Raw genomic sequence first — 56,540 nt, 5'->3', positions numbered from 1 at the left:
GCGGCGCCCGTCATGAGCGCCGTACGTCTGGACCGGGACCCAATCGTTTCCGGGCCGTGTGAGTCCAACCGCGGCCCCGCTACAAGGAGTTAAAAAGTGGCACGCGTCAAGCGGGCAGTCAACGCCCACAAGAAGCGCCGGGCGATCCTCGAGCAGGCCTCCGGCTACCGCGGTCAGCGTTCGCGCCTGTACCGCAAGGCCAAGGAGCAGGTCACCCACTCGCTGGTCTACAACTACAACGACCGCAAGAAGCGCAAGGGTGACTTCCGCCAGCTGTGGATCCAGCGCATCAACGCCGCTGCCCGCGCCAACGGCATCACGTACAACCGCTTCATCCAGGGTCTGAAGGCCGCCAACGTCGAGGTGGACCGCAAGATCCTCGCCGAGCTGGCCGTCAACGACGCGAACGCGTTCGCCGCGCTCGTCGAGGTCGCCCAGAAGGCGCTGCCGAGCGACGTCAACGCCCCGAAGGCTGCGTGACGCTGCGCTTGGCCCAGGCCGACGTGACTGGACGGACCCGCGGGTTTCTGCCTGCGGGTCCGTTGCGTTGAGTAGTGCGGGTGGGTCCGGCACCGCCGGGACCCGCCGACCCGGTTGATCGCCGTCGCGGCGGAAATCTAGTGACCGAAGGTGTAGAGCATGCCCCCCGTCAGCCCTGAGCTGATCTCCCCCCGTTCCCCTCGCGTCTCCGCCGCGCGGCGGCTTGCCAGGCGGAACTTCCGGGGCAAGGAGCGGCTCTTCCTCGCCGAGGGGCCGCAGGCCGTACGGGAGGCGGCGGCGTACGGGTCCACGCTCGTGGAGCTGTTCACGACCGTCGAGGCCGCGGAGCGGTACGCCGACATCCTCGGGGAGGCCCGGGACGCGGGCGCGCGGGTGCACCTCGCCGACGAGCAGGTGATCGCCGAGATCTCCACCACCGTCACGCCCCAGGGACTCGTCGGGGTCTGCCGGTTCATCGACACCCCCTTCGAGGAGATCCTCGCCGCCCGGCCCAAGCTCGTCGCCGTGCTCGCGCATGTGCGCGACCCCGGGAACGCCGGGACCGTGCTGCGCTGCGCCGACGCCGCGGGCGCCGAGGCCGTCGTCCTCACCGACGCCTCCGTCGACCTCTACAACCCCAAGGCCGTGCGCGCCTCCGTCGGCTCCCTGTTCCACCTTCCCGTCGCCGTCGGCGTGCCCGTCGAGCGGGCCGTGGCCGGACTCCAGGAGGCCGGGGTACGGATCCTCGCCGCCGACGGAGCAGGGGACCGCGACCTCGACGACGAGCTCGACAAGGGGAGCATGGGCGGCCCGACCGCCTGGGTGTTCGGGAACGAGGCGTGGGGGCTCCCGGAGGAGACCCGCACGCTGGCCGACGCCGTCGTGCGCGTCCCGATCCACGGAAAGGCCGAGAGCCTGAACCTCGCCACCGCCGCCGCCGTATGTCTCTATGCGTCGGCCCGTGCACAGCGCGCCTCCGGAGGGTGCCGCAGCGTCACCGAGAGCTAGTAGGGTGACCAGCTCGGGGGCCCCTCAGCCGTCGTGAGAGGTGGGGTACGGGGATGAGTGTCGGCACGAGCAGCGCACCGGGAGCACACCAGGTGCCGCGGCCGTCCGCGTCCCGGACGGGTGACCCCGCCGAGCTCGGTCTCGATCCCGACGACCTGCCCGACGGCCTCGTCGTCGCCGACGAGCACGGGCACGTCATCTGCTTCAACGCCGCCGCCGAGCGCATCACCGCCGTCCGGGCCGCCGACGCCCTCGGGCAGCGCCTGGAGAAGGCCCTGCCGCTGGAGGATCTGGAGGGCCGGCGCTGGTGGCAGCTGACCGATCCCTACGGCGGGCCGGCCATCAGGCGCCGGCAGCCCGAGCGCAACCTGCTGCTGCCCGGCGGGCGCGAGGTGCTGGTCTCCGCACGCTACGTCCGCACCGAGCCGACCGGGCCCGTCCACCGCGTCGTCGTCTCCCTGCGCGACACCGAGGCCCGCCGCCGCACCGAACGCAGTCACGCCGAGCTGATCGCGACGGTCGCCCACGAGCTGCGTTCCCCGCTGACCTCCGTCAAGGGCTTCACCGCCACGCTCCTCGCCAAGTGGGAACGCTTCACCGACGACCAGAAGCGGCTGATGCTGGAGACCGTCGACGCCGACGCCGACCGCGTCACCCGGCTCATCGCCGAGCTGCTCGACATCTCGCGCATCGACAGCGGCCGCCTCGAAGTGCGCCGCCAGCCCGTCGACATCGGCGCGGCCGTGGGGCGGCACATCCAGGCGTACGTCGCCGCGGGCCAGCCCGCCGACCGGTTCCTGCTGCGCATCGAACAGCCGCTGCCCGCCCTGTGGGCCGATCCGGACAAGATCGACCAGGTACTCAGCAATCTGATCGAAAATGCGGTGCGGCACGGCGACGGAACGGTCACCATTGACATCACGGCCACGGCGTCCCCCCGCGAGGGCGAGGACACCGGCACGTCGGTCACGGTGAGCGACGAGGGGCCCGGCATCCCGGAGGAGTCCATGAACCGCGTCTTCACCCGCTTCTGGCGGGGCAGCAAGCGCGGCGGCACCGGCCTCGGGCTCTACATCGTCAAGGGCATCGTCGAGGCCCAAGGCGGCACCATCACGGTCGGCCGCGCCCCCGGCGGCGGCGCACAGTTCCGATTTACGTTGCCCGTGGCGGCACCGGCCTTCATGGCCTGAGGCACCACGGGCGCATTCGCCTCCCCCGACCCCGTTAGACTCGGCCATTGGCACCTTTGCGTCCACAACCAGAGACGGAACGTCTCCAGGTCGAGACGGGGCACTCAGCCAGCCAATCGGAAGCACGGGAAGAGATGTCGGCACCGAATAAGTCGTACGACCCTGTAGAGGTCGAGGCCTTGAAACCGGAAGAGATCGAGCGCATGCGGGACGAGGCGCTCGCCGCCTTCGCCGCCGCGGACTCCCTCGACGCGCTCCAGGAGGCCAAGGTCGCCCACACCGGCGGCACCTCCCCGCTGGCCCTCGCCAACCGCGAGATCGGCGCCCTGCCCCCGCACGCCAAGGCGGAAGCCGGCAAGCGCGTCGGCCAGGCCCGCGGCGCGGTGAACAAGGCGCTCGGCGTACGCCAGGCCGAGCTGGAGGCCGAGCGCGACCAGCGCGTGCTGGTCGAGGAGGCGGTGGACGTCACGCTGCCGTACGACCGCGTACCGGCCGGCGCCCGCCACCCGCTCACCACGCTCTCGGAGCGCATCGAGGACATCTTCGTGGCCATGGGCTACGAGGTGGCCGAGGGCCCGCAGGTCGAGGCGGAGTGGTTCAACTTCGACGCCCTCAACATCGGCCCGGACCACCCGGCGCGCGGCGAGGCGGACACCTTCTTCGTGCAGGGCCCTGACGGCGGCACCGAGTCCGGTGTCGTGCTGCGCACCCACACCTCGCCGGTGCAGATCCGCTCGCTGCTCAGCCGTGAGCTGCCGGTCTACGTGATCTGTCCCGGCCGCGTGTACCGCACGGACGAGCTGGACGCCACCCACACCCCGGTCTTCCACCAGGTCGAGCTGCTCGCCGTGGACGAGGGCCTGACCATGTCGGACCTCAAGGGCACCCTGGACCACATGGTCCAGTCCCTGTTCGGCGAGGGCATGAAGACGCGGCTGCGGCCGAACTTCTTCCCGTTCACCGAGCCCAGCGCCGAGATGGACATGCTCTGCTACGTCTGCAAGGGCGAGTCCGTGGGCAACCCCGACCGGCCCTGCCGTACCTGCTCCTCCGAGGGCTGGATCGAACTCGGCGGCTGCGGCATGGTCAACCCGCGGGTGCTCACCGCCTGCGGCGTGGACCCGGAGAAGTACAGCGGCTTCGCCTTCGGGTTCGGCATCGAGCGGATGCTGATGTTCCGCCACAACGTCGAAGACATGCGAGACATGGTCGAGGGTGACGTCCGGTTCACCCGGCCGTTCGGGATGGAGATCTGATGCGGGTCCCGCTTTCTTGGCTGCGGGAGTACGTCGACCTGCCGGAGACGGAGACCGGGCGCGACGTCCAGGCCAAGCTCATTTCCGCCGGTCTGGAGGTCGAGACGGTCGAGCAGCTCGGCGACGGTCTCAAGGGCCCGCTCGTCGTCGGCCGGGTGCTGACCATCGAGGAGCTGACGGAGTTCAAGAAGCCGATCCGCTTCTGCACCGTCGACGTCGGCCAGGCGAACGGCACCGGCGAGCCCCAGGAACTCATCTGCGGCGCCCGGAACTTCCAGGTCGGCGACAAGGTCGTCGTGGTCCTCCCCGGTGCGGTGCTGCCCGGCGGCTTCGCGATCAGCGCCCGCAAGACCTACGGCCGCACGTCCCACGGCATGATCTGCTCCAGCGGCGAGCTGGGCATGGGCGACGACGGCACGCACGGCATCATCGTGCTGCCGCCGGAGACCGAGGTCGGCAAGGACGCCATCGAGCTCCTGGAGCTGGTCGACGAGGTCCTGGACATCGCCGTCACCGCCAACCGCGGCGACTGCCTGTCCATCCGCGGCGTCGCCCGCGAGGCCGCCATCGCCTACGGCCTCCCGCTGCGCGACCCGGCGCTGCTGGACGTGCCCGGCCCGAACGCCTTCGGCTACCCGGTGCAGGTCTCGGACCCGATGGGCTGCGACCGCTTCACCGCCCGCACGGTGACCGGCCTCAGCCCCGAGGCCCGCTCGCCGATCTGGCTCCGGCGGCGCCTGCAGAAGGTCGGCATGCGCCCGATCTCGCTCGCCGTCGACGTCACCAACTACGTGATGATGGAGCTCGGCCAGCCGCTGCACGCCTACGACCGCAACCTGGTCCAGGGCACCATCGGTGTGCGCCGCGCCGAGGAGGGCGAGAAGCTCGTCACCCTCGACGACGTCGAGCGCAAGCTGCACGCCGAGGACCTGGTGATCACCGACGACCGCGGGCCCATCGGCCTCGCGGGCGTCATGGGCGGCGCCAACACCGAGATCGCGGACCACGAGGACGTCGAGAACGCCTCCACCGCCGTGGTCATCGAGGCCGCCCACTTCGACCAGGTCGCCATCGCGCGCACCGCCCGCCGGCACAAGCTGTCCTCCGAGGCGTCCCGCCGGTTCGAGCGCGGCGTCGACCCGGCTGCCGCCGCCGCGGCCGCCCAGCGCACCGTCGACCTGCTGGTCCTGCTCGCGGGCGGCACCGCCGACGCCGGTGTCACCGAGGTGGTCACGCCGTCCGCGCCGCACACCATCACCGTCCCGGCCGACCACCCGGACAAGGTCGCGGGCGTCGAGTACGGCCGCGAGACCGTCGTGCGCCGGCTCCAGGAGATCGGCTGCGACGTGTACGGGCAGGACGAGCTGATCGTCACCGTGCCGTCGTGGCGGCCCGACCTCCTCGAGCCGAACGACCTGGCCGAAGAGGTCATCCGCCTGGAGGGCTACGAGAACCTGCCCTCCACGCTGCCCAAGCCGCCGTCCGGCCGTGGCCTGACGCACCGTCAGCGCCTGCACCGCCGCGTCGGCCGCGCGCTGGCCGGGGCCGGCTACGTCGAGGCGCCGAACTACCCCTTCGTCAGCGAGCAGGTCTTCGACCAGCTCGGCCTGGCCGCCGACGACCCGGCCCGCCGCGTCGTCAAGCTGGTCAACCCGCTCAACGACGAGGAGCCCGCGCTGCGCACGTCGCTGCTGCCGGGTCTGCTCGGCGCGCTGCGGCGCAACGACGGGCGGGGCTCGCACGAGCTGGCGCTGTTCGAGACCGGGCTGGTCTTCCTCCCGAACGAGGAGCGGGGCACCGCCGGTCATCTGCCGGTCGACCGCCGCCCGACGGACGAGGAGCTCGCCGCGCTCGACGCCGTGCTGCCCCAGCAGCCGCGGCACGTGGCGGTCGTCCTCGCCGGTGCGCGTGAGCAGGCCGGCTGGTGGGGCGCCGGACGTCCGGCCGACTGGGCCGACGCCATCGAGGCGGCCCGGCTGGTGGCCCGCGAGGCCGGTGCCGAGCTGATCGTGCGCAGTGGCCAGTACGGGCCGTGGCACCCCGGCCGCTGCGCCGAGCTCGCCGTGGCCGTGGACGGCACGGAGACGGTCGTCGGTCACGCCGGCGAGCTGCACCCCCGGGTGCTCAAGGCCCTCGGTCTGCCCGCGCGCACCTGCGCGATGGAGCTGGACCTGGACGCCCTGGAGCAGGTCGGCGACGGTACGCCCCAGGCGCCGAGCATCTCCACGTTCCCGGTGGCCACTCAGGACGTCGCGCTCGTCGTGGACAAGCCCGTGCCGGCCGCCGAGGTCGAGGCCGCGCTGCGTGAGGGCGCGGGTGAACTCCTCGAGGCGATCCGGCTGTTCGACGTGTACGTCAACGACGAGCAGCTCGGCGACGGCAAGAAGTCGCTCGCGTACGCGTTGCGCTTCCGTGCGGGTGACCGGACGCTGACCGTGGATGAGGCTTCGGCTGCCCGGGACGCGGCGGTCGCTCTTGCCGGGGAGCGGACCGGGGCGGTGTTGAGGGGCTAGTTCGCCCAAGGGGCGGGGACTGCTGTAGACCGGCGGCTACGGGACCGTCGTGGCTGGTCGCGCAGTTCCCCGCGCCCCTTGTGGGGGCACGCTTCACCGGGCGCGTTGGGGTCACCTCACTCAAAAGGGTGACTTCTCCGGGTGATCTGGTACTTCCGGACTATCTGCCGACAGAATCGGACCGGCCTTTCGAGGCCGGTCCGTTCTGCTGTGTCAGGGCCTATTGGGGGACCATCGGCATGCTCCGCTTCAAGGCTCGGGTGCCCCGCAAGGTGCTCGCGTTCGGGCTGCCCACCGCCTGGGGTGCGACGGCGATCACCTACAAGCTGACCTGCCCGCTCGCCCAGCAGGACGGCCTCGGTGCGCGGATCGTGACCAGCGCCGTCTTCTTCGCCGTGGGGACCGGGCTGATCCTGCACGTCCGGCGGGCCCTGGTCCGTGAGCTCCGGCAGGTGCGGGAGGTCGCCGGTGCCGCGCAGAGCGTGCTGCTGCGGCCGCTGCCGCCGCGCGTCGACGGGCTGAACGTCGCCGCCGCCCAGCTCTCCGCGGATCGCGGCGCCCGGGTGGGCGGCGACCTGTACGAGGTCATCGCCACCGAGCACGGCGTACGCGCGATCATGGGGGACGTGCGCGGCCACGGCATCGCCGCCATCGGCACGGTCGCCGCCGTCCTCGGCAGCTTCCGGGAGGCCGTCCACGACGAACCCGACCTGGGTCGGGTGCTGCACCGACTGGACCGGGCCCTGGCCCGCCATCTGCGCGAGCGGGCACGCGACGAACACCCCGCGGCGGAGGAGTTCGTCACCGTGCTGCTCCTGGAGATCGGCCGCGACGGCGAGATCACCGGGCTCAACTGCGGCCATCCCTGGCCGTATCTGCTGAGCGGCACCAGCGTCGAGCCCCTCGCCCGCACCGATCCCCTCCCACCCCTCGGCCTGTTCCCGCTGCCGACGGAACTGCCGCCGGTGCCCTGCGGCTCCCTGCACTCCGGAGACTCCCTGGTCCTGTACACGGACGGTGTCGAGGACGCGAGGGACGCGAGAGGCCGGTTCTTTTCGCTGCAGGCGGCGCTCGCGGATGCCGTACGGCAGCACCCCGTCACTCCCCACGCCCTCCTCCGCGGCCTGTTCACAGCGGTTCTCCGCCACACAAGGGGCCGGCAGTCGGACGACATGGCGCTACTGGTCCTGCGCAACGATCGAACGAGACTCGCCTGCAACTCCCTGGGGGCGGGGGGAACCGCGCGACCGGCCACGACGAACCCGCAGTCGCCCCATTACCTCTAGTGCGACGGCGATCAGTCGCGCTGCCGAGCCGGCGGCGGCCGTCCGCCCCGCCACGGAGTGTCGGGCAGGCAGCTGGGCGGACGGCGCGGAAGCGGGCCGCCGCACTGTACGAGGGGGAGCCGGCGGCCCGGCCGGCCTCTTGCGAGGCATTTCAGTCAACCGGCAGGGAACTCTCCGCAACAGCGCGCGCACGCTACGGATTCGCGCACTCGGTTCACACCCCGTGTGAACCGGTTCGCACTAGTCTGACGGCACCGAGCCACCCGGGGGGCATCTATGCAGCCCAACACTCTGCTCGACGCGATCCTTGACGAGGCCGGGATCTCGCACGCGGGGCTGGCAGCACACGTGAACCAGGCGGGGCGGGCGCGTGGGCTCGCGCTGAGATACGAACACACCGCCGTCGCGCGGTGGTTGAAGGGGCAGCGGCCGCGTGGCCAGGTGCCCGACCTGATCTGCGAGGTGCTGGCCGGCCGGCTGCACCGTACCGTCACGCTCGACGACATCGGCCTCGGGGTCCCCGGTGAGCCCAACACCGCGCACACCACCTCGCTGTCCGGCTTCGTGGAGCGGGCCACCGCCCTGTGGCGCTCCGACGAGCAGCAGCGGCCGCACATCCTGGGCGCCCCAGCGGTCACCGGCACGCCCGCCGTGATGCCGGTGTGGGAGTGGGAGAACCCGCCCGAGGACGTCGACGTCTCCCGCGGGGGACGGCACCGGGTCACCTCCGCCGACATCGACATGCTGCGGGCGGCCCGCACCCACTACGAGCAGATGTACCGCAAGGCGGGCGGCATAGCGACCCGCACCCGGATCGTCGGCTTCCTCAACGCCGAGGCCGCCCCGCTGCTGCGCGGCAGCTACACCGACGCCACCGGGCGCCAACTGCACCGGGCCACCGGCGGGCTGGTGGCCGTCGCCGGGATCTGCGCCTACGACTCCGACGCGCACGGGCTCGCCCAGCGCTACTTCCACCAGGCGCTCCGGCTCGCCAAGGCCAGCGGGGACCGGGGACTCGGCGCGTACGTCATCGCGCTGCTGGTCAACCAGGCGCTGTTCATGCGGGAGTTCCGGCAGGCGGTCGCCTTCGCGGAGGCCGCGCTGCGGGCCGCCGGCAAGCACATCACCCCGGCGCTCGCCTCCGATCTGTACGCGATGCAGGCGAAGGCGTACGCCCACCTCGGCGACGGCACGAGCGCCCTGTCCTGCATCCGGCGTGCCGAACAGGCCGCCGAACGCATCCACCGCGGATACGAACCCGACGAAACGGGCTATGTCCAGCCCGGCCTCGTCAACGTCCAGGTGGCCGAGGCGCTGCTGAGTCTCGGGGAGCTCGCGGCCGCGGGAGAGCACGCCGCGGCCGCCGTCGGCAACCCCGCCCACGACCGGGGCCGGGTGCACCGGCTGGCCATGCTCAGCACCATCGAGCTGCGCCAGGGCAACGCCGACAAGGCGGTGGCCACCGCGGTGCAGATGGCCGAGCAGGCGCGGGGGATGGAGTCCCAGCGTCTGCGCGACAGGCTCCGTGCGGTACGCGAACACCTGGTGCGCAGCGGCGGCGCGGGCACCGCCGAGGCCGCTGAACTCATCGACGGAGCGCTGCGCGTACCGCTGTAGGCCGGTGCACGCGGGTACTCGAACACCGACACCTCATAGTCCCTGCTGCGATATTGCCACTTACTCGACGGAAGGTGGCAGAACCGTGCAGTGGACGAAACAGAACGAACAAACTGTGTATGAAAACCGCTGGTTCACCGTCAACCTGGCAGACGTGGAGCTGCCTGACGGCCGGCACCTGGACCATTTCCTGATACGACTGCGGCCGGTCGCCGTGGCCACGGTGGTCAATGAGGCCAATGAAGTCCTCCTCCTGTGGCGCCACCGTTTCATCACCGACAGCTGGGGGTGGGAACTCGCGGCGGGCGTCGTCGAGGACGGCGAGGACATCGCCCGGGCGGCCGCCAGGGAACTCGAGGAGGAGACCGGCTGGCGGCCGGGACCCCTGCACCACCTCATGAGCGTGGAGCCCTCCAACGGGCTCACCGACGCCCGGCACCACATCTACTGGGCCGACGAGGGCGAGTACGTCGGGCATCCCGTGGACGACTTCGAGTCGGACCGCCGGGAATGGGTCCCGCTCAAGCTCGTCCCCGACATGGTCGCCCGAGGGGAGGTCCCGGCCGCCAACATGGCGGCCGCGTTACTGCTGCTGCACCATCTCCGGCTCGGCCAGGACGACTTGCCCTGATACGACGTCCCCGGCGAGCCGGCGCCTCGGTGCGGCTAGTGACCCACGGCCTGCCAGATCGCCACGACGAGAGCACCCACGGCGGTGAGGGCGGCGACCGCGGGCAGCGGCCAGCGCGCGTGTTCCAGTGTGTGGATCCGGGTGTTCAGCTCGTCGAGTTCCTTGGCGGTCTCCTCGGTGCGGTGCGTGAGCAGAGTCAGCCCGCCCTCCACGCGGGCGTAGGCGACGTCGAGGCGGCGTCGTAACTCTGCGAGTTCTCCAGATACGACTGGATGCTCGGGATCGGCGGTCACGTGTCCGCTCCTTTCCGTAGTCGTCTCGAATCCCTGGCATGCGCAGGAAAAGTGAACTCGCCTGGTGGACGCATGGGGAGAGTGTGCGAACGGCATATGCGAGCCCGGCGCGCACACGGTGTGTGAATGGCGCGGGCCCGGCACCTGTTCGGTGCCGGGCCCGTGTACTTGGCCGGAATCTGACCGTCCGTAATCAGCCGTAGGTGTAGAAGCCGGAGCCGGTCTTACGGCCCAGCCGGCCCGCGTCCACCATGCGCTGGAGCAGCGGGGGAGCGGCGTACAGCGGCTCCTTGAACTCGTCGTACATGCTGTCCGCCACCGAGGCGACCGTGTCCAGACCGATGAGGTCGGACAGCTTCAGCGGGCCCATCGGGTGGGCGCAGCCGAGCTCCATGCCGTTGTCGATGTCCTCGCGGCTGGCGATGCCCGACTCGAACATCCGGATCGCGGAGAGCAGGTACGGGATCAGCAGCGCGTTGACCACGAAGCCGGAGCGGTCCTGGGCGCGGATGGCGTGCTTGCCCAGCAGCTTCTCGGCGAAGGACTGGGCGCGGGCGATCGTGCCCTCGGAGGTGGTGAGGGCCGGGATCAGCTCGACGAGCTTCTGCACCGGGGCCGGGTTGAAGAAGTGCACGCCGATGACCTGGTCCGGGCGCGAGGTGGCGACCGCGAGCTTGACCAGCGGGATCGAGGAGGTGTTGGAGGCGAGGATCGCGTCCGGCCGGGTCACGACCTGGTCGAGCACCTGGAAGATCTCGGTCTTCACCTGCTCGTTCTCCACGACCGCCTCGATCACCAGATCGCGGTCGGCGAACTCGCCGAGATCGGTGGTGAAGGACAGCCGGGACTGCGTCTCGTCCCGCTCCGCCTCGCTGATCTTGCCCCGCTCGGCCGCCTTGTCGAGGGAGTTGAACAGCCGGGTGCGGCCGATCTCCAGGGCCTCGCCGGTGGTCTCGGCGACCTTCACGTCCAGGCCGGCGCGGGCGCAGACCTCGGCGATGCCCGCTCCCATCTGGCCGCAGCCCACCACACCGACGCGTGCAATATCTCCGGAGATGCCGGTCACATCGACCCCTTCGCTGATCCACGACTGCGGCAGGAACGCCGTTGTTCGGCGCCTGCTCCAAACCTGCACGTTACCTTCGGCGAAGCGTGATCGATCGTTCGGGTGCCGCATGAAAGGCTGACGCCGGGTCAGGTCCGGAACGCACGGATCTGTCCGGGGGTGAGGCCATTGACCACGGCACACGGAGGTACGAAAAGGATGCTGCACCGGAAGTCACGGCTGTCACGGCGGGCGTTCGCGGTGACCGCACTGTCGGCACTCGTGGGGTCAGGCGGTGCCATGGCGGCCGGTCCCGCCATGGCGGAGGAAGCGCAGCGTAACCGGCTGTGGGCGACCCGTGAGATGCGCGGAGTCTGGTTGGCGACCGTCGCCAACCGGGACTGGCCTTCCAGGCAGGGGCTCACCGCGGACGAGCAGCGCGACGAACTGATCACCCACCTCGACGCGGCCGCGCGCTGCCGGCTGAACACGGTGATCCTCCAGGTACGGCCCACCGCCGACGCCCTGTGGCCCTCGCCGTACGAGCCGTGGACCCAGGTCCTGACCGGCACCCAGGGCCAGGACCCCGGCTGGGACCCGCTGGGCACGGCCGTGGAGGAGGCCCACGCCCGCGGGCTGCAGCTGCACGCCTGGTGCAACCCGTACCGCATCGCCAACCACACCGACCTGGAGAGGCTGGCCGAGACCCACCCCGCCCGCCGGCACCCGCACTGGGTGGTGGAGTACGGCGGCAAGCTCTACTACAACCCGGGACTGCCGGAGGTCCGTGGCTTCGTGCAGCGGGCGATGCTGGACGCGGTCGCGCGCTACCCCGTCGACGCGGTCCACTTCGACGACTACTTCTACCCCTACCCGGTGTCCGGCCAGAACTTCGGCGACGACGAGGCCTACGACACCTACGGCGGCGGCTTCGCGTCCAGGGCCGACTGGCGGCGGGACAACATCGACAAGCTCATCCTGGAGATGGCGGCCGGCATCCGGGCGATCAGGCCCACCACACAGTTCGGCATCAGCCCGTTCGGCGTGTGGCGCAACGCCGCCTCCGACCCGCTGGGCTCCGACACCCGGGGCGGGGTGGAGACCTACGACGACCTGTACGCGGACACCCGCAAGTGGGTGCGCGAGGGCTGGATCGACTACATCTGCCCGCAGCTGTACTGGAACATCGGCTTCACGGTCGCCGACTACGCCAAGCTCCTGCCCTGGTGGGCGGAGACCGCACGGGGCAGCCGGACGCGGCTCTACGTCGGTGAGGCGCTCTACAAGGCGGGGGACGCCGCCCAGCCCGCCGCCTGGCAGGACCCGGCCGAGCTGTCGCGGCACCTCACGCTCGCCAAGGACCACCCCGAGGCGTGCGGACACGTCTACTTCGCCGCGAAGGACCTGGCGGCGGACCGGATCGGAGCGATGGCGCGGGTCGTCGCCGACCACTACGGGAAGCCGGCGATGGTCCCGCGCTGATCCACCCGCCCGGACGCGCCCGGCCCGCACGGCCGGGTCGCGTCACCGGGCTACCTCGTCATCGTGTTCCTGTGCCGGATCTCGGTGTCGGGGCCGGGGGAGCACACACCCTCGTGCCCGTCCTCGAAACGGACGCGGTACGGGGGGTTGCCCTCCTGACCGAGGACTTCGACGATCTCGCCGACCTTGTCGTGTTGCCCGACCACCCTGCCGTGCTGGACAAGCTGGTCGCCCACGGTTGCACGCATCTGTCGGTCCTCCTCACCAGGTGTGGGAGCAGCGGTCCGTGGCCTTGAGTCTACGGCGTGGAGCGGCGGTTGGAAGTGGGTCGTCAGGGCCCGCTCAGCCGCGCGCCCGCTGGGTCACGGCGATACAGACGAGCACCGCCGCGGCCGTCAGCGGGGCGGCCACCGTCAGGTGCTCGCCCAGGAGCAGCACCGACCACACCAGTGTGAGCAGGGGCTGGGCCAACTGCAACTGGCTGGCCTTGGGGATGCCGATGGCCGCCATGCCCCGGTACCAGACGACCAGGCCGAGGAACTGCGAGCCCGCCGCGACCCAGACCAGCCCGGTCACACCGTGCCAGGACAGCTGCACGGCCTCGTGGGACAGGGCCACCGCGGCGGCCGGCACGCCGATCGGCAGGCACAGCACCAGCGCCCAGCCGATCACCTGCCAGCCCGGCATGACCCGGGCCAGCCGGCCGCCCTCGGTGTAGCCGGCGGCGCACACCAGCAGCGCCGCGAAGAGATACAGGTCCGCGGTGGTCAGCGCGCCGCCGCTCTGCTGCACCGTGAAGGCGACGACGGCGGCCGCGCCCGCGAGCGCCGCCAGCCAGAAGGTGCGCGAGGGGCGGGTGCCGACGCGCAGGGCCGAGAACAGGGCGGTGGTCAGCGGGAGCAGTCCGACCACGACGGCCGCGTGCGCGGTGGTGGACGTCTGGAGGGCGAGCGTGGTGAGCAGGGGGAAGCCGACGACCACTCCGGCGGCGACCACCGCGAGGCCCGCCCAGTGCCGGCGCTCTGGCAGCGGGACGTGCAGGGCGATCAGACAGCCGCCCGCGATCAGTGCGGCGAGCACACTGCGTACGGCGACCAGGGACCAGGGGCCGAAGCTCTCCAGGCCCCACGCGGTGGCGGGGAAGGTGAGCGAGAAGGCCGCGACACCGAGGGCGGCCTGGAGGGTGCCGCCGAGGGTCGCGCGCGCCGGGGCCGCCGGGATCGTGGTAGCGGTCGGCTCGGCGGTGACTGCTATCGCGCTCGGTTCGGTAGCGCTATTCTTGGTCCTCATGCAAGAGCGTAGCAGTGTCAGTGAACTGGCGGCTCAGCTGCGACGGGAACTGAACCGCTACTCTCCCGGTGGAAAGCTGCCGTCGAGCCGGGCGTTGGTCGAACGCTTCCGGGTGAGCCCGGTGACCGTCTCCCGCGCCCTCGCGCAACTGGCGGCCGAGGGCCTCGTGGTCACCCGTCCCGGCGCCGGGGCGTTCCGCGCCGAGCCCCACACGCGTGCCGCCCCCGTGGGGGACACCTCCTGGCAGGAGGTCACCCTCAGCGCGGAGGGCGGGGCGGAACTCGTGCCGCGCTCGGTGGACGCGTCGGGCGTGCTCGTCTCGCTCGCCGCTCCACCGCCCGGCGTGATCGAGTTCAACGGCGGCTATCTGCACCAGAGCCTGCAGCCGGAGCGGGCGATGGCCGCGGCGCTGTCGCGGGCCGGACGCCGGCCCGGGGCCTGGGGCAGGCCGCCCATGGAGGGGCTGCCGGAACTGCGGGAATGGTTCGCGCGCGGCATCGGCGGGGCGGGCGGCGCCGTCACGGCGGCCGAGGTGCTGATCACCGCGGGCGGCCAGTCGGCGCTGACGACGGCGCTGAAGGCGCTCGCACCGCCGGGCGCACCGGTGCTGGTGGAGTCGCCCACCTACCCGGGCATGCTGGCGATCGCTCGCACCGCCGGGCTGCGTCCGGTCCCCGTCCCGGTCGACGCGGACGGTGTACGGCCGGCGCTGCTCGCCGATGCCTTCCGGGCGACCGGCGCCCGCGTCTTCGTCTGTCAGCCGCTGTTCCAGAACCCGACCGGCGCGATGCTCGCACCGGACCGGCGCGGCGAGGTGCTGCGGATCGCGCGCGACGCCGGCGCCTTCGTGGTGGAGGACGACTTCGTACGACGGCTGGTGCACGAGGACGCGGGCCCGCTGCCGCGTCCGCTGGCCGCCGACGACCCCGACGGCGTCGTCGTCCACGTCTGCTCGCTGACCAAGGCGACCTCGCCGAGCTTCCGCGTGAGCGCGCTCGCCGCCCGCGGGCCGGTGCTGGAGCGGCTGCGCGCGATCCAGGTCGTCGACTCCTTCTTCGTGCCGCGGCCCCTGCAGGAAGCGGCCGTGGAACTGGTCGGTTCGCCTGCCTGGCCCCGCCATCTGCGGGCGATCTCGGCGGAGTTGAAGACCCGCCGCGACACGATGACGGCCGCGCTGCGCAGGGACCTGCCCGAGCTCGCCCTTCCGCACGTCCCGTCCGGCGGCTACCACCTGTGGGTCCGTCTTCCGGACGGCACCGACGAACTCGCGCTGACCTCCGCGGCCCTGCGGGCGGGTGTCGCCGTCACTCCCGGCCGGCCGTACTTCAGCGCGGAACCGCCGGCCGGTCACATGCGGTTGAGTTTCGCGGCCGTGGCGGGCGTGGGGGAGATCGCGGAGGGGGTGCGGCGGTTGGGGGTGGCGTGTGACGAGGTGCTGTAGCGCTCCGCTCGGGGGGCCGGGCGGCGGGGCTTTGCCGTCGTTCGTCTGCGGTGCCGTGGTGGCTGGTCGCGCAGTTCCCCGCGCCCCTAGGGGGTTGTGGGCGCTCGGTGATAGGCCGCTCGGCGGCGTTGTCGTTCGTCTGCGGCGCCGTGGTGGCTGGTCGCGCAGTTCCCCGCGCCCCTGGGGGTTGTGGGCGCTCGGCGAAAATTGCTCGACGTCCTTGTCCTGTGCCTGGGACGCTCGGCGCATGAACGGCACCCCTTTCCTCGCCGAGGGCTACGAGATCTCCTTCGACCTCGACCGTGTCGACCGTGAGCGGGTGCATCGGTGGCTGTCCACCGACGCGTACTGGGCGCTCGGGCGGACGCGGGAGAAGCATGACCGGGCGATCGACGGGTCGTTGAACTTCGGGGTGTACGAGTCGGTTTCGGGGGAGCAGGTGGCGTATGCCCGGATCATCACCGACCGGGCGACCTTCGCATGGCTGTGCGATGTGTATGTGGACCCGTCGGTGCGCGGCAAGGGCATCGGATCGGCGCTCGTGGGGGCGGTGCGCGAGCACCTGCGGCCGTACGGACTGCGGCGCATCCTGCTGGCCACGCACGACGCGCACGGCGTCTACGCGAAGCTCGGGTTCGCGCCGCTGGAGAATCCGGACCAGTGGATGGCGCTCTCCTTCTGACGCCCGGGCGGCCGTGCTTGAAGTTTCCAACGGCTCGTTTTCTTGCCACTTGTCCGCCTGGTCCTGACCCGGCAGTAAGCCTTCGCCCACCCTCGGTGACACCGGCACAACCCCTCTTGACCTGCGCACTTCGGCGTCACACCATCACCGCATGCCACTTCGGGTCACGTTCGTCGCCGCCGCGCGCAGCTCCTCGCTGCTCGCGGAGCGCTTCCAGGACGACCGGCCGCTGGACCAGGCCGGCTGGGACGAGGTGCAGAGCGTCGCGCACGGCCTGCTGCCGCTGGCCGCGGCCGAGCTGCGCTACTGCTCACCGACCCCGCGCAGCCGCGCGACCGGCGACGCCCTCGGCTATGCCCCGCTGGTGCAACTCGCCCTGCGCGACTGCGACATGGGCCGCTGGGGCGGGCTCACGCTCGGCGAGGCGATGGCCCGCGAGCCGGACGCGGTCGACGCCTGGCTGGCCGACCCGCGCGCCACACCGCACGGCGGTGAGTCGCTGCTCGGGTTCATCGGCCGCGTCGGCGGCTGGCTCGACACCCGGCCCGTGGACGACGGCGACCGTATCGTGGCCGTGGCCGAACCGTCGGTGATCCGCGCGGCGCTGGTGTACGCGCTGAAGGCGCCGCCGTCGACGTACTGGAACATCGACGTACGCCCCCTGTCGACCACCACGGTGACCGGCCGTGCGGGCCGCTGGAACCTGCGCCTCGACGCGGGGTCGGCTCAGCGCTCGCGCGCGTAGTCGGTGGTCAGGACCAGGTCCTTGGCCGGTCCGCGCACCCGCCACACCGACCGCCAGTGGTCGGCGTCCCGGACGGTGAACTCGCCGCGGTAGAGGTCGGCCGAGCAGGGATGGTCGGCGACGTGGTGGCCGCAGGTCAGGTCCAGGTCGTGGAAGGGGCGGCCGTCGGCGAAACGCACGTCAGCCGTGCCCGGTGCGCTCCCCGGCAGGAAGCGCAGGGTCCGCTCGGCGGGCCGGGGCACGCCCCGCCACACGAACGTCCCCGCCTCGTGGTGCAGCAGCCCTCGCGCGGGTCCGGTGTCCTCCAGCGGCCCGAAGACCGTCGTACCGGAGAACGCCCCCTCGTCGCCGCTCGCGAGGTCCCGCACCGACCGCTCGGCGCGCCAGCTTCCGGCCAGATACGCCAGTGCGTCCGGTACCGGCCAGGGCTCGCCCATCCGTTCCACTCTCCCGACTCTCCCGGCCCGTCCGACAACTTTCGAAACCGTGCGAACCGTTGACGCTGCCAAATCCCTCTCCCTATCTTGCCGTTCGAAGTGCTGATCAGTGTCTGATATTTCGAACATCGAGCCGCGGAGTATCCATGTCACGCATCCGCTGGAGATACGGCACCGCCGCGACCGCCCTGCTGGTCGCGGCCGGCCTCGTCCCCACCACCACCGCGCACGCCGAGGGCGTCACCGACTACGCGATCACCGTCGACCCGGCCGCCAGGGGCGCGGAGATCGACGACACGATGTACGGCGTCTTCTTCGAGGACATCAACCGGGCCGCGGACGGCGGCCTGTACGCCGAGCTCGTGCAGAACCGGTCCTTCGAGTACTCCACGGACGACAACCGGTCCTACACGCCGCTCACGTCCTGGACGGTCGCCGGTACGGGCCAGGTCGTGAACGACGCCGGCCGGCTGAACGAGCGCAACCGCAACTACCTCTCCCTGGGCGCCGGTTCGTCCGTCACGAACGCCGGCTACAACACCGGGATCCGCGTCGAACAGGGCAAGCGGTACGACTTCTCGGTGTGGGCCCGCGCCGACAGCGGCACCACCCTCACCGTCGGTCTCACGGACGCCGCGGGCGCGCTGGCGACGGCCCGCCAGGTCGCCGTCAAGGGCGACTGGACCAAGTACAGGGCCACGTTCACCGCGACCCGCACCAGCAACCGCGGCCGCCTCGCCGTCGCCGCCACCGACCCGGCCGCTCTCGACATGGTGTCGCTGTTCCCGCGCGACACGTACAAGAACCAGCCGGGCGGCCTGCGCAAGGACCTCGCCGAGAAGATCGCCGCCCTGCACCCGGGCTTCGTCCGCTTCCCCGGCGGCTGCCTGGTCAACACCGGTTCCATGGAGGACTACAGCGAGTCCTCCGGCTGGCAGCGCACGCGTTCCTACCAGTGGAAGGACACCGTCGGCCCGGTCGAGGAGCGCGCCACCAATGCCAACTTCTGGGGCTACAACCAGAGTTACGGCCTCGGCTACTACGAGTACTTCCGCTTCTCCGAGGACATCGGCGCCATGCCGCTGCCGGTCGTCCCGGCCCTGGTGACCGGCTGCGGCCAGAACAGGGCCGTCGACGACGAGGCGCTGCTGAAACGGCACATCCAGGATGCCCTCGACCTCATCGAGTTCGCCAACGGACCGGCGACGTCCGAGTGGGGCAGGGTCCGCGCCGAGATGGGCCACCCGCGGCCCTTCCGTCTCACACACATCGAGGTCGGCAACGAGGAGAACCTGCCGAACGAGTTCTTCGACCGCTTCAAGCGCTTCCGCACCGCCATCGAGGCGAAGTACCCGGACATCACGGTCGTCTCGAACTCCGGCCCCGACGACAGCGGCACCACCTTCGACACCGCCTGGAAGCTCAACCGCGAGGCGAACGTCGAGATGGTCGACGAGCACTACTACAACAGCCCCACCTGGTTCCTCCAGAACAACGACCGCTACGACTCCTACGACCGGAGCGGCCCGAAGGTCTTCCTCGGCGAGTACGCCTCGCAGGGCAACGCCTGGAGGAACGGCCTCTCGGAGGCCGCGTTCATGACCGGCCTGGAGCGCAACGCGGACGTCGTCAAGCTCGCCTCGTACGCCCCGCTGCTCGCCAACGAGGACTACGTCCAGTGGCGGCCGGACCTGATCTGGTTCAACAACCGTGCCTCCTGGAACTCGGCGAACTACGAGGTCCAGAAGCTGTTCATGAACAACGTCGGCGACCGGGTCGTCCCCTCGAAGGCCACCACCACACCGGACGTCAGCGGCCCCGTCGCCGGGGCGGTCGGCCTGTCGACGTGGGCGACCAGCGCCGCCTACGACGATGTGAAGGTCACCGCGGCGGACGGCTCGACGCTGCTGAGCGACGACTTCTCCGGGGACGCCGCGCGGTGGACGCACACCGGCACCGGCAGCTGGAGCGTGCAGGACGGCCAGTACGTCCAGACGGACGCCGCCGCCGAGAACACCATGGTCCAGGCCGGCGACCCGTCCTGGCACGACTACGACCTGCATGTGAAGGCCACCAAGAAGTCCGGCAAGGAGGGCTTCCTCGTCGCCTTCGGCGTCAAGGACACCGGCACCTACTACTGGTGGAACCTCGGCGGCTGGAACAACACCCAGTCCGCCGTCGAACAGGCCGTGGACGGCGGCAAGGGCACCCTGCTGACCAAGGCCGGCTCCATCGAGACGGGCCGCGCCTACGACATCGACATCAAGGTGCGCGGCCGCCAGGTCACGCTGTACCTCGACGGCCAGGAGTGGGGCAGCTTCACCGACGACAAGCCGGCCGAGCCGTTCCGCCAGGTCGTCACGCGCGACGCCGCGACCGGTGACCTGATCGTCAAGGTCGTCAACGCCCAGTCCGCCGAGGCCCGCACGGCCATCGACCTGGGCGGCGCCAAGGTCGCCTCCAGGGCCCGGGTCACCACGCTGGCCGCCGGCCAGGACGCGGTGAACACCGAGACCGACGCACCGGTCGCCCCGGCCACGTCGACCTTCTCGGGGGTCGCCGACACGTTCACGTACACCTTCCCGGCGAACTCTGTGACCTTCCTGCGGATCAAGCAGAGGTGACGGAGCGCGCCGGCTGCCGGCGGTCCCTCCCGGGACCGTCGGCAGCGCCTTGAGGGGATCCCGTCGCGGCGGGAGGCGGGCGCCGGGCCGGCCCGCCCCCAGATGTTCGCGCCCTTTTCGCCCGTGCCGACACCGTCCGTCATGTCCCCCACCTGTAGTGATCCCCTGGTGGAGTCGTTGCATAAAACTGCGGCGAAACGTATAGTCATGCCATCAAGGAGGAGGATTCCATGGCGGTACGTGCGGCTGTGGCCGGAGCGAGCGGATACGCGGGCGGGGAACTGCTGCGTCTGCTCCTGGCCCACCCCGAGGTCGAGACAGGGGCCCTGACCGGCAACTCCAACGCCGGGCAGCGCCTCGGTGCGCTCCAGCCGCACCTGCTGCCGCTCGCCGACCGCGTGCTCCTGGAGACCACGCCGGAGGCGCTGGCCGGCCACGACGTCGTGTTCCTCGCCCTGCCGCACGGCCAGTCGGCCGCCGTCGCCGAGCAACTGGGTCCGGACGTGCTGGTCGTCGACATGGGCGCCGACTTCCGCCTGAGGGACGCGGGCGACTGGGAGCGGTTCTACGGCTCCCCACACGCCGGTACCTGGCCGTACGGCCTTCCCGAGCTGCCGGGTGCCCGCGCCGCGCTGGAGGGGTCCAAGCGCGTCGCGGTGCCCGGTTGTTACCCGACCGCCGTCTCGCTCGCCCTCTTCCCGGCCTACGCCGCCGCGCTCGCCGAGCCCGAGGCTGTGATCGTCGCCGCCTCCGGCACGTCCGGCGCGGGCAAGGCGCCCAAGCCGCATCTGCTGGGCAGCGAGGTCATGGGCTCCATGACGCCGTACGGTGTCGGCGGCGGTCACCGGCACACGCCCGAGATGATCCAGAACCTCAGCGCGGCGGCGGGGGAGCGGGTCTCCGTCTCCTTCACGCCGACCCTCGCCCCCATGCCCCGCGGCATCCTCGCCACGTGCAGCGCGCAGGCCAAGGACGGCGTCACCGCCGAGTCCGTCCGCGCCGCGTACGAGAAGGCGTTCGCCGACGAGCCCTTCGTCCACCTGCTGCCGGAGGGCCAGTGGCCCGCCACGGCGTCCGTCTACGGTTCGAACGCCGTTCAGGTGCAGGTCGCATTCGACGCCGCCGCGAACCGCATCATCGCGATCAGCGCCATCGACAACCTCACCAAGGGCACGGCCGGCGGCGCCGTCCAGAGCATGAACATCGCCCTCGGGTTTCACGAGAACACCGGGCTTTCCACGATCGGAGTCGCACCGTGAGCGACGCACGTGCAGCCACCGGGCCGCAGACAACGACGAAAGCCGCACCTCTGCGCTGCACGGGCGGAGAAGCGAACAAGGAGACGCAGTGAGTGTCACGGCAGCAAAGGGGTTCCGGGCGGCGGGTATCGCCGCCGGGATCAAGGAGAACGGCAATCCGGACCTGGCCCTCGTGGTCAACGACGGTCCGCGCCGCGCCGCCGCGGGCGTCTTCACCTCCAACCGCGTCAAGGCCGCCCCGGTCCTGTGGTCCGAGCAGGTCCTCAAGAGCGGCCAGGTCTCGGCCGTCGTGCTGAACTCCGGCGGCGCCAACGCCTGCACCGGCCCGAAGGGCTTCCAGGACACCCACGCCACCGCCGAGAAGGTGGCCGAGGTGCTCGGCCGCGGTGCGATCGAGGTCGCGGTCTGCTCGACGGGTCTGATCGGCGTCCTGCTCCCGATGGACAAGCTGCTGCCCGGTGTCGGGACCGCGGCCGCCTCCCTGAGCGAGCACGGCGGCGAGAAGGCGGCCATCGCCATCAAGACCACCGACACGGTCCACAAGACGTCCGTCGTCACCAGGGCCGGCTGGACCGTCGGCGGCATGGCGAAGGGCGCGGGCATGCTCGCCCCCGGCCTCGCCACCATGCTGGTCGTCCTCACCACCGACGCGGCCGTCGCGAGCGACGTACTGGACCGGGCGCTGCGGGCGGCCACCCGCACGACCTTCGACCGCGTCGACTCCGACGGCTGCATGTCCACCAACGACACCGTGCTGCTGCTCGCCTCCGGATCCTCCGAAGTCACGCCGGAGTACGAGGAGTTCGCCGAGGCCGTACGGCAGGTCTGCGACGACCTGGGCCAGCAGCTCATCCGGGACGCCGAGGGCGCCAGCAAGGACATCAAGGTCGAGGTGATCAACGCCGCGACCGAGGACGACGCCGTCGAGGTGGGCCGCTCCATCGCCCGCAACAACCTCCTCAAGTGCGCCATCCACGGCGAGGACCCCAACTGGGGGCGTGTCCTCTCGGCGATCGGCACCACGTCCGCCGCCTTCGAGCCCGACCGGCTCAACGTCGCCATCAACGGCGTCTGGGTCTGCAAGAACGGCGGCGTGGGCGAGGACCGCGAGAAGGTCGACATGCGCTACCGCGAGGTGCACATCGTCGCCGACCTCGCCGCCGGGTCCGAGACCGCCACGATCTGGACCAACGACCTGACCGCCGACTACGTCCACGAGAACAGCGCCTACTCCTCATGAGCAACGCACCCGCGCGTAAGCACACCGCGCTCCCCAAGGCCCAGATCCTCATCGAGGCGCTGCCCTGGCTGGTCCGGCACAACGGCAAGACCGTCGTCATCAAGTTCGGCGGCAACGCCATGATCGACGAGGAGCTGAAGGCCGCGTTCGCGCAGGACGTGGTGTTCCTGCACCACGCCGGCCTCAAGCCCGTCGTCGTGCACGGCGGTGGCCCGCAGATCAGCGCCGCCCTCGACAAGCACGGCATCGTCAGCGAGTTCAAGGCCGGCCTGCGCGTCACCACCGAGGACGCCATGGACGTCGTACGGATGGTGCTGGCCGGGCAGGTGCAGCGCGAGCTGGTCGGCCTGCTCAACCAGCACGGCCCGCTCGCCGTCGGACTGACCGGCGAGGACGCCCACACCATCACCGCCACCCGGCACCAGCCCGAGATCGACGGCGAGCTCGTCGACATCGGTCGGGTCGGCGAGATCACCGACATCGACACGGGCGCGATCGAGGCCCTGCTCGCCGACGGCCGGATCCCGGTCGTCTCGTCGATCGCCCGGAGCCAGGACGACCACCATGTCTACAACGTCAATGCTGATACGGCGGCTGCGGCACTCGCTGCCGCGCTGGGCGCCGAGACGCTCATGGTCCTCACGGACGTCGAGGGCCTCTACGAGGACTGGCCCCACAGCGACGAGGTGATCAGCCGCCTGACCGCTTCCCAACTGGAGAAGCTGCTGCCGGAGTTGAGCTCCGGAATGGTGCCGAAGATGGAGGGCTGTCTGCACGCCGTCCGGGGCGGCGTGACCACCGCCCGCGTCATCGACGGCCGGGTCCAGCACTCGATCCTGCTGGAGATCTTCACCGACGAGGGAATCGGCACGATGGTCGTGCCGGACGCGCCAGAGGGGGACGCCGAATGACCGGCAATCAGGAGTACGCCCAGCGGTGGCAGGGTTCGCTGATGAACAACTACGGCACCCCGCGCCTCCCCCTCGTGCGCGGGGCGGGCCTGAAGGTCTGGGACGCCGACGGCAAGCAGTACCTCGACTTCGTCGGCGGCATCGCGACGAACGCGCTCGGCCACGCCCACCCGGCGATCGTCGAGGCCGTGAGCAGGCAGATCGCCTCCCTCGGCCACATCTCCAACTTCTTCATGGCCGAGCCGACCGTCGCCCTTGCGGAACGGCTCCTGCAGCTGTTCGGCCGGGACGGCAAGGTCTTCTTCTGCAACTCCGGCGCCGAGGCCAACGAGGCCGCCTTCAAGCTCGGCCGGCTGACCGGGCGGACCCACATGGTCGCCACCGACGGCGGCTTCCACGGCCGCACCATGGGTGCCCTCGCGCTCACCGGCCAGCCCGCCAAGCAGGACCCGTTCCGGCCGCTGCCGGGCGACGTCACCCATGTGCCCTACGGCGACGCCCAGGCGCTGGCCGCCGCGGTCACCGAGGAGACCGCCCTGGTGATCGTCGAGCCCATCCAGGGCGAGAACGGCGTCGTGGTCCCGCCGGCCGGCTACCTCAAGGCGGCGCGTGCGATCACCGCCGCCACCGGGGCGCTGCTGGTCCTGGACGAGGTGCAGACCGGCGTCGGGCGCACCGGGCACTGGTTCGCCTACCAGGCGAGCGAGGGCGTCCTGCCGGACGTCGTCACCCTCGCCAAGCAGCTCGGCGGCGGGCTGCCGCTCGGTGCGACGGTCGCGTTCGGGCGGGCGGCGGAGCTGCTGCAGCCCGGTCATCACGGGACGACCTTCGGGGGGAACCCGGTCGCGTGCGCCGCGGGTCTGGCCGTGCTGGACGCCATTGCGAACGAGGGGTTGCTGGAGAACGTCAAGCGGCAGAGCGAGAAGTTGCGCGACGGAATCGACGCTCTCGATCACCGGTTGATCGATTATGTCCGGGGTGGGGGCCTGCTCCTGGGTATCGTGCTCACCGAGCCGCTCGCCGCCAAGGTGCAGCAGGTGGCTCAGGACGCCGGATTCCTGGTGAACGCGCCCGCCCCCGATGTCGTACGGCTCATGCCGCCGCTGAATCTCGCGGACGACGAAGTGGAGGCGCTTCTTCAGGCCCTTCCCGGCATCCTGGACGGGGCCGACACGGCCGACGGGGACGCATGATCCGGAGAATGGGACGACGATGAGTCAGGCGCAGGACCACGAGCACAACGGGGTCGCAGGGCCTGCCGTGCCGCAGACCCGCACCGCCCGCCACCGCCGGATCGTGGACATCCTCAACCGGATGCCGGTGCGGTCGCAGAGCCAGCTGGCGAAGCTGCTCGCCGACGACGGGCTGAGCGTCACGCAGGCCACGCTCTCCCGCGACCTGGACGAGCTGAACGCGGTGAAGATCCGCAACAACGACGGTGACCTCATCTACGCGGTGCCGAGCGAGGGCGGTTTCCGGACGCCCCGGGCGCCGCTGGGGGAGTCGGCGAAGGAAGAGCGGATGCGGCGGCTGTCGCAGGAGCTGCTGATCTCGGCGGAGGCTTCGGCGAATCTCGTGGTCCTGCGTACTCCTCCGGGGGCCGCGCAGTTCCTGGCCTCGGCCATCGATCAGGCCGAGCTGCACGACATTCTGGGGACGATCGCCGGTGACGACACGTTGCTGTTGATCAGCCGGAACCCCACGGGGGGTCAGGCTCTCGCCGACCACTTGCTTCGGTTGGCCCAGAACGGCCACTGAGGGGGGTGGCGGCCGGTCCGCTGCCGACTGCCGGCGGGTCGTGGCCGGTCGCGCAGTTCCCCGCGCCCCCAGGGGCGTTGTCCCGTACGGCGCTGCCAGGTGACTGACGTAGCTGCGGGCGGTCGTTCGGGTGTGGCTGGGCGCGCAGTTTCCCGCGCTCTTGGGAAGGGCCGCTCACCCGAGTCGAGCCGCCAGGCCCCCTGTGCAGCGCACCTCGTCTCCCGCCGTGATCAGGAGGGCCTCCACGTCCGGGAGGGACTCCAGCCAGGCCAGGGCGTCCCGTGAACCCATCGCGAAGGCCGCTGTCGCCCAGCAGTCCGCCCAGGTGAGCCGAGGGGCCACCACGGTGACGGCCACGAGGTCCGTCACCGCGGAGCGGCCCGTGCGGGGGTCGACGATGTGGGTGCCGCGTTCCGCCGTGCCGGAGGTGGCCACCGCCAGTTCGGTGAGGCCGGCGGCGGAGATGACCGCCGCGAGGCCGCCGGGGCGCAAGGGGTCGGACACGCCCACCCGCCACGGGCGTTGGGCGCCCGGTGTGCCCAGGAGCTGGACGTCGCCGCCGCCGTTGACGCTGACGCCGCTCACGCCCGGGACGTCCGCAAGGCGGCGGGCCGCTCGTTCGACGGACCAGCCCTTGACGATGCCGGTCGGGTCGAAGCGGCCCTCGTAGGTCGTGCTGAACCAGCCCTCGCTGAGCCGCTCCGCCTCGGCACCCAGGTCGAGGACCTCGGTCACCTCGGGGTCGCACTCGTCGATGGTCAGCTCCCCGCGCGCCAGCCGGGAGATCTGGCTGCCGTCCCGGTACGTGCTGAACACCTCGTCGACCCGGTGCAGGCCCGCGATCGCCTCTTCCAGCGCCGACCGCACAGCACCGGAATCCCCGCCGCGGACGTCGAAGGAGACGACCGTCCCCATGACCTCCTCCGCACGACGTACCGCGGCGGGAGCTTGTGTCGGTTCCACCACCGTGTCAGCCACCGGCCTGGTCCAGCGCCGACTGGAGGGACTCCTTGTAGCCGGCGCTGGTGTACGTGGCCCCGGAGACCGCGTCGATGTCGGCGCTGCCGGCCGCCACGGCCGCCTGGTTGAGCTTCGGCACGGCGTTCGCGGTGATCTGGTCGCTCTGCCCGCCCTTCGGCGCCTGGACCGTCTCGGCCCGGGTGATCTTCCCGCCGCTGACCGTGATCCGGACCTGGACCGCGCCGTACTGGGTCTGCGCCACGCCGCCGGTGACGGTCTTGGCCTGCGCGGCGTCCGAACCCTGTGAACCGGAGCCGGAGCCCTGCGAACCCGAGCCCTGTGAAGAGCCGCCGGCCGCCTTCGCCTTGTCGAGCGCCGACTGGAGGGACTTCTTGTACCCGGCGCTCGTGTACGTCGCCCCGGACACCGCGTCGATGTCGGCGCTCTGCGCGGCGATCGCGGCCTGGTTGAGCTTCGGTACGGCGTTCGCCGTGACCTGGTCGCTCTGCCCGCCCTTGGGCGCCTGGACGGCCGCCGCCTGAACGATCTTCCCGTCGCTCACGGTCAGCCGCACCTGCACGGCGCCGTACTGCGTCTGCGCCGCGTCACCGGTGACCGTGCCGGAACCGGCCGCCTCGGCGCCGCCCTGGGCCGAGGCCGCAGGCGGCGCGCCCACGCCCGCCGCCTGCGCGGAACCCGGGTCGGACGCCGGCTTCAGCGACAGCAGCAGCACGATGCCGGACACGGTGGCGGCGCCGGCCAGCACGATCCGCCGGATGGGGTGACTCTTCCTCATGGCTTCTACAGCTCCTGAAGTCTTGAAGTCCCGTCGCTCACATCTCGAACGACTCGTGATGGATGCGGCGGGCAGGCACACCCGCGTCGCGCAGTGCCTCGTAGACGGACTGTGCGAAGCCGGCCGGCCCGCACATGAAGACGTCGTGCTTGTCGATGTCGGGCAGCTTCTGCTGCAGCCGTTCCGCCGAGATGTCTGGCCGCTCGCCGTCGGGGCTGTTGACCGCGTACATCAGCCGGGCTCCGCGCTCGTCGGCGATCTTCGCCAGTTCGTCCCACAGCGCCAGGTCCTGGGTGCTGTTGGCCCGGTAGAGCAGGGTGATGTCACCGGAGGCGCCCGGCAGCGTCTCGAACAGGGCCCGCATCGGCGTGATGCCGACGCCGCCCGCCACCAGCAGCACCTTGCCCCGGCTGCGGCGCTGGGCCGTCAGGGCGCCGTAGGGGCCCTCCGCCCACACCTTGGTGCCGGGCTTCAGATCACGCAGCCGGGAGGTGTGGTCGCCGATCGCCTTCACGGTGATCCGGAGCATGTCGGGGCGGGGCGCCGCCGACAGGGAGTACGGGTGGGAGCTGAACCGCATGCCCGGCGCCTTGAACCGCCAGCGGAAGAACTGCCCGGCCTCCGCTCCCATCCGGTGCAGCTTGCGCCCGCCGATGAGCACGGACACGATGCCCGGCGTCTCCTCGATGACCGCCTCCACGTACATCCGGTGCCGCAGGTTCAGCCGGATCGGGGTGATGACCCGGTACCAGAGCACGGCCGCGGTCACGGCCCCGTACAGCCCGTACCAGAAGGTCTTCGCGGTGGGCTCCACGGCGAACTCGTTGCCGGTGGTGATCTGGTGCCAGAACGTCAGGAACACCGAGGCGTACGTCAGCAGGTGCACGTGGTACCAGGTGTCGTACGGGATCCGGCGGCGGATGCCCCCGATCGAGATGAGCGCGATGAAGAACAGCAGCCCGGTGCCGATGGCCGCCTTGCCCATGTCCGGCAGCGTGTTCACCGAGTCGATCGTCTGCTGGACGATGCCGCCGAGCGTCCTGCCCGCCTGCAGCGCGTAGCCCCACATGATCAGGAAGACGTGCGCGACGACCAGGCAGACCGTGTACCGGCCGCTCATCGCGTGCCAGCGCGCGACCCGGTCCGAGCCCACCCGCCGCTCCAGCGCGGGGACCCGCGCCATCTGCAGCACCACGAGGGCCATCAGATAGCCGGCGAGCAGACCGGTGATCCGGCCCGCCGCGATGATCTTTGCGGTGTTGTCCGCGAGGGACGGCGTGTTGTCCCACCACAGCCACAGCACCGCGGCGGCGCCCGCCCATAGGGCGATCACCAGCGGAACGGCCGGGGAGCGGCGCGGTCGGATGCGGCGCATCGTCTGGCGTCGGGCGGCACGGCCGCCCGCGATCGTGGTGGTCACGGTTCCTCCGGGGACGGGAGCAAGGGGGGTGGCGTGGTCCCTTGGCCCTGAGATACGTGCGGGGAGGTCCGTGTGTTCAGTGGCGGCTGTCAGGTCCCGGGGTCAGTACCGGGTGATCGCCGTGGCGCCGCTCGCCGTGCCGATCGCGATGTGCGGTCTGCGCTTCGGCTCGGCCCACCTGAGGATCCGCCGCATCGCGTCCCGCGACACCGACACACAGCCGGCCGTGGCCCCGCGCCCCTTCACATGGAGGAAGATCCCGGCGCCGCGCCCCTTCACCGGACGGTCGTAGTTGAAGCCGATGACGAGCGCGTGCGCGTACAGCGCCCCGTAGGAGACGAGGTGCTCCGACTCGGCGGCCCGGCAGTCACGGGCCCGTGGCTCGCTCCACCGGTTGTAGGCGCGGGAGCCGTTGTCCTGGCACCACCAGGAGTCCTGGTGCACGCGGCGGTACTTGTACGCGGTCCCGCGCGGCGCCTTGTCGATGCCGAAGGCGTACGGCAGCCCGTACAGCCCCGTCGGTGTCGTGTTCGTGCCCTGTCTGCGCTTCGTCCCCCGGACCAGCCCCTTCGCGCCGAAGCGGGCGGACGCCGAACCCGCCTTCACCCAGCGCCCGTCGACCCGGTTCCACCAGGTGACCGTCCCCGCCGTCGAGCCGGTGCTCGGCGCGACGGCGGTGATCAGCTGGGTGCCGCCGCCGGTGTCGGCCATGCGCGCGGGCAGTGGCCGTGGCGACCCCTCACCCGGCGCGGCGCCGAGCACGAGGAGGGACGCGGAAGCGAGGGCGACGACACCGTGGCGCATGGCTCAGAAGCTAGACGGAGGCAGCGGCAACGGCACGCCGGGTAGGCCATCCAGGCTGGTCGCGATGTGGTCCTTCTTGGCGAAGTACGCGCTGAGGGACGCGTCGTCCTCCCGGGCGAACCGCTTGCCGTGCAGGTCGCGGTCCTCGTCGTACGTCATCAGGGGGACCGCGTAGCCGCAGGAGTCGCGGATGTGCTCGGCCCGCACCAGGATGATCGCGCGCAGGCCGTGCGCGGACGGGTCGATGTCGGGGAAGTGCCCGAGCAGTTCCGCGAACCGCGGGTCGTCGCGGAAGACCGCCTCTCCGCGGCCGTGCACCCGCACGATGTTGGGCGGGCCCTGGAAGGCGCACCACATGAGGGTGATGCGGCCGTTCTCGCGCAGATGCGCGACGGTCTCGGCGTTGGAGCCGGCGAAGTCGAGGTAGGCCAGCGTGTGTTCGTCGAGGATGACGAAGGAGCCCTTGAGGCCCTTGGGGGAGAGGTTGACCGTGCCGTCGGCGGACAGCGGTGCGGTCGCGGTGAAGAAGAGCGGCTGCTCCTCGATGAACGTGCGGAGCCGGCCGTCTATGCGTTCATAAGTTTTTCCCACACCGTCGATTATGGACGCGAATCGTTCGCCTGTCTAAGGACTTGTGGGGCCGGGTCGGGGTCGCTCGACGTCACCAGGGCCGCCCCGGCCGGCGTGCCAACGGGGCGGCCCAGGCTGCCTGTCACGTCACTGGGTGAGCGTGCAGGCGGCGAACGCCTCCAGCCCTTCGGGCTTGGCGGCCGTGCGGCCGATGGCGGTCTCGATGCGGTTGAGGGCGGCGACGCGCTTGTCCTCCAGGGGGCCGAGGATGGCGTTCTGGACGAAGTTGGGTCCGCCCTGGCCGACGGTGTCGACGAGGCGCTGGTTGGCCTCGGCGATCTGGGTCTGGAGCTGGGCGAGATTGCGGTCGACCTCGGCCTGCGCGGACGCCGGGATCGCGGGCAGCTGACCGGTCACGTCCGGGCACGCGATGGTGCCGGGTCCGGCCAGCGTGCGGGCGTTGGTGCCGCCGTTGCCGGACGTCTCCCCGGCGAGGGCGAACCCGGCGATCACCGTGCCGGACAGCGCCACCGCGGCGGCGCCACCGATGAACGCGACACGACGCTTGTTGTACTTCGGAAGGGCCCTGGACATGCGGATGCCTCACTCGGGTTCGGGGGTTGTCGTCGGGTGCGAACGCGGCGCCTGCGTCCGGCGAGAAGTACGGGTAAGCGGTTTCTCGCGTTCAAAGAGCGCTCGGGAATTTCCTCCGCCACCGACCCAAATTGACGAATCATGCAGGGTTCTGCATACTCATGCATGTCAATGCGTGGTGAGCGTCGTGAGTGCGCACTAGCCTGACGACCGCCTCCCCGTTCACGCCACGGGGAGGCGGTGCCACAACCGGACCTCCCCGAGGAGCACAGCGAGTGAGCAGCAACAGCGGTGACGTACGGCTCTGGGGCGGCCGTTTCGCCGACGGTCCCGCCGAGGCCCTGGCCAAGCTGTCCGCGTCCGTCCACTTCGACTGGCGCCTCGCGCCCTACGACATCGCCGGCTCCCGCGCCCACGCGCGCGTGCTGCACAAGGCCGGGCTGCTCACCGAGGACGAGCTGACCCGGATGATCGCGGGCCTCGACCGGCTCGAGGCGGACGTGGCCTCGGGCGAGTTCGTCGGCACGATCGCCGACGAGGACGTCCACACCGCCCTGGAGCGGGGCCTGCTGGAGCGCCTCGGCCCCGACCTGGGCGGCAAGCTGCGCGCGGGCCGTTCCCGCAACGACCAGGTCGCGACCCTCTTCCGGATGTACCTCCGGGACCACGCCCGCATCATCGGCGGCCTGATCGCCGACCTCCAGGACGCGCTCGTCGGCCTCGCGGAGGCCCACCCGGACGTGGCCATGCCCGGCCGTACCCACCTGCAGCACGCCCAGCCGGTGCTCTTCGCCCACCATGTCCTGGCGCACGTGCAGTCGCTGTCCCGGGACGCCGAGCGGCTGCGCCAGTGGGACGAGCGCACGGCCGTGTCGCCGTACGGCTCCGGCGCCCTCGCCGGCTCCTCCCTCGGCCTGGACCCGGAGGCGGTGGCGAAGGACCTCGGCTTCGAGCACGGGTCGGCCGCGAACTCGATCGACGGCACGGCCTCCCGTGACTTCGTCGCGGAGTTCGCCTTCATCACCGCGATGATCGGCGTGAACCTCTCCCGGATCGCCGAGGAGGTCATCATCTGGAACACGAAGGAGTTCTCCTTCGTGACCCTGCACGACGCCTTCTCGACGGGCTCGTCGATCATGCCGCAGAAGAAGAACCCGGACATCGCCGAGCTCGCGCGCGGCAAGTCCGGCCGGCTGATCGGCAACCTGACGGGCCTCATGGCCACGCTCAAGGCGCTGCCGCTCGCCTACAACCGCGACCTCCAGGAGGACAAGGAGCCGGTCTTCGACTCCTGCGACCAGCTGGAGGTCCTGCTCCCCGCCTTCACCGGCATGATGGCGACCCTCACCGTCAACCGCGAGCGCATGGAGGAACTGGCCCCGGCCGGCTTCTCCCTCGCCACCGACATCGCCGAGTGGCTGGTCAAGCAGGGCGTCCCCTTCCGCGTCGCCCACGAGGTCGCCGGTGAGTGCGTGAAGGTCGCCGAGTCCGAGGGCAAGGAGCTGGACGGCCTGACGGACGAGCAGTTCGCGAAGATCTCCGCCCACCTCACACCGGAGGTGCGGACGGTCCTGAACGTCCCGGGAGCCCTCGCCTCCCGCAACGGCCGCGGCGGTACGGCACCTAGCGCGGTGGCGGTCCAGCTGGCCGAGGTGAAGAGGGACGTGGCGGCCCAGCACCAGTGGGCGGTGGCCAAGAAGCAGGGCTGAGGGCGACGCCCGCCAAGGAGTACGGGGCCGTGGTGATGTGCGGCTGCGCCGCGTGGGCGCGACAGGCCACGACGAACGCGCACGCGCCGAACCACGGCACGAGCCGCTCCGATTGCCGGGGTCGTCGCGGGGTACGTTGATCGGAATCCGGTACCGGAGCCGACCGAACGGAGCCCGCGATGCCCTTCGCCCGACTGGCGACAGCAACCACCCCGACCTGCCACATCGGACTCGGCCTCGCCGCCGTCGGCCGCCCGGGCTACATCAACCTGGGCCGGGAGCAGGACCTCGGGGAGAACCGCAGCGTCGAGACGCTGCGCACCCGCACCCACGAACTCCTCGACGCCGCCTACGCCCAGGGCGTCCGCTACTTCGACGTCGCCCGCTCGTACGGCCGCTCGGAGGAGTTCCTCGCCGAGTGGCTCCGCGCCCGCCCCGCCTTCGACGACATCGTCGTGGGCAGCAAGTGGGGCTACACCTACACCGCGGACTGGACGACCGACGCCGAACGGCACGAGGTCAAGGACCACAGCCTCCAGGCCTACGAGCGTCAGCGCGCCGAGTCCGAGGCCGTGCTCGGCGACCTTCTCGACCTCTATCAGATCCACTCGGTGACCCCGGACAGCCCCGCCCTCACCGACAAGGACCTGCACGCCAGGCTCGCCGAAGCGGCGGCCGCCGGCCTCACGGTCGGCTTCTCCACCAGCGGCCCGGCCCAGGCCGAAGCCATCCGTGCCGCCCTGGCCGTGACCGTCGACGGCGAGCCCCTCTTCCGTACCGTCCAGTCGACGTACAACGCCCTGGAGACCTCGGCCGCCCCCGCCCTCGCCGAGGCGCACGACGCCGGGCTCACGGTGATCGTCAAGGAGGGCATGGCCAACGGCCGGCTCGCGGATCCGCACGCGCCGGAGGCGCTCAAGGCCGTCGCGGAGGAGACCGCTCTGGGCTGCGACGCCGTCGCGCTCGCCCTGATCCTCCGGGAGCCGTGGGCCGGTGTGGTGCTCTCCGGCGCGGCGACGACCGTACAGCTCGTGTCCAACCTGCACGCCGCCGCCGTGGACCTCGACGAGTCCCAGCTGGAACGGCTCGCCGCGCTGGTCGAGGAGCCGGGCGCCTACTGGGAGCGGCGCGGGCAGCTGCCCTGGCACTGACAGGGGCACCGCTGATCGACGGCTGTGAGGCACGCATGCCCTGCATGAGACATTCATGTCTCACATGGGCTACTCTTGTCTCATGGCTGTCGATCGTGATCACGTGCTGCGCACCGCCGCAGCCCTGCTGACCCGCAAAGCCACCGCGACCATGGACGAGGTCGCCAAGGCCGCCGGGATCAGCCGCGCCACCCTGCACCGGCACTTCGCCGGACGCGACGCGCTGGTGCGGGCGCTGGAGTCCCTCGGCATCGCCGAGTGCGAGGCCGTGCTGGACGCCGCCCGCCTGGACGAAGGGGCGGCGCGGGACGCCGTGCACCGGCTGGTCCGCGAGATCGAACCCTCGGCCGGCCTGCTCGCCTTCCTCTACACCGAGAACCAGCTGTTCGAGGGCGAGCAGCAGAACGCGGGCTGGGCGCGCATCGACGAACGCATCGCCGCGCTCTTCCGACGCGGCCAGCAGAGCGGCGAGTTCCGCATCGACCTCAGCGCGGTCTGGCTCACCGAGGCGCTCTACGGCCTGCTCGGCTCCGGAGCCTGGGCGGTCGCCGAGGGCCGGGTCGCCCGCAACGACTTCACGCACATGATCGTCGAGCTGCTGCTCGGCGGAGCACTACGTCACCCCGCACAACCGAGAGAGGAATCATGACCAGCACCGTGCAGACGGCGAACCCGACCGAGGCGGTGACGAAGCGCCCCGGCCGCTGGCTGGCGCTGTCCGTCCTCGTGCTCGCCGTGCTGCTGGTGGCCGTCGACGCGACCGTCCTCGGCCTGGCGACGCCCTACATCAGCGAGGACCTCAAGCCCTCCGGCACCCAGCTGCTGTGGATAGGCGACGTCTACTCCTTCGTGATCGCCGGTCTGCTCGTCTCGATGGGCAGCCTCGGCGACCGCATCGGCCGCAAGCGGATCCTGCTCGTCGGCGCCACGGCGTTCGGTGCGATATCCGTGCTCAACGCGTACGCGACGACCCCGGAGATGATGATCGTCGCCCGGGCCCTGCTCGGCGTCGCGGGCGCGACCCTGATGCCAGCGACCCTCGCCCTGATCCGCAACCTCTTCCACGACCCGCGCGAGCGCAGCCTCGCCATCGGCATCTGGGGCGCGACCGCGTCCGCCGGTACCGCCGTCGGCCCGATCGTCGGCGGCTTCCTGCTCGAACACTTCTGGTGGGGCTCGGTCTTCCTGATCAACCTGCCGGTGATGGTGGTCCTGGTCCTCGTCGGCATCAAGCTGCTGCCGGAGTCCCGCAACCCCAGCCCCGGACCGTGGGACCTGATCAGCGTCGCCCTGTCGCTGGTCGGCATGATCGCCGTCGTGTACGCCGTCAAGGAGGCGGCCGCACACGGTTTCACCTGGGTCACGCTCGCCTCGGGCCTGCTAGGTGCCGCCGCGCTGTACGGCTTCGTCCGCCGCCAGCTCACCCTGCCCTCCCCGCTGCTGGACATGCGGCTGTTCCGCAGCCGAGGGTTCAGCGGCGCGGTCCTGGCCGACCTGCTGACCATCCTCGGCCTGTCCGGTCTGGTCTTCTTCCTGTCGCAGTTCCTGCAACTCGTGCAGGGCAGGGGCCCGTTGGAGGCGGGTCTCGCCGAGCTGCCCGCCGCGATCGGCGCGGTCGTGGCCGGTCTGATCGCCGGTCGTGTGGCCCGCCGCTTCTCGGTACGGGCCGTGGTCTCCGGCGGCCTCGCGGCGATCGGCCTCGCCCTGGCCGTGCTCACGGTCATCGACCGCTCGACGGGCTACCCCCTGCTCGGCGCCGCCCTCCTGGTCGTCGGCGTCGGCGCGGGCTTCTCCTTCACGGTGACGTCCGACGTGATCCTCTCCTCCGTACCGAAGGAGCAGGCGGGCGCCGCGTCCGCGGTGTCGGAGACGGCGTACGAGCTGGGCGCGGCCCTCGGTATCGCGGTGCTCGGCTCGATCGTGACCGGCGTCTACCGGGACTTCACCGGCCCGGCCGGCACCCCGGCCGAGGCCCACGAGTCGCTGGGCGGCGCCGTGGAGGCGGCGGCGGGCCTGCCGGCGCAGACGTCCGAGGTGATGCTGGACGCGGCCCGCGGCTCATTCGTGGACGGCCTGGCGATCGCGGCGGGCGCGGGCGCGGCGGTCCTGCTGGCGGCGGCGGTGGCGGCCTGGTTCCTCCTGCGGGGCCAGCGCCTGGAGAACACCGCTTCGTAGCGAAGTACACGAACGGCGGGCCGCCGAAGGAGCGGCCCGCCGTAGTGGCGCCCCCCATTGGGGCGCGCGGAACTGCGCAACAAACCACAACGGACCCGCAGCCGACCGACAACCGCCGGCCCCACGACCCCCGGCCGAACCGGCGGAGCTACGCCGCCTCTTTGGCCTTGCTGGCGTACATGTCCACGTACTCCTGCCCCGACAGCCGCATGACCTCCGCCATCACGGAGTCGGTCACGGCCCGCAGTACATAGCGGTCCCGGTCCATGCCCTCGTAGCGGGAGAACTCCATCGCCTCACCGAACCGCACGGTCACCTTGCGGGGCCGCGGCATGCCCGCGCCGCCGGGCTGGATCTTGTCCGTGCCGATCATGGCGAAGGGCACCACCGGCGCGCCGGTCATCAGCGTCAGCCGGGCGATCCCGGTACGGCCCCGGTAGAGCCGCCCGTCGGGTGACCGCGTGCCCTCGGGGTAGATGCCGAAGACCTGGCCCTCCTCCAGGATGCGGCGCCCCGTCATGAGCGCCGCCACCCCGCCCCGGCCGCCGTCCCGGTCCACCGGGATCATGCCGACGCCGGTGAAGAACCAGGCCATCAGACGGCCCTTGAAGCCCTTGCCGGTGACGTACTCGTCCTTGCCGATGAACAGGACCTGACGGTCGCAGACCAGCGGAAGGATCATCGAGTCGATGAACGTGAGGTGGTTGCCGGCCAGGATGACCGGGCCGTCGCCCGGAATGTGCTCCGCGCCCTCCACCTGTGGGCGGAACATCAGGCGCATGATCGGTCCGAGCACTGCCTTGATGAGCGCGAAGCGGGACAACGGGCCCTCCGGTGTCAAGGGATTCGTATAAGTCTGTGCAGGTGAGGACGATACTCGCGGTCCAGGGGGTCCCGCACATCGGGTGCGCCGACTTCACCGAGGTCTTACTCGCCGTTGACGCACTTTTACCTGCGGTGACCCGCCGCCGACCGTCCGTAACACGCACGCAATGATGTGACGGACATCGCTCACGGGCACCCTGGACGAGTGCCCCGCCGGTCCGCGATGAATCCGACGCCCCGTCACCCCGCCTTTCTCATGCGACATCCGGAGTCCCCCGCGCGTTACGCCCGAGGTCTCCCCCCTGTCATGGACGCGCACCTACGATCGGCCCGCATCGATGAGGAGAAGGCAGGAAGGGCGCTCATGGGAACCCAGGAGAACGAGCAGACGGCGGTCACCGGACGGCGGAAGCTTCTCGGCGCGGCCGTGCTCGGCGCGGGCAGCGCGGTCCTCGGGCTGTCCGGAACGGCGAAGGCCGCGGAGGCCCGGCACGGAGGCGGTGGCGGTGGAGTGAAGAGCCTGCCCAAGCCCACGATCATCGGCCACCGCGGCGCCAGCGGCTACCGGCCCGAGCACACCCTCGGCTCCTACCAGCTCGCCCTCGACATGGGCGCCGACATCGTCGAGGCCGGCGACCTGGTGCCCACCAAGGACGGCCATCTCGTCTGCCGGCACGAGCCGGAGATCGGCGGCACGACCGACGTCGCGGACCACCCCGAGTTCGCCGACCGCAGGAAGACGAAGTCCCTCGACGGTGTCGCCACGACCGGCTGGTTCACCGAGGACTTCACGCTCGCCGAGCTGAAGACCCTGCGCGCGACCGAGCGCATCCCGGCGAACCGCCCGCACAACACCCTCTACAACGGCCGCTGGGAGATCCCCACCTTCGAGGAGGTCCTGCGCTGGCAGGACGAGCAGACCCGCAAGCGCGGCAAGCAGGTCTGGATCTACCCCGAGCTCAAGCACCCCACCTACTTCCGCAAGCAGGGCCTCGCCCTGGAGGAGCGGGTCGCCAAGGTGCTGCACAAGTACGGCCGCGACAAGCGGAACTCGCCGGTCATCCTCCAGTCCTTCGAGCCGACCAGCATCCAGCGCCTGAACAAGCTGGTCGACAACCCGCTGGTGGTCCTGCTCTCCGGCGCCACCACCCGCCCCTTCGACTTCGTCGAGACGGGTGACCCGCGCACCGTCGCCGACCTGATCAAGCCGGCCGGACTGCGCGAGATCGCCTCCTACGCCCAGGGCATCGGCCCCACCCTGGACCTGGTCATCCCGAAGGACGCGAGCGGCAACCTCACCACGCCCACCACGCTGGTCGCGGACGCGCACAAGGTCGGGCTGATCCTGCACCCCTACACGATGCGCAACGAGAACCCCTTCCTCCCCGCGAACTTCCGCAAGGGCACCGACGCGGACGCCTACGGCGATGTCTTCGGCGCCTACAGGACGTACTTCGCGACCGGCATCGACGGTGTCTTCACCGACAACCCGGACACCGGCCTGCTGGCCCGCGAGGACTTCGTCAACGGCTGAGAGTCCCGCCCCGGTTGGGGTGACCGCCGGCCGCCCGGGCAACCTCCTGCCCGGGCGGCCGCGTCGTGCCGGACATGAGCGACGACCTGGTTTCCGCCCTGCGCCCCCTGCTCGTCGCGGAGGCCCGCGCCGAGGCCCCCGCCTCCGGAGCCGAGCCGGGCGACCTGGAGCAGGCGGTCTGGCTCCGCCTCCTGGAACGCCTCGACGCGCACGGCCCGCCCCTCGACCCGCCCGGCTGGCTGCGCCGGGCCGTGCGCTCCGAGGCACGCCGAAGCCGCCGTACGAGAAGACATGAGCGGCCGTACGAGAACGAGCCCGTCGCCGACGCCGACCGGCACGACCCCGAGCACCTCGTCCTCGCCGCCGCCCGCCGCCGGGCCCTGCGTGAGGCGGTCCGCCGGCTGCCCGGCCGCTGCCCCCGTCTCATGGAGGCGCTGCTCTCCCCGAACGACCTGACATACCGGGAAATCGCGGGGGAGTTGGGTATCTCACAGGGCAGTCTCGGCCCGGAACGTTCCAGATGCCTGGGATGTCTGCGCCGATTGCTCACGCCGGAGGTTGCGGCCCGCAGCGCGCGGGGATAGGAGTGGGGGACAACAGGCGATCAGGTGAGCGGGAGGCGTGCGCACATGGGCATGAGCGTGACCATCTCTGCGGCGACCGAGCAGGACGCGGAGCAGATCTTCAGGTTGCAGTACCTGTGCTTCCAGAGCGAAGCCGCGCTGTATGGCAATTACCGCATCGACCCGCTCGTCCAAACCCTGGACTCGGTCCGGGCCGAGGTGGCCGCGGACTGTGTCTTCGTGGCGCGGCTCGGCGAAGAGGTGGTCGGCTCGGTGCGAGGCAGCGTCACCGCGGACGGCGCCGCCGCCATCGGCAAGCTCTGCGTCCACCCCCGCCTCCAGGGCCACGGCATCGGCGCGCGGCTGCTGCGCGCGGCGGAGGCGGCCCTGACCGAGGAGCGCGGCGCCAAGAGGTTCCGTCTGGAGACCGGCCACCGCAGTGAGGGCAACCTCCGCCTGTACCGCAAGGTCGGCTACGAGACGGTGGGCACGTCCAAGGGCGCCGACGGGGTCCCGATGGTCGTCCTGGAGAAGGCAGCGGGGGCGTACGCGACAACGGCGTGACAGCAACGCCCTGGTTCGGGGGCGCGGGGAAGCGCGACCGGCCACAGACGGCCGTCGGCCGCCTGATGACATCAGGCGGCCTCGCCGTGCCGCGCGCCTTTCCGCAACCAGTAGAGCGCGGACAGTGGCAAGAGCACCGGAATGAACACGTACCCCATGCCGAAGTCGGACCACACGGTCGCATCGGGGAACGCCGACGGCTCGACGAGGGTCCACGTGCCCACGGTCAGCACACCCACCAACTCGGTCGCGCAGCAGACCCGCGCCGCCCTGCGGGCCGTCTCGCCGCCGCGCACCAACGTGTAGGTGATGAAGCCGTACACCACACCCGCCAGCGCCGACAGCGAGTAGGCGAGCGGCGCCCGGTCGAACTCCGTCGCGATCTGGTACGCCGAGCGGGAGACGGCTCCGACGACCATCACGCCGTACAGCCACACCAGCAGGATCCCGGGCCCGCTGATCAGCCGCGTCGGCTTGTCCTCGGTCGCGGCCACCTCAGCCTCCCCAGATGTCATAGAGCCGTACCTCCAGCACGGCCAGCACCACACCGCCGGCGGCGACCGTCACCGAACCCCACTTGGACCGCTCGGCCAGCGACATGAAGCCCGCGGCCGGGATGCAGGCGAACGACCCCAGCAGATAGGCGACGAAGATCGTCGTGCCCTGCTCCGGCTTCTCGCCCCGCGCCAGCTGCACGATCCCGACCACCAGCTGCACCAGGGCCAGCACCGTCACGACGGCCATCCCGATGAAGTGCCAGTCCTTGGTCGGCTGGTCACGGTAGGCCGCCCAGCCGCACCAGGCGGCGAGCAACAGCGCGGCGACCCCGGTCACCAGCGTCAGGGCATCAAACATGCGGCGAGCCTATTACGGCCCAAAAGACCTGATGCGGCCGCCCCCGGACGGCACCGTAGGGTCGGGGGCATGAAGATCCGTGCACATGCCCTCCTTTTCGACAACGACGGCACCCTCGTCTCCTCCCTCGACTCCGTGGACCGCTGCTGGGCGCGGTGGGCCGAGGAGTACGGCATCACCGAGGAGTTCGGCAGGGTCGAGCTGCACGGACGTCCGGCCGTCGAGATAGTCGCCGAACTGCTGCCCGCCGACGTCGTGCCGCGGGCCCTCGCGCGCATCGAGGCGATGGAGGTCGAGGACGTGCCGAACGGTGGTGTGCGGCTGCTGCCCGGCACCAGGGACTTCCTCGACTCGCTGCCCGCCGACCGCTGGGCCGTCGTCACCTCCGCCACCCGCCGCCTCGCCGAGGCCCGGCTCGACGCCGTCGGCATCCTGCCCAAGACGATGATCACCGCCGACGACATCACCCGCGGCAAGCCCGACCCCGAGCCCTACCTCCTCGCCGCCCGGGAACTGGGCGTCGACCCGGCCGACTGTGTCGTCTTCGAGGACGCCCCGGCCGGTCTCGCGTCCGGTCGCGCCGCCGGCATGACCACCGTGGCGTTGACCACAACCCACCAGGCCCACGAGGTCGACGCCGATCTGGTCGTGAAGGACCTGTCGGCCCTGTCCGCGCTGGTCAACGACGGGGCGGTGGAGATCGCCGTCCGAGGCTGACGCCTGGTCCACCGCTGTCCGCAATGCGGACAGCGGTTCTTGGTCACCGCAATACGTCTGATTTACTGATCGCATGACCACGACGAGCTGCCGCACCTTTGCGACCGAGGCGACCATGACGCCCGGTGCTCGTTGTATGTGTCGAATGCGCGCCTTCTAGAGGGCCCCCGCACCACTCCTGAGCCTCGCGCCCCGAAGCGAGCCGCCGTGGCACGTCCGTACGCCCCACGCCGTACGTGACCGAGTTGCCCGCGCATGACTTCCCTCCCGTACCAGGGCACACCCACGCCCGCGTACTCGACAGTGACGGAAACCCCAGTGATCACCACATCGGGCCTGACCAAGGTCTACCGCTCACGCGGCCGCGAGGTCACCGCCCTCGACGGCGTCGACCTGCACGTCCGCGAAGGCGAGGTGTACGGCGTCATCGGCCAGTCCGGCGCCGGCAAGTCCTCGCTCATCCGCTGCGTCAACCTGCTGGAGCGCCCCACCGCCGGCACGGTCAGCGTCGCCGGACAGGACCTCACCGCCCTGGCCGGCCGCGGCCCCCGGGCCGGCAAGGAGCTGCGGCAGGCGCGCAGCCGGATCGGCATGGTCTTCCAGCACTTCAACCTGCTGTCCTCCCGGACCGTGCAGGACAACGTCGAGCTGCCGCTCGAGATCCTCGGCAGGTCGGGCCAGGAGCGCTCCCGCAAGGCGCTCGAACTCCTCGACCTCGTCGGGCTCGCGGACAAGGCGAAGTCCTACCCCGCCCAGCTCTCCGGCGGCCAGAAGCAGCGCGTCGGCATCGCCCGCGCCCTGGCCGGCGACCCCAAGGTGCTGCTCTCCGACGAGGCCACCAGCGCCCTCGACCCGGAGACCACCCGCTCCATCCTCCAGCTGCTGCGCGACCTGAACCGGCAGCTGGGCCTGACCGTCCTGCTCATCACCCACGAGATGGACGTCGTGAAGTCGATCTGCGACTCGGCCGCACTGATGGAGCGAGGCCGCATCGTCGAGTCCGGCACCGTCAGCGAACTGCTCGCGACCCCCGGCTCCGAACTGGCCGCCTCGCTCTTCCCCGTCGGCGGCGAGCCCTCGGCCGACGACCGCACCGTCGTCGACGTCACCTTCCACGGCGAGGCCGCCACTCAGCCGGTCATCTCCCAGCTCTCGCGCACCTACAACATCGACATCTCGATCCTCGGCGCCGCCATCGACACCGTCGGCGGCCTCCAGGTCGGCCGGATGCGCATCGAACTGCCCGGCCGCTACGAGGACAACGTGGTGCCGATCGGCTTCCTGCGCGAACAGGGCCTCCAGATCGACGTACTGGGCCAGGAGCCCGTTCTGCTCAAGGAAGGTGCCAAGTGACCTGGTCCGAGATGCAGCCCCTGCTGGAGCAGGCGTGTTGGGACACCCTCTACATGGTCGGCTGGTCCACCGTCATCGCCGTCGTCGGCGGCCTCCCGCTCGGCATCCTGCTCGTCCTCACCGACCGGGGCGGACTGCTCCAGAACGTGCTGGCCAACAAGGTCATCGGGCAGATCGTGAACGTCGCCCGGTCGATGCCGTTCATCATCCTGATGGTCGCGCTGATGAGCTTCACGCGCTGGGTCACCGGCACCACGATCGGCCGTGAGGCTGCCATCGTGCCGCTCGCGATCGGCGCGATCCCGTTCTTCGCACGCCTGGTCGAGACAGCTGTCCGCGAGGTGGACGGCGGGCTCGTGGAGGCCGTGCAGTCGATGGGCGGCAACACCTGGACGGTCGTGCGCAAGGTCCTCGTGCCCGAGTCCCTGCCGTCCGTCATCGCGAGCACCACGACCACGATCGTCGCCCTCATCGGCTACTCCGCCATGGCCGGCACGGTCGGCGCGGGCGGCCTCGGCGACATCGCCATCCGCTACGGCTTCCAGCGCTTCGAGACCGAGCTGATGTGGATCACCGTCGCGATCCTCGCCGTCGTCATCTCCCTCATCCAGTCCGCCGGCGACTACGCGGCCCGCTCCCTGCACCGCCGCGGCGGCCAGTCGGGCCCGGCGCCGAAGCTGCGGCTGCTGAAGGCGTCGACGGCCACGAGCAAGACCGTCTGAGCACCCCCAGATCTCCCCGTACCACCACCACGGGGTTGCACCACCATAAGGAAAGGCACTTTTCGTGCGTAACACCGCCAAGATCACCACTGCCGTCCTCGCCGCCGGAGCCCTCACCCTCGGGCTCAGCGCCTGCGGCTCGGACAAGGACTCCGGCTCCGACGCGAGCGCCCCGCTGAAGGTCGCCGCCACGCCCACCCCGCAGGGCGAGATCCTCACTTACATCAAGGACAACCTCGCGAAGAAGGCCGGCCTCGAACTCGAGGTCAAGGAGTTCACCGACTACGTGACGCCGAACACGGCCGTCCAGCAGGGTGAGGTCGACGCCAACTACTTCCAGCACCAGCCGTACCTGGACGACTTCAACAAGAAGAACGGCACCGACGTCGTCGCCGTGCCGAACGCCACGGTGCACCTGGAGCCGCTCGGCGTGTACTCGCAGGGCGTCAAGAAGCTGACCGACCTGAAGAAGGGCGCCACCGTCGCCCTGCCGAACGACACCACCAACGAGGCCCGCGCGCTGAAGCTCCTCGAAGCCAACGGCGTGATCAAGCTGAAGGCCGGCGTCGGCTACGAGGCGACCCCGAAGGACATCGCCTCCAACCCGAAGAACCTTCAGTTCAAGGAGCTGGAGGCGGCCCAGCTGCCGCGCTCCCTCGGTGACGTCGACGCCGCGGTCATCAACGGCAACTACGCGCTGGAGGCCGACCTCAGCCCGGCCGAGGACGCCATCGCCGCCGAGTCGCCCAAGGACAACCCGTACGGCAACTTCCTCGCCGTGAAGAAGGGCAACGAGGACGACCCGCGCGTCGAGAAGCTCGCCAAGCTGCTGACGTCGCCCGAGGTGAAGAAGTTCATCGAGGACAAGTACGACGGTGCGGTCGTCGCCGCGTTCTAAGAGGTCAAGCGTTATCTGACGGTGCGTTTACCGCGTATCGCCACGCACGGGGTCCACTCCTTCACCTGGTGTGGGCCCCGTGGTGCAGTTCAGTGCTTTCATGCTGCATGCTGGGCAGTTCAGCAGGCCTTGAACGTTCGTCGAAGGTTACGGAGCGTCGCATGACTAGCACCTTCCCCAACATCTCCATCAGCACGGAGCGGTTGGTGCTGCGCCCCCTCGACGAGGACGACGTGCCCGCCCTGGCCGAGATGATGAACGACGAGCAGGTCGGCGCCTGGACCGATGTCCCGCAGCCCTTCACCGAGGAGGGCGCCCGCGCCTGGATCGCCGAGTACGCCCCTGCGGAGCGCGAGGCCGGCCGCGGACTCGACCTCGCCGTCACCGAGTTCCTCACCCAGCGCCTGGTCGGCGTCGTCCAGCTGAGCAAGACGAACTGGCATGTGCGTGCCACCGAGTTGTCGTACATCGTCGCCCCCTGGGCCCGCGGCGAGGGCTACGCCTCCGAGGCCGCCCTCGCCACCGCCCAATGGCTGTTCACCGACCAGAAGTTCGAGCGCATCGAGCTGCGCACGGCCGCCGACAACACCGCCTCCCAGCAGGTCGCCCAGAAGATCGGCTGCATCAGCGAGGGAGTCCTGCGCAACGCGTGCATAGCGCACGTCCGCACGGACGACGGCACCTGGGCCGACGTACGCACCGACTTCATCGTGTGGAGCCTCCTGCCCGAGGACCTCGACGGCGCCGGGGAGCAACTGGCCGACAGCGGCGGCTTCACCTCGTACGGCGAGTGGAACTGACGAAAAACGAACCCACCGGCAGGGCGGGCCCGACCCGGTGACCAGGTACCCTCACGGAGCCTGCCCGTCGGGCTGACCTACGACGACCTGCGCGAACCCTGGAGACTGACGACGATGGCCGACCGCGTCACGGTGATCGGCTGGGACGGCTCGCCCCTGACCGCCGCGGCCCGCTCCGCCCTGGGAGCCGCCACACTCGTGGCCGGTGCCGCCCACCACCTGGCGCTGCCCGAAGTGCCCCCCACCGCCGAACGCATCCGCCTCGGCAGCGTCTCCCTCGCCGCCCGCCGCATCGCCGGCCACCGCGGGACCGCGGTCGTGCTGGCCGACGGCGACCCCGCCTTCTTCGGCGTCGTCCGCACCCTGCGCGCGCCCGAGTTCGGCCTGGAGGTCGAGGTCGTCCCCGCCGTGTCCTCGGTCGCCGCCGCCTTCGCCCGCGCCGGTATGCCCTGGGACGACGCACAGGTGGTCGTCGCACACCCCCGCACCCTGCGACGCGCGGTGAATGTGTGCCGCGCCCACACCAAAGTCGCCGTTCTCACCTCACCCGGCGCCGGACCGGCCGAACTCGGCCTGCTCCTGGAAGGCGTCCACCGCACCTTCGTGATCTGCGAGGAACTGGGCACCGAGCGCGAACAGGTCACCGTCGTCACCTCCGACAAGGCCCCCGACCACACCTGGCGCGACCCGAACGTCGTCATCGTCATCGGCGGTCGGGCCGTCGTCACCGAGTCCGGCGACTGGATCGCCGGCCGCGACCCCGCCACCGGCCCGCGCGGCTGGACTCTCCCCGCCGAGTCCTACGGCGGACTCATGAGCGAGAGCGAACTCGAACCGCTGCGCGCCGCCCAACTCGCCCGGCTGGGCCCCCGCGTCGGCGACCTCGTGTGGGACATCGGCTGTGCCAGCGGGGCCTTCGCCACCGAGGCGGCCCGGGCCGGCGCGGCCGTCATCGCCGTCGACCGCGACCCGCAGGCCTGCACCCGCACCGAGGCCAACGCACGCGCGTTCGGCGTCCAGCTGCAGATCGTCCACGGAACCGCCCCGCACGTCCTGGAGAACCTCCCCGAGCCGGACGTCGTGCGCGTCGGCGGCGGGGGAGCGGCCGTCGTCTCCGCCGTCGCCGACCGGCGCCCGCAGCGCATCGTCACGCACGCCGCGACCCGCGACGACGCCGAACTCATCGGCCGCGGCCTCACCGAACACGGCTACGACGTCGAGTGCTCCCTCCTCCAGTCCGTCGAACTCGACACCCGGGCCTGGACGGAGCGCGAGCGCAGTGTCGCCTTCCTGCTCACCGGGCAGTTGGAGCGGCGCTCGGCGCCGCGTTGAGGAACGGCCGCGGCGCGACGGGCGGACACCGCCCGATCGCACGGCGTGACCGTCCACCGGTCCCCGTGATCCGGTTGTCGTACCGCGCGCGGTAGGCTGACCGATCGTTGTGCCGCACTCGGTCGCCCGGCTATTCGTCGGTCAATGTCCGGAAAAACGTGCCCCGTTTGGGGTGGGTGTGGTACGGCGAAACCGGAGGACGCGCAACGTGGCGCAGTCCACATCGGCCTGTCGCGGATCAAGCTGTCGCGACGGACGAATGACCACGACAATGCCACTCAATGGCTTTGTCGCCTTTTTGGGACGGGTCGTTCGTGCCGCTGGGCAAGCACGCTCGTTCTTCACTGCGGGGGCGGTCGGTGCGCCGTTCCCGGTGGGCTGGTCGTATAAGCACTAACCGATGGGCGAGGGGTACGCATGACCGACACCGGCCAGGTCCCGGGCGAGGGACTGCCGGAGAGCGCAGGCACGGTGGAGCAGCCGGGCGCCCCCGCGGCGCACGGTACGTACACCTACCTCTCCGAGACCACCGCCGAGGACGAAGACCTGCTGATGCCCGGCACCCAGGGTGCCTGGGGCAACGAGGTCGCGCCGCCCATGCCGGAGCCGGTCGTCGAGGCCCTGCACGAGCCGGGCGCGCACGAGATGTCCGGACGCGACAGCGGTTCGGTCGACCTCGGCGGCGTCCGCCTCCCGGGACCGACGGCTCCCACGTCGCCGATCCCGCCGATCACCCCGCGCCGCCCCCTGCACCTCGGGCCGCCCACCCCGGACGCCTCCGCGAGCCCGGTCCGTTCCCTCGCCGACCGCGGCGCCGTGGGCGCACCGGTCCGCCAGGCAGCGGTCCCGGCGGGCCCCGAGTACCTCGACGCCACGGTCCCGCAGCCGGCGGCGCCCTGGGGCGCTCCCGCCCCGGCTCCGGCTCCCGGGCAGTCGAGCACCGAGGCACCGGCTGCCGAAACGGTTGTTCCCGCCGAGCAGCCCGTGGGCGTGGCGCAGGCGGCCGTGGCCCGGGTCGCCGCGACCGTGCCGCAGGAGGGCGCGTACGCCGTTCAGGAGCCGTCGGTCGCCGAGGCCGCCCCGGTCGCCGAGGCGGTGCCCGGCTTGGAGGACGCGCACGGGCCGGTGGCTGCCGGCGCCGTCGAAGCCGGGGGCGGGACCGTTCCCGGCCCCGACGCGGGCGCTGGAGGCGCCGAGGGCGCGGGGGCACCTGGAGGCGCCGAGGGCACGGGGGCACCTGGAGGCGCCCCGGTCGCCTCTGCCGCCGACGGTGGCGAGGTCGCGGCCGTCGACGCGGCGCCGGTGAGCGCGCCCGTGCCCGTGCCCGGTGGCGACGGTGGCATGGACGGCGGACAGGTTCCGGGCGCCGGTGAGGCGTCGGACGGTGCGGCCGGGCTCGGCCAGGTTCCGCTCGGCGCGGAGGGCGCCGAGGCCGCTGGGACTGCCGAGGTTCCGTTGGCCCCGGAGGCTCCCGAGCCGGTCGTCGCCGTAGAGGCGCCTGCCGGCGACGCTGTCGCGGTCACCGAGTCCGCGCCGGTCGCCGAGGGTTCCGCGCCTGAGGTCGCTCAGCACCCGGAGGTGCCCGCGGCCGAGGCTGCCGAACTTGCGGGCGACGCGGTCGCTGATGCCGGCCAGGTCGCCGACGGCACCGCCGGTGACGTCGCTGAGGCTGCTGAAGCTCTCGCCGCTGAGAACGCCCACGTTGCTGCAGCTCTCGCCCCTGAGAACGTCGTCGCTGAAGCTGCTACTGAGAACGCCCACGTTGCTGAAGCCCTCGCCGCTGAGAACGTCATGGCTGAAGCTGCTGCTGCGGAAAGCGCCCCCGTCGCCGGGGCTCTCGTCGCTGAGAACGCCCCCGTCGCTGAGGTCGGTCACACGGCCGACGCCCAGGCCCCGCAGAGCCGGCCGCTTCCCGAGCCGGCCGCCCCCGACGCCTCCGCTCCTGAAGCCGCCCAGGTCCTAGGTGCCCTCGCTCCTGAAGTCGCCCAGGTCCCTGGGGTCCCTGGCGCCCTCGCTCCTGATGCCCCGCAGGTTCCCGGCACCCCGGCCCCTGAGGCCGCCCAGGCCCCCGACGCCGTGACCCCGGGACCCGCCGAGGCCGCCGCGCAGATCGCCGAGCCTTTCGCCCCGCAGGCCGTCCCCTCTCCGCAGGCCGCCCTGGCTCCCGAAGCCGCTCTTGCGCCCGAAGCCGCACTGCCGGCTGAGGTCGCTCAGTTCCCGGAGGCCGCGCAGGGGTTCGAGGCAGCTCAGCACCACGAGGCCGCCCAGGCCTTCCCGGATGCCTCTCAGGCCCCCCAGCCCGTGGACGCCGAGCACGTCGCTCCGGTGGGCAGGCCGGCCGACGCCGCTCCCGCCGACGGCGCCCCCGGAGCCGTAGCCGCCGAAGTGCCCGCGCAGCCCACCGGCGCGATGCAGCCCGCCCAGCAGGAACAACCGGCCGTCCCGGCCGAGGAGCCCGCGCAGGAGCCGCACCAGGCCCAGGCCCCGGAGGCCGGCCTCGCGCAGGCCCAGCAGCACACGCAGGACGGAGTTCAGGTGAACACCGATGCCGCCGAGGCTGGGGCGAACCCGGCAGCCGCCGACCCGCCCACCCCGCTCCCGAACACCCCGCAGGCCCCGGAAGGCGCCGCCGATCCCGCCGCGGCTCCCCAGCCGCTCGCCGCGGCCGCCGCCGAGGCCCACGCGACCCCGGCTGCGGGCGTCCCGGCCGAGAGCCCCGAGCCGTTCGTCGCCGAACCCGCCGGACCGCAGCTCCGGTCCCACGGGCAGCCCGTGCGGCTCGCCGAGGCTTCGGCGCAGCCGGCCGGTGTGGCCGAGGCCGCCGTCCTGTCGGGCGGTGCCCCGCGGGAAGCCGCCCCCGACCAGCCCCTCGGCCAGTTCGTGCCGGTGGAGGGCTCGGTGCCGACCACCCCGCAGCTCGCCCCGACCCCGCCGCAGCCGATCGTGCTGCCGGTGGCGGAGGGACCGGGCTCGGTCGCCGCGGTGCCCGCGCCCCGGGACGGCGACCCCGAACTCGTACAGCACGCGGACGACCTGGACACCCGGGCCGCCGATCAGGAAGACCAGGAAGAGCAGGCGGAAGAGAGCACGGCCGTGGTCGAGGAAACACGACAGCCCACCGGTCCGGCGGCGCCCGCCTACGACGACGCCGAACGCGAGGCCGTCCTCAAGGTCATGCGCGAGCGCCGTGACATCCGCAACGGCTTCCGCAGCGACCCCATCCCGCACGAGGTCCTGCTCCGGGTCCTGGAGGCCGCCCACACCGCGCCCTCCGTCGGGCACTCGCAGCCGTGGGACTTCGTCGTCATCCGCTCCGCGGACACCCGGCGCACCATGCACGAGCTGGCGATGCGCCAGCGCGAGGCGTACGCCAAGTCCCTCCCCAAGGGCCGCGCCAAGCAGTTCAAGGAACTGAAGATCGAGGCCATCCTCGACACCCCGGTGAACATCGTCGTCACCGCCGACCCGACCCGCGGCGGCCGCCACACCCTCGGCCGGCACACCCAGCCGCAGATGGCGCCGTACTCCGCCGCGCTCGCGGTCGAGAACCTCTGGCTCGCCGCGCGCGCCGAGGGCCTCGGGGTCGGCTGGGTCAGCTTCTTCGACGAGCGTGAGATGGTCCGCTCGCTGGGGCTGCCCGAGCACCTCGAGGTCATCGCCTACCTGTGCGTCGGCTACGTCGACGAGTTCCCGGACGAGCCCGAGCTGCTCCAGGCCGGCTGGTCCAAGCGCCGCCCGCTGTCGTGGGTCGTCCACGAGGAGACGTACGGCCGCCGGGCCCTGCCCGGCGAGGAGCCGCACGACCTGCTCGCCGAGACCGTCGCCCAGATCCGCCCGCTGGACGCCAAGGCGCTCGGCGAGGCATGGGAGCGGCAGAAGCGGATGACGAAGCCGGCCGGCGCGCTCGGCATGCTGGAGATCATCTCCGCCCAGCTGTCCGGGCTCTCGCGCCAGTGCCCGCCGCCCATCCCGGAGCCCGCGGCCGTCGCGATCTTCGCCGGTGACCACGGCGTGCACGCCCAGGGCGTCACCCCCTGGCCCCAGGAGGTGACGGCCCAGATGGTCGCCAACTTCCTCGGCGGCGGCGCGGTCTGCAACGCCTTCGCCGGCCAGGTGGGTGCCGAGGTCTGCGTCGTCGACGTCGGCGTCGCCGCCGACCTCCCGGCCACCCCCGGCCTGCTGCCCCGCAAGGTCCGCGCGGGCACCTCGGACATGACGACCGGGCACGCGATGACCCGCGAGGAGGCCAAGCAGGCCATCGAGGTCGGCATCGAGACCGCCCGCGACCTGGTGGCGGCCGGCAACAAGGCGCTCCTGACGGGCGAGATGGGCATCGCCAACACGACCGCGTCGGCCGCCCTGATCTCCGTCTTCACCGGCGTGGACGCCGCCGAGGTCACCGGCCGCGGTACCGGCATCAACGACGAGACGCTGGCCCGCAAGACCGAGGTCGTGCGCCGCGCGATCGAGCTCCACCAGCCCGACCCGGCCGACCCCATCGGCGTCCTCGCCGCGATCGGCGGCTTCGAGCACGCCGCGCTCGTCGGCCTCCTGCTGGGCGGCGCGTCGCTGCGTACGCCGGTGATCCTCGACGGCGTCAGCGCCGGTGCCGCCGCCCTGGTGGCCCGCGCGATCGCCCCCGAGGTCCTCGCGGCCTGCATCGCGGGTCACCGCAGCGCCGAGCCGGGCCATGTGGCCGCCCTCAACAAGCTGGGCCTGCGCCCGCTGGTCGACCTCGACCTCCGCCTCGGCGAGGGCACGGGCGCGCTCCTCGCCCTGCCCCTGGTGCAGAGCACGGCGCGGGCGATGCACGAGGTGGCGACCTTCGACTCGGCCGGAGTCACCGAGAAGTAGACGCGTGACTGGGGACCCGGGGACGTGCACCCCGGGTCCCCAGTCACGTCGCCGGCCGCGCCCAGCCACCGGACACCCGAACCGTCAGAACCGCCCGCAGCATAAAATCCGCACGTCAGGGCATCGCACCGCCGCCGCACAAGGGAGCCGCACCCTCATGGCCGAAAACCCCGCCTACCCCGTAGGCCTCCGCCTCACCGGCCGCCGGGTCGTCGTCCTCGGTGGCGGCCAGGTCGCCCAGCGCCGCCTCCCGGCCCTCGTCGCGGCGGGCGCCGACGTCCTCCTGATCTCCCCCGAGGCGACCCCGTCGGTGGAGGCGATGGTGGACGCGGGCGAGGTCGCCTGGCACCGGCGCCGCTACGCGGACGGCGACCTCGCCGACGCCTGGTACGCCCTGATCGCCACCAGCGACCCCGAGGCGAACACCGCCGCCTCCGCCGAGGCCGAGCGCCACCGCGTATGGTGCGTCCGCTCCGACGACGCCGACGCGGCCACCGCCTGGACCCCGGCCACCGGCCACAGCGAGGGCGTCACGGTCGCCGTCCTCACCACCGACGCACGCGGCCGCGACCCCCGGCACACCGCCGCCATCCGGGACGCGGTCGTCGAGGGCCTGCGTGACGGCACCCTCGTCGCCCCGCACCACCGCACCCGCACGGCCGGCGTCGCCCTCGTCGGCGGCGGCCCCGGCGACCCGGACCTGATCACCGTGCGCGGCCGCCGACTGCTCGCCGAGGCCGACGTGGTCATCACCGACCACCTGGGCCCGCGCGACCTGCTGGCCGAACTGCCCGCGAGCGTCGAGGTGATCGACGCGGCCAAGCTGCCGTACGGCCGGTTCATGGCCCAGGAGGCCATCAACAACGCGCTGATCGAGCACGCCAAGCAGGGCAAGTCGGTGGTCCGCCTCAAGGGCGGCGACCCGTTCGTCTACGGCCGTGGCATGGAGGAGGTCCAGGCGCTGGCCGAGGCCGGCGTCCCGTGCACGGTGGTGCCCGGCATCTCCAGCTCGATCTCGGTCCCGGGTGCCGCCGGCATCCCGGTCACCCACCGGGGCGTCGCCCATGAGTTCACCGTGGTCAGCGGCCACATCGCCCCCGACGACGAGCGCTCCCTCGTCGACTGGCGCTCGCTCGCCAAGCTGACCGGCACCCTGGTCATCCTCATGGGCGTCGGCACCATCGGGAAGGTCGCCGAGACCCTCATCGCGCACGGCAAGTCCCCGGACACGCCCGTCGCGCTGGTCCAGGAAGGCACCACGGCCGCCCAGCGCAGGGTCGACGCGACCCTCGCGACCGCGAGCGAGGCGGTGCTCGACCACGACGTGAAGCCGCCGGCGGTCATCGTCATCGGCGACGTCGTCAAGGTCGGACCGACCCCTTCCGCGTAACCGCGGGTAACCCAACCCGTACCGAACCGTTGGCACCGCACCCAGGACAAGGCAGTATCACTCTGTGGCCGATCTCATCACCGTCGATGACCCCACCGACCCGCGCCTGCGCGACTACACGGGCCTGACCGACGTCGAACTGCGCCGCAAGCGCGAACCGGCCGAGGGCCTGTTCATCGCCGAGGGCGAGAAGGTCATCAGACGGGCGAAGGAAGCCGGCTACGAGATGCGGTCGATGCTGCTGTCGGCCAAGTGGGTCGACGTCATGCGCGACGTCATCGACGAGCTCCCCGCCCCCGTGTACGCGGTCAGCCCCGAGCTCGCCGAGCAGGTCACCGGCTACCACGTGCACCGCGGCGCGCTCGCCTCCATGCAGCGCAAGCCGCTGCCGACGGCGACCGAGCTGCTCCAGACCGCCCGCCGCGTGGTCGTCATGGAGTCGGTCAACGACCACACCAACATCGGCGCCATCTTCCGCTCCGCGGCCGCCCTCGGCATGGACGCGGTCCTGCTCTCACCGGACTGCGCCGACCCGCTGTACCGCCGCAGCGTCAAGGTCTCCATGGGCGCGGTCTTCTCGGTGCCGTACGCCCGCCTCGACACCTGGCCCAAGGGCCTCGAATCGGTCCGCGAGGCAGGCTTCAGCCTCCTCGCCCTCACCCCCGACGAGAAGGCCAAGACCCTCGACGAGGCGGCCCCGCACCGCATGGACCGGGTCGCGCTGATGCTCGGTGCCGAGGGCGACGGCCTCTCCACCCAGGCCCTGGTGGCCGCCGACGAATGGGTCCGCATCCCGATGGCCCACGGGGTCGACTCCCTCAACGTCGGCGCGGCGGCCGCGGTCGCCTTCTACGCGGTGGCCACCGGCCGCCCCCAGCTCTAGGGGCTGCGCACATGAGCCGGGGTGAGGCGATCGTCGCGGTCCTGCTCCGCACCGACCGCGTCCTCGCCATCAGACGCGGGCCCGCCGTCGCGCGCCCCGGCTACTGGCAGCCCGTCAGCGGCAGGATCGAGCCGGGGGAGACGCAGCGGGACGCCGTCGTCCGGGAGGTCCACGAGGAGGTCGGCCTCACCGTCGTACCGCTGGCCAAGGTCTGGGAGTCGGAGACCGACGACGGCAGCTTCCGCCTGCATTGGTGGACGGCGCGGGCCGAGACGGGTGACGTGGTGCCCGACCCGGACGAGGTCGCCGAGGCCCGCTGGGTCACACCGCGGGAGTTCCTGTCCCTGACCCCGCTGTTCGAGGGCGACCGGGAGTTCTTCGAACGGATCCTGCCCCCGCTCCTCTGATCCCAGGCACCCCGGGGCAGGACCTCCCGGGACACCTACTCGGGAATCTCGAACGTCGACTCGTACCGCTCGGACATCGTGTCCTGGTCCAGCGGCTCGAAGTCCGACTCCACCTGCTCCTGCTGCGGACGCACGACGTCACCGCCGCCGCCCCCGTCCCCGCCGAGCCCGCGGTCCGGGCCCTGGCAGCCCTGGGCCGCCGCGATGCCGAGCGCCACGAGCAGCGTCACCACGACGAACACGAACAGCCGCTGCCGGAGCAGCTGAGGGTTGGCGGGCCGCCGCCCGGTCCCCGTGTTCCGGGGAGCGGGACGTCCGTTGCCGCCGCGCGGGGCGGGCCTGCCGCCGTTGGGCGAGCGGGGCGAGGTACGGGGACCGGGCATCTGCCGGGCTCCCTGCCGGGCCGAGGCCGTACCGCTCTGCGGACCGCCGGCACCCCGCTGCGGCGGGGCCGTGTCACGGGCGGGGCCGGGGACACGCGGGCCGCCGTTGCCCCGCGGCACGCCGGTGCCGCGCGGCGGGGGAGTGCCCTGCGCCCGCCGCTGGGCACGCTGCTGATCGGCGTAGGTGTCGGCGAGCCGCCCGGTCGGCCGGTCCGACTCCGGGGAACGCTGGGCCGGCGGGCGTACGTCCGCGAAGCCCTGTGCCTCACGGGCCGCGATCTCCTTCAGCCGCAGCGACAGCTGCAGGGTGCTCGGCCGGTTCTCGGGGTCCTTCGCCAGGCAGGCCCGCACCAGCGGGGCCAGCGCGTCCGGCACGCCGTGCAGCTGCGCCTCCTCGTGCACGACGCGGTACAGCATCACCTCGGAACTGCCGTGCCCGAAGGGTGAGTCCCCCATCGACGCGTACGCGAGCGTGGCACCCAGCGAGAACACGTCCGTGGCCGGGGTGACGGCGGCGCCGCGCACCTGCTCCGGGGCGAGGAACCCGGGCGAGCCGACCGCCGTGCCGACGTGGGTGAGGGTCGAGGCCCCCGTCGCCCAGGCGATGCCGAAGTCGATGATCCTCGGCCCCTTGGGGGACAGCAGGATGTTGGAGGGCTTCAGATCCCGGTGCACGACACCGGCCTCGTGGACGGCGACCAGCCCCTCGCTCAGCGCGGCCCCGACGGCGGCGACCTCCGCGGCGCCGAGCGGGCCCTCGTCGGCGACCTTGTCGTGCAGGGAGGGACCGGGCACGTACTGCGTGGCGAACCACGGCCGCTCCGCCTCCAGATCCGCGGCCACGAGCCGTGCCGTGCACCCTCCGCGGATCCGCCGTGCCGCCGAGACCTCCCGCGCGAAGCGCGACCGGAACTCCTGATCCTCCGCCAGATCGGGCCGGATCACCTTGAGCGCGACCCGCTGCCCCTTCTTGTCGGAGCCCAGGTAGACGACGCCCATGCCGCCCGCGCCGAGCCGTCTGTGAAGCCTGAACGAGCCGACGACGCGCGGGTCCTCGCGCCTCAGGCGCATCATCGCCATGTTCATCCCCGCTGCCCGGTCCGTCTGACGAGCCACAGCTTACGTTTCCACGGGCCGCCGTGCGCAGAGGCCGCGCCCTCTCGGCCCGACGGATTGTCAGTGGTGGGTGGGAGACTTGAAGGGTGGTCAGAGGGTGGCAGAACAGGGCGACTTAGCAGCACATGCGCCCCCAACCACCCGTGACGAAAGGGGGATTGGACCCGTGAAGGGTGATCGCGTGGAGATAGTCGTGGACGCCGGGGACACGACGCGCACGTACGAGGTGGTGGCGAGCAGGGCGGGCCGCAGGGTGGAGACGGCGGTGCGTCGAGGTGTCGTGGAAGTGAGCGAAGTCACCCGAAGCGGGTCCGTGGTACGTACGGCCCGCTTCATGGCGAACCGGGTCCTCGCGCTGGTCGAGCAGCCGATCCCGCGGGAGGACAGCTCGGAGAGGACCCATGAGAAAGCGGGGCACACCGGGCGTCCCCTCGGGGATGACCCCGAGACCTAGGACCTCGTCTCCACCCAGGGGAGTACTCCGCAGGTCATGGCTCATCCTCCGGGAGGCCCGCCAATCGGTACGAGGGCATGACGTGCGGGGGCGGCCACACGCCTAGATTTGAGGTCAAGCGGCGGGTGCAGCACTCGTCCCCCGAGGTCAGACACCCGCCGCTGCCAACGACAACTGACACAGGTCAGGAGAGGGACCATGGCCCAGACGGCACCGCGGACACTGATCCGCATGCAGGAGCGCACGCTGCTGCGCCCCCGTCGCCAGGGCCGCCGCCACCCCCTGGTGGCGACGCTCATGGCCCTTCCCCTGGCGGCCCTTCTCCTCCTCGTCTTCGACGGCTGGGAGACGGTGGCCACACAGGCGTCGTCCGTGGGCGTGATGCTGGGGCGCTGAGCGGCGACCCCAGGCCCGGAAGAGCGGTCCGGGCGGGGACATCCACCCATGAAACCCCGTGGGGACGGGGGTGCGGCGGACGGCACAAATGCCGGCGCAGCTGGGGAGCTGCGCCGGCATTGCTTTTCCCTGAAAACGCCGGGGCGTCGATCACGGGCGCGCGCGGGCACGCGGGCACGCGGGCTTGCCGAGTGCAGGGTGCCGGGCGGCCAACGCCGAGTGCCGGGTGCTGGGCCCAGCGCTCAACGCCGGGTGCCGGGTGCCGGGCCGAGTGGCGGGCGGCCAACGCCGCGTACGGCCGCACGTCACCATCCACGACGCCGACCGGCATCGTCCCGCCCGTCCGGTGCCCGGGCCCAGCGCTCCCTCTCGATGCCGGCCCGTATCATCCACATCCAGCCCGTCCGGCGTTTGAGGACGAGGCCCGTTCAGGGCCGAAGCGGGGGTCTGGGGGCGGCAGCCCCCAGCCAGGGCCCCATGAACGCCGAGCACAGAGTCAGTCCCCGGCAACCGGCCCCCGACACCCGGCCCCCGGCACCCGGCCCCCGGCACTCGGCCCCAGACACCCGGCCCCGGCCACCCCGGTCCACCCACCCGCGCACAAGGGACACCGTGACCCCGAACCCGCTCCTGCAAGACCTCACCGCACGAGCCATAGCCGCGGCCCACTCACGCACGTCCGCCTGTCCCTGCGGAGCCACCGTCACGCTCGCCGAACGCCCCGACGCCACCGTCGTCCGGCACGCCGACACCGTCGCCAAGGCGCACGCCCCGGACGCCACGGTCACCGACCTGGCGCCCCGCCTGTCCGTCGCCGCGCGGCTCCCCGAGATCTTCCTGCCCCCGCTCACTCCCGTACCCGTCGACCTCCACGACCGTCCCGTGACCTTCTGGCCGTACGGCACCCCGGTGGACCCGGAGGACCCCGACGCGGCCCCCTGGGAAGCGGCGGCAACCCTGCTCGCCCACCTCCACCGCACCCCTGCACCCACCCCGCTCCCGCCCATGCGAGGCCCCGCTAAAGCCGCCCTCGCCGTGTCCCGCCTCCGCGCGGCCACCGTAGGCTCCCTCGCAGCCCCCGTCGAACACGCAGCCACCAAAGGCCCCGCCGCCCCCGCCCTCCACGC

At 71.7% G+C, this 56,540-nt stretch carries 51 protein-coding genes and 2 pseudogenes; 38 read left to right on the top strand and 15 right to left on the bottom strand.

Annotated elements, in window-relative coordinates:
* The first annotated feature begins 96 nt into the window (after positions 1-96).
* The 8 genes from rplT (at position 97) to ACGFW6_RS34505 (ending at position 9,981) form a co-directional block, all read left to right on the top strand.
* Positions 97-480, top strand: coding sequence for a 50S ribosomal protein L20 (gene rplT, locus ACGFW6_RS34540; RefSeq protein ID WP_006141703.1), 384 nt, complete (start codon positions 97-99; stop codon positions 478-480).
* Between the two features lie 159 nt (positions 481-639).
* The gene (locus ACGFW6_RS34535; protein WP_393518993.1) at positions 640-1,488 is read left to right on the top strand and encodes a TrmH family RNA methyltransferase; all 849 of its coding nucleotides are present in this window, start codon (positions 640-642) and stop codon (positions 1,486-1,488) included.
* Between the two features lie 53 nt (positions 1,489-1,541).
* Positions 1,542-2,678 carry an ATP-binding protein gene (locus ACGFW6_RS34530; protein ID WP_393518990.1) on the top strand — a complete coding sequence of 379 codons (1,137 nt, stop codon included), beginning with the start codon at positions 1,542-1,544 and terminating at the stop codon, positions 2,676-2,678.
* Between the two features lie 134 nt (positions 2,679-2,812).
* Positions 2,813-3,934 carry a phenylalanine--tRNA ligase subunit alpha gene (gene pheS / locus ACGFW6_RS34525; protein WP_393518987.1) on the top strand — a complete coding sequence of 374 codons (1,122 nt, stop codon included), beginning with the start codon at positions 2,813-2,815 and terminating at the stop codon, positions 3,932-3,934.
* Positions 3,934-6,447 carry a phenylalanine--tRNA ligase subunit beta gene (gene pheT, locus ACGFW6_RS34520; RefSeq protein ID WP_393518984.1) on the top strand — a complete coding sequence of 838 codons (2,514 nt, stop codon included), beginning with the start codon at positions 3,934-3,936 and terminating at the stop codon, positions 6,445-6,447. The genes pheS and pheT overlap by 1 nt, the downstream gene beginning before the upstream one ends.
* 239 nt (positions 6,448-6,686) lie before the next feature.
* Positions 6,687-7,733, top strand: coding sequence for a PP2C family protein-serine/threonine phosphatase (locus ACGFW6_RS34515; protein ID WP_393518981.1), 1,047 nt, complete (start codon positions 6,687-6,689; stop codon positions 7,731-7,733).
* Between the two features lie 276 nt (positions 7,734-8,009).
* Complete coding sequence (locus ACGFW6_RS34510; RefSeq protein ID WP_393518979.1) at positions 8,010-9,350, top strand: transcriptional regulator; 1,341 nt, start codon at positions 8,010-8,012, stop codon at positions 9,348-9,350.
* 85 nt (positions 9,351-9,435) lie between these two features.
* Positions 9,436-9,981: an NUDIX hydrolase gene (locus ACGFW6_RS34505; RefSeq protein ID WP_393518976.1), complete on the top strand. Its 546-nt coding sequence runs from the start codon at positions 9,436-9,438 to the stop codon at positions 9,979-9,981.
* Between the two features lie 35 nt (positions 9,982-10,016).
* Here ACGFW6_RS34505 and ACGFW6_RS34500 read toward each other — a convergent pair whose 3' ends face one another.
* Positions 10,017-10,274 (bottom strand): hypothetical protein, encoded by a 258-nt coding sequence (locus ACGFW6_RS34500; protein WP_393518973.1) that lies wholly within the window; start codon positions 10,272-10,274, stop codon positions 10,017-10,019.
* Positions 10,275-10,467: 193 nt separating this feature from the next.
* Positions 10,468-11,340, bottom strand: a complete 873-nt coding sequence (locus ACGFW6_RS34495) for a 3-hydroxybutyryl-CoA dehydrogenase (RefSeq protein WP_393518970.1) — start codon at positions 11,338-11,340, stop codon at positions 10,468-10,470.
* Between the two features lie 198 nt (positions 11,341-11,538).
* Here ACGFW6_RS34495 and ACGFW6_RS34490 point away from each other — a divergent pair, with 198 nt between their 5' ends.
* A complete protein-coding gene (locus tag ACGFW6_RS34490; RefSeq protein WP_393518967.1) occupies positions 11,539-12,801 on the top strand; it encodes a glycoside hydrolase family 10 protein in 1,263 nt (420 codons plus the stop codon).
* A gap of 50 nt (positions 12,802-12,851) precedes the next feature.
* On the opposite strand, the gene ACGFW6_RS34485 is transcribed toward ACGFW6_RS34490, so the two are convergent.
* Together ACGFW6_RS34485 and ACGFW6_RS34480 are read right to left on the bottom strand one after the other, a co-directional pair.
* Positions 12,852-13,049 carry a DUF1918 domain-containing protein gene (locus ACGFW6_RS34485; RefSeq protein ID WP_380854423.1) on the bottom strand — a complete coding sequence of 66 codons (198 nt, stop codon included), beginning with the start codon at positions 13,047-13,049 and terminating at the stop codon, positions 12,852-12,854.
* Positions 13,050-13,143: 94 nt separating this feature from the next.
* Complete coding sequence (locus ACGFW6_RS34480) at positions 13,144-14,091, bottom strand: DMT family transporter (protein ID WP_393518963.1); 948 nt, start codon at positions 14,089-14,091, stop codon at positions 13,144-13,146.
* On the opposite strand from ACGFW6_RS34480, the gene ACGFW6_RS34475 reads away from it, so the two are divergent.
* The 3 genes from ACGFW6_RS34475 to ACGFW6_RS34465 all read left to right on the top strand — a co-directional run bounded on the left by ACGFW6_RS34475 (position 14,090) and on the right by ACGFW6_RS34465 (position 16,959).
* A complete protein-coding gene (locus tag ACGFW6_RS34475) occupies positions 14,090-15,532 on the top strand; it encodes a PLP-dependent aminotransferase family protein (RefSeq protein ID WP_393518960.1) in 1,443 nt (480 codons plus the stop codon). The two genes, ACGFW6_RS34480 and ACGFW6_RS34475, sit on opposite strands and share 2 nt — an antisense overlap.
* Positions 15,533-15,779: 247 nt before the next feature.
* Entirely contained in the window at positions 15,780-16,214 is a 435-nt protein-coding gene (locus ACGFW6_RS34470) for a GNAT family N-acetyltransferase (RefSeq protein WP_393518957.1), read from the top strand.
* 151 nt (positions 16,215-16,365) lie between these two features.
* On the top strand, positions 16,366-16,959 hold the full coding sequence (locus ACGFW6_RS34465; protein WP_393518954.1) for a histidine phosphatase family protein: 594 nt from the start codon (positions 16,366-16,368) through the stop codon (positions 16,957-16,959).
* On the opposite strand, the gene ACGFW6_RS34460 is transcribed toward ACGFW6_RS34465, so the two are convergent.
* Positions 16,941-17,396, bottom strand: coding sequence for a DUF6314 family protein (locus tag ACGFW6_RS34460; protein ID WP_393518951.1), 456 nt, complete (start codon positions 17,394-17,396; stop codon positions 16,941-16,943). The genes ACGFW6_RS34465 and ACGFW6_RS34460 overlap by 19 nt on opposite strands.
* Positions 17,397-17,542: 146 nt before the next feature.
* Between ACGFW6_RS34460 and ACGFW6_RS34455 the strand changes: the two genes are divergently transcribed.
* From ACGFW6_RS34455 to ACGFW6_RS34430, 6 genes are all read left to right on the top strand, one after another.
* A complete protein-coding gene (locus tag ACGFW6_RS34455) occupies positions 17,543-20,020 on the top strand; it encodes an alpha-L-arabinofuranosidase C-terminal domain-containing protein (RefSeq protein ID WP_393518948.1) in 2,478 nt (825 codons plus the stop codon).
* A gap of 230 nt (positions 20,021-20,250) precedes the next feature.
* Positions 20,251-21,279, top strand: coding sequence for an N-acetyl-gamma-glutamyl-phosphate reductase (argC, locus tag ACGFW6_RS34450; RefSeq protein WP_393518945.1), 1,029 nt, complete (start codon positions 20,251-20,253; stop codon positions 21,277-21,279).
* A gap of 88 nt (positions 21,280-21,367) precedes the next feature.
* Positions 21,368-22,519: a bifunctional glutamate N-acetyltransferase/amino-acid acetyltransferase ArgJ gene (gene argJ, locus ACGFW6_RS34445; protein ID WP_393518942.1), complete on the top strand. Its 1,152-nt coding sequence runs from the start codon at positions 21,368-21,370 to the stop codon at positions 22,517-22,519.
* Positions 22,516-23,430: an acetylglutamate kinase gene (argB, locus tag ACGFW6_RS34440; RefSeq protein WP_393518939.1), complete on the top strand. Its 915-nt coding sequence runs from the start codon at positions 22,516-22,518 to the stop codon at positions 23,428-23,430. Before argJ ends, argB begins: the two co-directional genes overlap by 4 nt.
* On the top strand, positions 23,427-24,623 hold the full coding sequence (locus ACGFW6_RS34435; protein ID WP_393518936.1) for an acetylornithine transaminase: 1,197 nt from the start codon (positions 23,427-23,429) through the stop codon (positions 24,621-24,623). The genes argB and ACGFW6_RS34435 overlap by 4 nt, the downstream gene beginning before the upstream one ends.
* A 19-nt stretch (positions 24,624-24,642) precedes the next feature.
* A complete protein-coding gene (locus tag ACGFW6_RS34430) occupies positions 24,643-25,188 on the top strand; it encodes an arginine repressor (protein WP_030959635.1) in 546 nt (181 codons plus the stop codon).
* Between the two features lie 174 nt (positions 25,189-25,362).
* On the opposite strand, the gene ACGFW6_RS34425 is transcribed toward ACGFW6_RS34430, so the two are convergent.
* The 6 genes and pseudogenes from ACGFW6_RS34425 to ACGFW6_RS34400 form a co-directional block, all read right to left on the bottom strand.
* A complete protein-coding gene (locus ACGFW6_RS34425) occupies positions 25,363-26,103 on the bottom strand; it encodes an FAD:protein FMN transferase (RefSeq protein ID WP_393518932.1) in 741 nt (246 codons plus the stop codon).
* 55 nt (positions 26,104-26,158) lie between these two features.
* Positions 26,159-26,944: an FMN-binding protein gene (locus tag ACGFW6_RS34420; RefSeq protein ID WP_393518930.1), complete on the bottom strand. Its 786-nt coding sequence runs from the start codon at positions 26,942-26,944 to the stop codon at positions 26,159-26,161.
* 37 nt (positions 26,945-26,981) lie between these two features.
* The gene (locus tag ACGFW6_RS34415; RefSeq protein ID WP_393518927.1) at positions 26,982-28,364 is read right to left on the bottom strand and encodes a ferric reductase-like transmembrane domain-containing protein; all 1,383 of its coding nucleotides are present in this window, start codon (positions 28,362-28,364) and stop codon (positions 26,982-26,984) included.
* A 102-nt stretch (positions 28,365-28,466) separates the two neighbouring features.
* Positions 28,467-29,168, bottom strand: coding sequence for a L,D-transpeptidase (locus ACGFW6_RS34410; RefSeq protein WP_393518924.1), 702 nt, complete (start codon positions 29,166-29,168; stop codon positions 28,467-28,469).
* Positions 29,169-29,171: 3 nt separating this feature from the next.
* A complete protein-coding gene (locus ACGFW6_RS34405; RefSeq protein ID WP_393518921.1) occupies positions 29,172-29,759 on the bottom strand; it encodes a pyridoxamine 5'-phosphate oxidase family protein in 588 nt (195 codons plus the stop codon).
* 135 nt (positions 29,760-29,894) lie between these two features.
* Positions 29,895-30,332, bottom strand: a pseudogene (locus ACGFW6_RS34400) (hypothetical protein); the annotation flags it as partial.
* Positions 30,333-30,607: 275 nt separating this feature from the next.
* Between ACGFW6_RS34400 and argH the strand changes: the two are divergent.
* From argH to ACGFW6_RS34380, 4 genes are all read left to right on the top strand, one after another.
* A complete protein-coding gene (gene argH / locus ACGFW6_RS34395; RefSeq protein ID WP_393518918.1) occupies positions 30,608-32,041 on the top strand; it encodes an argininosuccinate lyase in 1,434 nt (477 codons plus the stop codon).
* 179 nt (positions 32,042-32,220) lie between these two features.
* Positions 32,221-33,192 carry an aldo/keto reductase gene (locus ACGFW6_RS34390; protein WP_393518915.1) on the top strand — a complete coding sequence of 324 codons (972 nt, stop codon included), beginning with the start codon at positions 32,221-32,223 and terminating at the stop codon, positions 33,190-33,192.
* A gap of 82 nt (positions 33,193-33,274) precedes the next feature.
* Positions 33,275-33,841, top strand: a complete 567-nt coding sequence (locus ACGFW6_RS34385) for a TetR/AcrR family transcriptional regulator (protein ID WP_393518912.1) — start codon at positions 33,275-33,277, stop codon at positions 33,839-33,841.
* A complete protein-coding gene (locus ACGFW6_RS34380) occupies positions 33,838-35,367 on the top strand; it encodes an MFS transporter (protein ID WP_393518909.1) in 1,530 nt (509 codons plus the stop codon). Before ACGFW6_RS34385 ends, ACGFW6_RS34380 begins: the two co-directional genes overlap by 4 nt.
* Positions 35,368-35,515: 148 nt before the next feature.
* Here the strand turns inward: ACGFW6_RS34380 and ACGFW6_RS34375 are convergent, their stop codons facing one another.
* Positions 35,516-36,190, bottom strand: coding sequence for a 1-acyl-sn-glycerol-3-phosphate acyltransferase (locus tag ACGFW6_RS34375; protein ID WP_346182974.1), 675 nt, complete (start codon positions 36,188-36,190; stop codon positions 35,516-35,518).
* A gap of 366 nt (positions 36,191-36,556) precedes the next feature.
* Between ACGFW6_RS34375 and ACGFW6_RS34370 the strand changes: the two genes are divergently transcribed.
* The 3 genes from ACGFW6_RS34370 to ACGFW6_RS34360 all read left to right on the top strand — a co-directional run bounded on the left by ACGFW6_RS34370 (position 36,557) and on the right by ACGFW6_RS34360 (position 38,853).
* Entirely contained in the window at positions 36,557-37,726 is a 1,170-nt protein-coding gene (locus ACGFW6_RS34370) for a glycerophosphodiester phosphodiesterase (RefSeq protein ID WP_393518906.1), read from the top strand.
* A gap of 74 nt (positions 37,727-37,800) precedes the next feature.
* Complete coding sequence (locus tag ACGFW6_RS34365) at positions 37,801-38,310, top strand: sigma-70 family RNA polymerase sigma factor (protein ID WP_393518903.1); 510 nt, start codon at positions 37,801-37,803, stop codon at positions 38,308-38,310.
* A gap of 45 nt (positions 38,311-38,355) precedes the next feature.
* Positions 38,356-38,853, top strand: a complete 498-nt coding sequence (locus ACGFW6_RS34360) for a GNAT family N-acetyltransferase (protein ID WP_393518900.1) — start codon at positions 38,356-38,358, stop codon at positions 38,851-38,853.
* A 71-nt stretch (positions 38,854-38,924) separates the two neighbouring features.
* Here ACGFW6_RS34360 and ACGFW6_RS34355 read toward each other — a convergent pair whose 3' ends face one another.
* Positions 38,925-39,368, bottom strand: a complete 444-nt coding sequence (locus tag ACGFW6_RS34355) for a hypothetical protein (RefSeq protein ID WP_393518897.1) — start codon at positions 39,366-39,368, stop codon at positions 38,925-38,927.
* The gene (locus ACGFW6_RS34350) at positions 39,349-39,708 is read right to left on the bottom strand and encodes a hypothetical protein (protein ID WP_272114697.1); all 360 of its coding nucleotides are present in this window, start codon (positions 39,706-39,708) and stop codon (positions 39,349-39,351) included. Before ACGFW6_RS34350 ends, ACGFW6_RS34355 begins: the two co-directional genes overlap by 20 nt.
* Positions 39,709-39,777: 69 nt before the next feature.
* Here ACGFW6_RS34350 and ACGFW6_RS34345 point away from each other — a divergent pair, with 69 nt between their 5' ends.
* From ACGFW6_RS34345 to ACGFW6_RS34300, 10 genes are all read left to right on the top strand, one after another.
* Entirely contained in the window at positions 39,778-40,425 is a 648-nt protein-coding gene (locus ACGFW6_RS34345; protein ID WP_393518894.1) for an HAD family hydrolase, read from the top strand.
* Positions 40,426-40,743: 318 nt separating this feature from the next.
* Complete coding sequence (locus tag ACGFW6_RS34340) at positions 40,744-41,778, top strand: methionine ABC transporter ATP-binding protein (protein ID WP_393518891.1); 1,035 nt, start codon at positions 40,744-40,746, stop codon at positions 41,776-41,778.
* A complete protein-coding gene (locus ACGFW6_RS34335) occupies positions 41,775-42,500 on the top strand; it encodes a methionine ABC transporter permease (protein ID WP_393518888.1) in 726 nt (241 codons plus the stop codon). The genes ACGFW6_RS34340 and ACGFW6_RS34335 overlap by 4 nt, the downstream gene beginning before the upstream one ends.
* Positions 42,501-42,564: 64 nt before the next feature.
* Positions 42,565-43,398 (top strand): MetQ/NlpA family ABC transporter substrate-binding protein, encoded by an 834-nt coding sequence (locus ACGFW6_RS34330; protein ID WP_393518885.1) that lies wholly within the window; start codon positions 42,565-42,567, stop codon positions 43,396-43,398.
* A gap of 161 nt (positions 43,399-43,559) precedes the next feature.
* Positions 43,560-44,198: a GNAT family N-acetyltransferase gene (locus ACGFW6_RS34325; protein ID WP_393518882.1), complete on the top strand. Its 639-nt coding sequence runs from the start codon at positions 43,560-43,562 to the stop codon at positions 44,196-44,198.
* Positions 44,199-44,312: 114 nt separating this feature from the next.
* Positions 44,313-45,530 (top strand): precorrin-6y C5,15-methyltransferase (decarboxylating) subunit CbiE, encoded by a 1,218-nt coding sequence (cbiE, locus tag ACGFW6_RS34320; RefSeq protein ID WP_393518879.1) that lies wholly within the window; start codon positions 44,313-44,315, stop codon positions 45,528-45,530.
* 417 nt (positions 45,531-45,947) lie between these two features.
* Positions 45,948-50,384: a nicotinate-nucleotide--dimethylbenzimidazole phosphoribosyltransferase gene (gene cobT, locus ACGFW6_RS34315; protein WP_393518876.1), complete on the top strand. Its 4,437-nt coding sequence runs from the start codon at positions 45,948-45,950 to the stop codon at positions 50,382-50,384.
* 157 nt (positions 50,385-50,541) lie between these two features.
* Positions 50,542-51,774, top strand: a complete 1,233-nt coding sequence (gene cobA, locus ACGFW6_RS34310) for a uroporphyrinogen-III C-methyltransferase (RefSeq protein ID WP_393518873.1) — start codon at positions 50,542-50,544, stop codon at positions 51,772-51,774.
* Positions 51,775-51,838: 64 nt separating this feature from the next.
* Positions 51,839-52,657: a TrmH family RNA methyltransferase gene (locus tag ACGFW6_RS34305; RefSeq protein ID WP_393518870.1), complete on the top strand. Its 819-nt coding sequence runs from the start codon at positions 51,839-51,841 to the stop codon at positions 52,655-52,657.
* Between the two features lie 11 nt (positions 52,658-52,668).
* Complete coding sequence (locus ACGFW6_RS34300; RefSeq protein ID WP_393518867.1) at positions 52,669-53,064, top strand: NUDIX domain-containing protein; 396 nt, start codon at positions 52,669-52,671, stop codon at positions 53,062-53,064.
* A gap of 35 nt (positions 53,065-53,099) precedes the next feature.
* On the opposite strand, the gene ACGFW6_RS34295 is transcribed toward ACGFW6_RS34300, so the two are convergent.
* Positions 53,100-54,533: a protein kinase gene (locus ACGFW6_RS34295; RefSeq protein WP_393519171.1), complete on the bottom strand. Its 1,434-nt coding sequence runs from the start codon at positions 54,531-54,533 to the stop codon at positions 53,100-53,102.
* 196 nt (positions 54,534-54,729) lie between these two features.
* On the opposite strand from ACGFW6_RS34295, the gene ACGFW6_RS34290 reads away from it, so the two are divergent.
* From ACGFW6_RS34290 to ACGFW6_RS34280, 3 genes and pseudogenes are all read left to right on the top strand, one after another.
* Positions 54,730-55,017, top strand: a complete 288-nt coding sequence (locus ACGFW6_RS34290) for a hypothetical protein (RefSeq protein WP_393518864.1) — start codon at positions 54,730-54,732, stop codon at positions 55,015-55,017.
* Between the two features lie 198 nt (positions 55,018-55,215).
* Complete coding sequence (locus ACGFW6_RS34285; RefSeq protein ID WP_234767846.1) at positions 55,216-55,413, top strand: hypothetical protein; 198 nt, start codon at positions 55,216-55,218, stop codon at positions 55,411-55,413.
* 612 nt (positions 55,414-56,025) lie between these two features.
* Positions 56,026-56,540 (top strand): annotated as a pseudogene (locus tag ACGFW6_RS34280) (aminoglycoside phosphotransferase family protein); the annotation flags it as partial.

The organism is Streptomyces sp. Y7 (assembly GCF_043195415.1).
GTDB lineage: Bacteria > Actinomycetota > Actinomycetes > Streptomycetales > Streptomycetaceae > Streptomyces.
The sequence above is the reverse complement of the archived record's forward strand: the minus strand, read 5'-3'. Positions and strand labels throughout refer to the sequence as shown.

Coding starts and splice junctions, on each gene's coding strand:
- ACGFW6_RS34535 (WP_393518993.1), top strand. CDS start 640: ATGCCCCCCGTCAGCCCTGAGCTGATCTCCCCCCGTTCCCCTCGCGTC.
- ACGFW6_RS34530 (WP_393518990.1), top strand. CDS start 1,542: ATGAGTGTCGGCACGAGCAGCGCACCGGGAGCACACCAGGTGCCGCGG.
- pheS (WP_393518987.1), top strand. CDS start 2,813: ATGTCGGCACCGAATAAGTCGTACGACCCTGTAGAGGTCGAGGCCTTG.
- pheT (WP_393518984.1), top strand. CDS start 3,934: ATGCGGGTCCCGCTTTCTTGGCTGCGGGAGTACGTCGACCTGCCGGAG.
- ACGFW6_RS34515 (WP_393518981.1), top strand. CDS start 6,687: ATGCTCCGCTTCAAGGCTCGGGTGCCCCGCAAGGTGCTCGCGTTCGGG.
- ACGFW6_RS34510 (WP_393518979.1), top strand. CDS start 8,010: ATGCAGCCCAACACTCTGCTCGACGCGATCCTTGACGAGGCCGGGATC.
- ACGFW6_RS34490 (WP_393518967.1), top strand. CDS start 11,539: ATGCTGCACCGGAAGTCACGGCTGTCACGGCGGGCGTTCGCGGTGACC.
- ACGFW6_RS34485 (WP_380854423.1), bottom strand. CDS start 13,049: ATGCGTGCAACCGTGGGCGACCAGCTTGTCCAGCACGGCAGGGTGGTC.
- ACGFW6_RS34475 (WP_393518960.1), top strand. CDS start 14,090: ATGCAAGAGCGTAGCAGTGTCAGTGAACTGGCGGCTCAGCTGCGACGG.
- ACGFW6_RS34480 (WP_393518963.1), bottom strand. CDS start 14,091: ATGAGGACCAAGAATAGCGCTACCGAACCGAGCGCGATAGCAGTCACC.
- ACGFW6_RS34470 (WP_393518957.1), top strand. CDS start 15,780: ATGAACGGCACCCCTTTCCTCGCCGAGGGCTACGAGATCTCCTTCGAC.
- ACGFW6_RS34465 (WP_393518954.1), top strand. CDS start 16,366: ATGCCACTTCGGGTCACGTTCGTCGCCGCCGCGCGCAGCTCCTCGCTG.
- ACGFW6_RS34460 (WP_393518951.1), bottom strand. CDS start 17,396: ATGGGCGAGCCCTGGCCGGTACCGGACGCACTGGCGTATCTGGCCGGA.
- ACGFW6_RS34455 (WP_393518948.1), top strand. CDS start 17,543: ATGTCACGCATCCGCTGGAGATACGGCACCGCCGCGACCGCCCTGCTG.
- argC (WP_393518945.1), top strand. CDS start 20,251: ATGGCGGTACGTGCGGCTGTGGCCGGAGCGAGCGGATACGCGGGCGGG.
- argB (WP_393518939.1), top strand. CDS start 22,516: ATGAGCAACGCACCCGCGCGTAAGCACACCGCGCTCCCCAAGGCCCAG.
- ACGFW6_RS34435 (WP_393518936.1), top strand. CDS start 23,427: ATGACCGGCAATCAGGAGTACGCCCAGCGGTGGCAGGGTTCGCTGATG.
- ACGFW6_RS34430 (WP_030959635.1), top strand. CDS start 24,643: ATGAGTCAGGCGCAGGACCACGAGCACAACGGGGTCGCAGGGCCTGCC.
- ACGFW6_RS34425 (WP_393518932.1), bottom strand. CDS start 26,103: ATGGGGACGGTCGTCTCCTTCGACGTCCGCGGCGGGGATTCCGGTGCT.
- ACGFW6_RS34420 (WP_393518930.1), bottom strand. CDS start 26,944: ATGAGGAAGAGTCACCCCATCCGGCGGATCGTGCTGGCCGGCGCCGCC.
- ACGFW6_RS34410 (WP_393518924.1), bottom strand. CDS start 29,168: ATGCGCCACGGTGTCGTCGCCCTCGCTTCCGCGTCCCTCCTCGTGCTC.
- ACGFW6_RS34390 (WP_393518915.1), top strand. CDS start 32,221: ATGCCCTTCGCCCGACTGGCGACAGCAACCACCCCGACCTGCCACATC.
- ACGFW6_RS34385 (WP_393518912.1), top strand. CDS start 33,275: ATGGCTGTCGATCGTGATCACGTGCTGCGCACCGCCGCAGCCCTGCTG.
- ACGFW6_RS34380 (WP_393518909.1), top strand. CDS start 33,838: ATGACCAGCACCGTGCAGACGGCGAACCCGACCGAGGCGGTGACGAAG.
- ACGFW6_RS34370 (WP_393518906.1), top strand. CDS start 36,557: ATGGGAACCCAGGAGAACGAGCAGACGGCGGTCACCGGACGGCGGAAG.
- ACGFW6_RS34365 (WP_393518903.1), top strand. CDS start 37,801: ATGAGCGACGACCTGGTTTCCGCCCTGCGCCCCCTGCTCGTCGCGGAG.
- ACGFW6_RS34360 (WP_393518900.1), top strand. CDS start 38,356: ATGGGCATGAGCGTGACCATCTCTGCGGCGACCGAGCAGGACGCGGAG.
- ACGFW6_RS34355 (WP_393518897.1), bottom strand. CDS start 39,368: ATGACATCTGGGGAGGCTGAGGTGGCCGCGACCGAGGACAAGCCGACG.
- ACGFW6_RS34350 (WP_272114697.1), bottom strand. CDS start 39,708: ATGTTTGATGCCCTGACGCTGGTGACCGGGGTCGCCGCGCTGTTGCTC.
- ACGFW6_RS34345 (WP_393518894.1), top strand. CDS start 39,778: ATGAAGATCCGTGCACATGCCCTCCTTTTCGACAACGACGGCACCCTC.
- ACGFW6_RS34325 (WP_393518882.1), top strand. CDS start 43,560: ATGACTAGCACCTTCCCCAACATCTCCATCAGCACGGAGCGGTTGGTG.
- cbiE (WP_393518879.1), top strand. CDS start 44,313: ATGGCCGACCGCGTCACGGTGATCGGCTGGGACGGCTCGCCCCTGACC.
- cobT (WP_393518876.1), top strand. CDS start 45,948: ATGACCGACACCGGCCAGGTCCCGGGCGAGGGACTGCCGGAGAGCGCA.
- cobA (WP_393518873.1), top strand. CDS start 50,542: ATGGCCGAAAACCCCGCCTACCCCGTAGGCCTCCGCCTCACCGGCCGC.
- ACGFW6_RS34300 (WP_393518867.1), top strand. CDS start 52,669: ATGAGCCGGGGTGAGGCGATCGTCGCGGTCCTGCTCCGCACCGACCGC.
- ACGFW6_RS34295 (WP_393519171.1), bottom strand. CDS start 54,533: ATGAACATGGCGATGATGCGCCTGAGGCGCGAGGACCCGCGCGTCGTC.
- ACGFW6_RS34285 (WP_234767846.1), top strand. CDS start 55,216: ATGGCCCAGACGGCACCGCGGACACTGATCCGCATGCAGGAGCGCACG.